The following is a 57,671-nucleotide window of genomic DNA, read 5'->3' as shown; positions in this document are numbered from 1 at the left end:
AAGCACACGCGCAAAGCGGTGGTGAATCAGCGCAAGCTCAAGATTTCAACCCATTTGCAAACATGCCAGGTATGCCAGGCGCGGATGCAGCGCAATCGGCTGATTTCATCAAACCAACGGCAATCCTATTCAACGGTGGTGTGCTGAAATCACAACTTCTAGCCACTCGTCTAGAAGACACGATCAACGAATGGCTAATTGAAGCAGACGCAGAAATGGCGAAACGCCTAACAGGTGTGGATCTAGACCTTGCGGTTGCTAGCGGTGCGGCTTACTACGGCTCTGTGCGTCGTGGTCAAGGCGTTCGTATCCGCGGCGGTATTGCTTCGGCGTACTACGTGGGTATCGAAAGTGCGATGCCTGCGATTCCGGGTATGGCGCCTCCAATGGAAGCACTGTGTGTAGCACCATTTGGTATGGAAGAAGGCTCAAGCGTTGACGTACCAAGCCAAGAGTTTGGTTTGATCATCGGCCAGCCAGTTAACTTCCAATTCTTCGGCTCAACCGTTCGTCGTGACGACCTAGCAGGTACTCACCTTGACTACTGGGCACCAGAAGAGCTTGAAGAGCTTCCAGAAATTCAAGTAACGCTGCCTGTATCTGAAGGTCGTCGTGAAGGTGAAGTGGTTCCAGTTACCCTAGCCTCTCGCGTCACAGAGCTTGGTACGCTTTACTTAGAAGCCATTGCCGCTGATAACGGGCAAAAATGGCATGTTGAGTTCGATGTGCGCGAAGACGCGAAAAGTGACTCAAACGAAGAACAATAATTAGAAGTCAAACGGCATCCAATCGGGTGCCGTTTTTAAATACACGAAGGTTTGGTTTTGTATGGCATCTCCTCGTTTCCTTGTTGGTATTGACCTTGGCACCACAAACACTGTAGTGGCCTACTGTGAAATCACCGACAACCTTGAACAATCCGAAGTATCCCTATTTGACATCGACCAACTGATTGGTCCGGGCGAAGTCGTTCGTAAACCACTTCTACCCTCTTTCCGCTATCATCCAGCTGTAGGTCAAATCTCCCCTTCTGACCTCACTCTTCCTTGGGACAACGAACCTGTTGCTGGCGACATTAACAATGTCATCGTTGGTGAATGGGCTCGTGAATTAGGCGCGAAGGTGGAAGGACGTCAGGTATCCAGTGCTAAAAGCTGGCTATCGCACCAAGCAGTTGATCGTAGCTCAGACATTCTTCCTTGGGCTGGTGCGCAAGACGTGGATAAAGTTTCACCCGTCATTGCCAGCGCAAGCTACCTCAACCACATTCGTCAAGCATGGAACTACCGTCATCCTAGCAACAAGCTAGAAGACCAAGATGTGGTTGTGACCGTTCCAGCATCGTTCGATGAAACCGCTCGTAAGCTCACGCTTGAAGCCGCTGAGTTGGCAGGTTTAAAGAAAATCGTCCTGCTCGAAGAGCCACAAGCCGTATGTTACGACTGGTACGCACGCCATCAGAAAACCGCAGCTGATGAACTCAAAGAGTTACCGCTGATTCTGGTGTGCGATGTGGGCGGTGGTACCACCGACTTAAGCTTGATTGAAGCAAGTTTCTCTTCTCAAGATCAGCTAGCACTTGATCGTATTGGCGTTGGCGAACACTTGATGCTGGGTGGTGATAACCTCGACCTAGCATTAGCGCACCTTGCGGAAAGCCGCCTTTCTCAGAATAAAGGGGAACAAAGTAAGAAGCTCACTGCAGCAAGCCTAACAAAGCTAATTCAGCAAACACGTAAAGCGAAAGAAAACCTGCTTTCAGCGAGCGCACCTGACGAAGTGAAGATCACCATGCTGGGCAGCGGCTCTAAACTTCTTGGCGGAACAAAGAGTATCGGGCTGAGCAAACAAGAAGTGCACCAAATCGCTTTAGATGGCTTCTTCCCACTTTCTGATTTCAGTGAAGTACCAGACAAACGCCGCAGCGCGGTTGTCGAGTTTGGCCTTCCATACGTTGCTGACCCAGCGGTGAGCAAGCACGTTGCCGAGTTCTTAACTCAGCACCAGCAAGTCGCTCGTGCCGCTCTTGGCATTGAAGACGATAAACAAAACGCGATTCCAGTTGGCGTGTTGTTGAACGGAGGCGTGTTTAACAGTGATCTGGTGACTGAACGTGTCACCGCCCTACTTTCTGACTGGCGCGGCGCACCAGTTACGGTATTAGATAACCCACATCCAGATTGGTCTGTTGCATTAGGTGCTGTAGCATTTGGGAAAGCACGTCGTGGCGCACAACTGAAAATTGGTGGTGGTGCAGCGCGTTCTTACTTCTTGCATCTTCAAGAAAAGAACAAAATGGGCAAAGCGCTCTGTTTGCTTGCAAAAGGAACAGAAGAAGGCCATGAGATCCGTTTAAGCGGTCGTCGTTTCTCGCTCACTCTTGGAGAGCCAGTCCGCTTTAACCTGCTGACTTCTACCCACGATACCTTAACCAATAACACCGCCATCCAAAATGGCGTGATGGTTGATGTTGACCCAGACTTGTTTGCTCCTCTGCCGCCTTATATCACCACCCTTGAAGGTGAAGGTGCCGAACTGCAAGCCAACCAGAAAGAACGTGTCGAAGTACAACTGGCGTGTCAGTTGACTGAAGTCGGCACACTTAAGATGGAATGTGTCAGCGCAGAAGACGACAACAAACGTTGGGAGCTGGAATTCGAAGTCCGTAACAAGCAAACCGATGACAGCGAGCAAGTTAATCTTCACCCTAAACTGAACGAATGTAAGGAGCTGATCGCTCGCCTTTACAGCGGTAATAAGAAAAGCGCAGAAGGCAAAGAGATCAAAACCTTAGCCAAAGATCTTGAGAAGAAGCTCGGCAAACGTGACGAGTGGGATTTCACCACACTCCGTCAACTTTTCGATACCTTTGCACAAGGTCGTAAGCGTCGCCGTCGTTCTGAACAGCACGAGAAAAACTGGCTTCGTTTGGCAGGTTTTGCACTGCGTCCAGGCTTTGGCGATCCAACCGACTCATGGCGCATTGAGCAAGTTTGGGGTCTCTACCAACAAAACATTCAGTTTAAGAACCATCAAGGTTGGACAGACTGGTGGGTGTTCTGGCGTCGTATCGCAGGTGGCTTGAGCCAAGAGCAACAAGAGACCATCTTGGCGGACATCGCGAAATACCTACACCCTGGCGCGATGAAAAACCCACAATCCGCCAAAGTGGCACAAGACATGGGTTATGAATCCATGGTGCGTCTTTCAGCCTCTCTAGAGCATCTAGAAGTGGAAGATAAAGTTCTATTGGCAACGTGGTTCTTGAGTAAAGCGATCAACCAAAACCAGTTTGAACAAGCGCACTGGTGGGCGATGGGACGTTTGGCTTCTCGCACACCACTTTATGGCAGCCAGCACAACGTCATTCCTCGTGAACAAGCAGAACAGTGGTTGCCTAAGCTGTTAGAGCAGAACTGGCAGAAAGAGCCAATGATCGCGTTCGCAGCCGTAATGATTTGTCGTAAGACGGGTGACCGCCTGTTTGATATTTCTGACGATTACCGAGAGCAAGTTCTAACGAAGCTGAAACAAAGTAAAGTGCCCGAATCTTGGGTATCACTAGTTAAAGAAGTGAAAGAGCTTTCAGAAAGCGAATCAAAACGCGTCTTCGGTGATGCTTTACCAAGCGGTTTAACGCTAGTTCATCATTAAATCCACTCTACACAAGAAGACGAGTTAGACGTACAAAGCCCTTCCGACGAAGGGCTTTGTTGTATCGCATTCTTTTGGTTTTGATCGTGTACAACGCGCTAATTCATTTCTGTCGTAATCACTACATCGCGCGTTTCGTTATCCATATCGCTAATACCGACCACCGACACTTCTCTGTCCGATAGAGTTTCAATTAAGCTGTCTTCTAATCCGCCATCAGCCAGCCAAGTATAAAATTTATCCGCGATACGCTCCGAACCTTCCCCGACAAACGTTAATGTGACCTTCTTCATTTGTGACACTCCATCAATTTACGATTCAGCCACTTAAGCGTAGTATGTTTCGCAAATATCGACATAAACTAGGACTAACTTCTTTTATGAGTATCGAAAAATTTGACGCGATTTATCAGCGCGCTGCCGAGCGTAAAGGTGGTGAAGATCAACTTGAAGCGCTTTTGTCTCACCCACTAAGCAAAGAAGAACTGGCCGCAATTCCTGATGACCGTTGGCTAGCGGCGTTTTCGATGAAAGTATTCCAAAGTGGAATTTCTTGGAGTGTGGTTCGCAACAAGTGGCCGAACTTCGAAGAGGTATTTTTCGGCTTTAAAATCGAGCCGCTATTGATGCTGTCTGATGAGCAATGGGAAACCAAAGCGACCGACAAACGCATCATTCGCCACATCACTAAAGTCATGTCGATTCCGGCCAACGCTCGCATGATCCATGAAGCAAGAATCGAATATGGCTCGTTCAGTAACATGATTGCTGAATGGCCTCGGGAAAAGATCACGGATCTATGGGGCTACTTGAAGAAGCATGGTAGTCGTTTGGGTGGAAATACAGGCCCTTACACTTTACGCCAAATGGGCGTGGACACTTTTATTCTGTCTAACGATGTCGAAGCTTATTTACGCAACTGCAAGATCATTGAAGGCGGCAAAGACACGAAAAAGTCCTTGGACTCTGCTAATAAAGCCTTTATTCAGTGGCAGCAAGAAAGTGGAAGAAGCTTGACCGAAATCAGTCAAATTATCGCGTTTAGTACTGGTGACAACCGAATTTAAACAAGCACTTTGTAGCTCTGGGGGCGAAATTCCGGCCCCCTATAACGCATGATATTTGCGCGAATCACTCTACTTTAGCTCTTACTGATATTACTACTTTCTCGATTCCTCCAAAAAATCCCTCCTTAAAGTGGCAAAATCCCCCTTCAAATCACAAAAAGTTATCATATCGACAAATTATTTTTCTTGTTCAATATTTTTATTTATCAAATATTTAATTACAAGTGCCCAGTTTTTAGGCACTAAATATTGATGACGCTCAATTGCATTGCGCTGACAAACTGACTAGGATACACGCCCTTCCTGAGTGAACTATCAGAAACTTGATCGAGGAATTTATTCAAATTTCTCAACACTTCGTGAGCACTCACAACAATTGCACTCACTTTATAGATTTAAGGATCAACAGATCCGTTAATACAAATTCGACAGCGCAATAGAGTGCTGACTAGAACAACCATGACGCGATGTCACATGAGTGACTATTTTCGTGGTTTTGTGCTGGAAGTTATTTATTACATCAAGGCTGGTTAAAAGGATGAGCCCCTTGAACGCATTTACTGGAGGACAAGAAATGCCAAAAGGTCTAATGCTGACTGACTTAGCCATCGCTGGCTTACTATTAATTGCAGCAAAAGTAATTCGTGTACATATGCCTTTACTACAACGCATGTACATTCCATCAGCTGTATTGGCTGGGTTATTTGGTCTTATTTTTGGCCCAGCTCTGCTTAACGTATTACCTTGGACAGATACTTTTACCGCAAACGCAAGCCTCTTAACTGCTGCACTTTTTTCTGCGTTGGGTTTAGCAACAGATGTCCCGTCACCAAAAGTGGTTGCTCAACGAGCAGGCTCATTGTGGGCGTTTAACCAAATTGCATCCGTGTCGCAATGGCTGTTTGCAGCAATGTTTGGTTTAGTACTTACCACCTTCTTTTGGCCTGACATTAATCCTGGGTTTGGCGTAACCATGTCCGCGGGATTCATGGGCGGTCATGGTTCAGCATCTGTAGTCGGTGAAATCTTCACAGGCCTTGGCTGGGAAGATGGTTTCACACTTGGTTTAACGTTCGCCACGGTTGGGATCTTTATTTCAATCTCGGTGGGCATGTTAATGCTTCAGTTTGCGTTGAAAATGGGCTGGATTCGTAGCTTTACGACATTCGACAGCATGGACGAACACGAGCGCAAAGGCTTAGTGAAACCTGACGATCAAGAACCTGTGATGAAAGATACGATGTCATCATTGTCAGTCGATTCTTTCGCGATTCACGCGGCGCTGGTTGTAGTGGTAACCGCTTTCTCTTATGTAGCAGCCAACTACTTATCTTCTTTCCACGATAAGGTACAAATTCCGACTTTCGTTACTGGCTTTCTGGGCGGTATGTTAGTTCGAATCATCGCTAAGCAAACCAAGGCATCTCATTACCTATGTGACGGCGCATTCAAACACGCAGCGGGTATTAGTACGGATTACCTGATCATCTTTGGTATCTCAGCGATTAAGATCACGGTTCTAGCACAGTATTTAATGCCAATGGTAGTGCTCGCAATTGGTGGTATCGCGTTCACGCTATGGCTTATCTTTTGGGTTGCACCTCGCATCATGGGAGATGACTGGTTTGAGAAAGGCATTTTCTCTTGGGGATGGTTAACAGGTACAGTCGCTATGGGTATCGCGTTATTACGCATTGTCGACCCCAAAATGCGCAGTAAAGTGTTAGACGACTATGCTATCGCTTATGTTCCAGGCTCAATTACGGACATTTTCATCATCTCGCTTATGCCAATCGCAATGTATAACGGCATGCACTGGCAAGCGTTAGGTGTTGGTCTAACCTATATTGCCGTTGTCTTATTTATTTGGCGATTTGTATTTAAGCGCAGCGGTCAAGCCGTCGCAAACGAGTCTTAATTGCTCATTTCGGGAGGTATTTTATCCTCCCGAATTTAACTCTCTCCCCTTATTCGATAGCCGCCTCCCAACAGCATGTAACAGATAAGCAACTTGTTTTATATTTAAGATCTGCAAGCTTGGTCACCCCTTCCCATCCTTTTTTAATACTTGACCTGCGCATTTTTATATCAAAATAGCCGCCAAACTATTCATGACTCATGGAGAAAAGGCAGTGCATCGCTCTCAAGGATTTACCCTCATTGAACTCATTGTGTGCATCATTCTCCTTGGTGTCGTTAGTGTTATTGCCCTTCCTAAATTTCTTGGCCTGCAAAAAGATGCCCGAGTGGCGGTTCTATATGGCGCGAGGGAAGCGCTCATGACTGCAAACAACTTTGTGTACACCAAAGCCGTTATTCAATCTCAAGAGACGGTAGATGGCGGCAAACAATATAACATTGATCTAGATAATGACGGCAATAACGACCTAATTGGTTACTTTGGATTTATTAAGAATGTCATTCCCGCAAAAGAGCTGGCAGGTTTCGACCCTCAACTCACTATCAATACTTGGTACGGGGTAGACAGCCCGGACGAACCCTATTTCCTTATCGGCTTTGCAAACAAACCTGTTGGTCCAGACCATATGTGTTATGTCGAAGTTTACTACCCAGAAACTCCAGGTGGCCAAGTCAGCTACAAAATACAAACTGACGACTGCTAGTTCCCCTAGTGAGTGAAAGTAACAGTTGCACTTTTGGTGCTTTCATCGCTTTTAGCAGAATACTGGCCCCAAAACCTATTATTAACAACTATTTCACATAATGTTGTTTCATAGTTAGCTTGTAGCGAGAAAACAAGTAATTCGCGACCGCACACGCCCGTAATCGAAACAATCTATCGTTTTTCCGACCGCCAATAATTTGTGCTTGTAAACTCATCATTTCGCTCAATAATAGTTCTATAACAAATCCAATAATTTAAAGCGGGAGGCGTGATGAGAATATTCTGGCAGTTACGTTGGTATTTCCAACAAAAGTGGAAGCATTATGTCGGATCGATTTTGCTTTTCGCTGTGATATCAACTCTACAACTTGTTCCTCCTAAAGCGGTCGGAATCATCGTTGATGGGGTCGTAGATAACACGTTAGATACAAATACGCTGATTCTGTGGCTCTTGGGACTCACTGCACTGATCTTTGCCATTTATGGATGCCGTATCTTATGGCGAATTTGGCTTTTCGGCGCAAGCTGGGAACTCGGAACCATTCTACGTAATCGTCTCTATAGGCACTTATCGACACAACCACCCCGATTTTTCGAACGTTATAAGACCGGTGATCTGATGGCGCGTGGTACTAATGATGTACGTAACATCGTAATGACAGCCGGCGAAGGGGTTTTAACGGCAGCCGATTCCTTGATCACGGGTATTGCAGTTTTAATCATCATGGTAACGCAAGTTAGCTGGAAGCTCACCGTTATGGCACTTCTTCCAATGCCGTTTCTTGCAATCATCATCTTTTTTATCGTCCGTATACTGCATCAACGTTTCCGCATTGCTCAGGAAGCCTTTTCTACCATGTCAGACATGACGCAAGAGTCACTTAACGGCGTGCGAATGTTGCGAGCTTTTGGGTTAGAGAATCAAGAGCAACAGCGCTTTGAAGATGTAGTCGATGATACCGGTCAGAAAAATATCGCCGTCGCTAGAGTCGACGCGAGATTTGATCCAGCTATCCAACTCACCATCGGCCTCTCTTTCCTTCTCAGTGTCGCTGCTGGTGCTTACCTTGTCGATAAGGGAGAGATCACGCTTGGTGATCTAACAGCCTTTACGATGTATTTAGGGTTGATGATATGGCCTATGCTGGCCTTCGCTTTCTTATTTAATATTTTAGAGCGAGGCTCCGCAGCATGGAATCGCCTACAAGAGATCTTTGATGAAACACCAGAGATTGTCAGTGGTAATAAACCACTAGAAGATAAACCACTGCCATTAAAAATTGATATCGATGCTTTCCACTGGTCCAGTGATTTACCACCAGCTTTGGCCGAAATAAAAATCGAGCTCAAGCCCGGTAAAATGTTGGGAGTAGCTGGCCCTGTCGGAAGCGGAAAATCAACCCTGCTAACGCTGCTTTTGCGTCAGCACGACCTAACAAACGGTTCAATTACATTCGGGGATGTTGAGATTAAAGATGCCCTACTTCCTCAGTGGCGCAACCGCTTTGCCGTGGTTAATCAAAGCCCGTTTCTATTTTCAAAATCTATCTTTGACAATATTGCCTTAGGCAACCCTAATGCGGGAAAGGAAGAAGTCTACAGAGCAGCAAAGTTAGCCTGTATTCATGATGATATAGAGAAGTTTCCTGAAGGCTATCAAACTGAAGTTGGCGAGAAAGGCATTACTCTCTCTGGAGGACAAAAACAACGAATTGCGATAGCACGCGCTATGTTACTAAATGCACAAGTCTTGGTATTGGATGATGCGCTTTCGGCTGTTGATGGCCGAACCGAACATCAAATCCTTAAGAATTTGGAAACACACTATCGTGATCAAGCCCTAATCGTTATTGCACACCGCCTCACCGCATTGGAAGCAGCAGACGAGATCATTGTCTTGAATCACGGCCACATTACTGAACGTGGGCAACATAGCGCTTTATTAGCGCATCAGGGATGGTACGCCGAAATGTTCGAGTACCAAAAACTAGAACAGGCGATGGAGGAATAATGAATGAACCAGACCAGTACGTTTAAACGGTTGATGTCTTACCCATTATCTCAACCAAAGCCAATGATTAAAGGACTTGCTTTGCTGTTTATCGCAGCGTTAGCCAGCGCTGGCGGCCCTTGGTTGATTCAATATTTCATTGATGAGCACATCGCTAAAGGTGACTATTCACAGAATGTTCTGATTTCGCTAGCAGTAGGTTATATCGCTCTTCAGATTGTATCGGCAACATTTCAGTATTTTCAGTCATTGCAATTTAGCATTGTCGCGGCTAACACGATCAAAGCGATTCGTAAGCAAGTATTTTCTGGCGTGATTAAGCAGCCGTTATCTGCGTTTGATTACACTCCTGCTGGAAAATTGGTATCGCGAATCACCAACGATACGGAATCTCTACAGCAATTTTATGAGCTCTTGATCGCGACCGTGGTGAAAAACGTGGTCATGATTGTGGTGATGCTTGGCGTTATGTTTTTCATGAGCTGGAAACTCACACTTGTTGTGCTTGTATTGCTACCGATCGTCATCGGCTTTATGTACTTGTTTAAGCAGCTAAGTACAGAAAGCTACCGAAAGATGCGTGACCTATTGACTGATATAAATGCGAATCTGAGTGAATCCATTCAAGGGATGAGTGTCATTCAATTAATGCAACAAGAAGAGCGTTTTAATAAACAGTTCAACGAGCTAACCGCAGAGCATTTGGTGGCATCTAAACGAGTGATTCGGCTAAACGGCTATCTGCTAAGACCATTGATGGACTTGCTCGCTGGCCTCGCGTTACTTTGCTTGGTTGCGATCTTTGGCTTTAACGGTATTGAGTTGATTGGTGTGGGGGTACTGTATGCGTTTATCAGTTATCTTGCGCGCGTTACTGAGCCATTAATTGAAATGACTCAGCAGCTTGCTCTACTTCAGCAAGCGTTAGTATCAAGCGAACGTGTGTTTGAATTGATTGATGCGAAAGAACAAACTTATGGGGACGACCATCAGCCATTAAGGTCAGGTGCTATCGAACTTAAAGACCTCACATTTAGCTACGATGGTAAACAGGACGTCCTAAAAGACATTTCGTTGAAGGCCAACCACCAAGACTTTATCGCGCTTGTCGGGCATACAGGAAGCGGTAAAAGCACATTAGCGTCACTGTTAATGGGCTTTTATCCAACGCAATGTGGTGAACTGCTCATCGATAGTCGTCCACTTAAAACACTAGGGAAAGACGTCCTTCGTAAAGATGTGGCAATGGTTCAGCAAGATCCGCACATTCTCCCTGCTTCAGTCAGAGAAAACATCTCTCTTAGTCGAGCGGTTGACGATACTCAAATATGGGATGCGTTAGACAAGGTAGGTTTGGCAGAGCAAATTCACCGTTATCCTAATGGGCTAGACACGCAGTTAGGTCAAGGTGAAACCAATCTATCTGCTGGACAAAAACAGCTCTTAGCGTTAGCACGTGTGCTTGTGGTAAAACCTAAAATATTGATATTAGATGAAGCAACGGCCAATATTGACTCAGGAACAGAAGCTTTAATACAAAAGAGCTTGGCAGTACTCAGACAAGACATGACACTAGTCGTTATCGCTCATCGACTTTCAACTATTTTGGATGCGGACCAAATAATTGTTCTTCATCATGGGGAGTTAGTAGAGAAAGGCACACACAAAGCACTGTTGAAACAAAATGGTCGTTATGCCCAAATGTATCAGTTACAGCAAGCAAACCGACATTTACAGCAGATTGAAGAAGAAACCAAGCAACTCGAAGAAGCGGTGTGATTTTTATACCCATGCCTTCTTTTTTATTTGGTAGGCATGGGCATAATCGGCCCAACTTCAAAAGTTAGCCTGATTAGCTTCCAATTTCTTCATAATGTGAACTAATTTTCTATTTCTTACCTATTATTGACATAACCCCTCGCTATATCACGCAAGGTCGTTGTAAAATCGTACGGTACTTCAGTCTGGTGCCCTTTGCACTAGACTGTTTTTCACTTTCTAATAATGCATATTAATCTCATGACACAAGTCCATGGACAAAGATAAGTTTACTAACATCTATCGCTTGCCTGGTTCGATTCAAATTCGTATCGGTAAATGGCAAAAAACGTTCCGCGGCACCTCTGATTTAGTTTTACATCAGGCGCTAATGGAGCGTAATAAGCAATTTAAGAAGCCAGACTTTTTACCTAAAGGCTGGTGCGTCACTCCTGTTGACGAAAAAGATATTACTGTCACGCACCACGGTAAATATATCCAAACCGTCATGCGCACAATGTTGGACAGAAAGGTCTCGTACAAGCGATTATTCCTATCTCGAATGAGTGCGGAAGAAGGTGAAAAAGTGCTCCACAATTACAAACTGGAGTGGGTAAGAAAACATAACCAGATCGCCAAAAAGTACAATCAAATTAAGAAGAAACAGTACATGAACTTTGCAAGAGAAGAAGAGGAAACCCTCTACCCTTCGATTCCAAAGGGTGAGTTTGACAAAACGTTATGGAACAAGCTCGTAGTATCATCGTTTGGTCCGCAGAAAAAGTACAAAAACCCACATTTTGTCCGCAAAGCCGATTTCTAAATAAACACCCCTACACTAGGGGTGTTTATTTATCCGTTAAATCACCAATCGTAAGTTAAACTGGCAATAATATTTTGTCGATCGCCATACCAACAAAAACCATCACATGTCGCTATGTACTCTTTATCAGTGATATTTTTGGCTGCGACTTGTAGCTTGTAATCTCCAATGCGATAGCTGACCGTCGCATCCATTAAAAAGTAACTTGGTACTTTTAGTCTCTCTTCATTATCTCCGTATGACTCACCTGTATAGCGCGCACCTAAGCCAACAGCAAAGCCATCAAGAGGTCCATCAAAGAAACGATAATGTGCCCAAGCTGATGATACGGTATTCGCCACTTGGGAAGGTGTTTTGCCAACCCATACCTTATTGATGTCTTCTTTTATCTCTGCATCAACGTACGCAATGTTCCCGATCAATGTTAAGGATGGTGTCACATTAGCTACAGCTTCAAACTCAACGCCGTTATTTTCTATTTTTCCTATTTGCGTTAATTCACTCAGGTAGATACGAGCCAAGTTTTCTTTTGTTGCCCGATACGTTGCAATATTGAAATAGCCATCAAATGAATCCGGTTGGAATTTCATACCGATTTCAAATTGATCACCGCTTTCAGGCTTCGCTGGCTTACCATTGCTGTCTTCTTGAATAATTGGATCAAAGTACTGAGAGTAACTAAAATATGGCGTGAAGCCAGAATCAGAAATATAAGCCGTTCCCACGCTAAACGTCCACTCTCCATTATCGACTTTCGTGCGAGCACCCGTGGTAACATTATGTACTTCATTACTTGTATCGTCGTAACGTGCCCCCAATAACATCGCCCATTTATCGTTGATCAGCATATGATCTTGAAAGTAGACGCCGAGTTGCTGATTATCGATTTTCGTTCTTTGCTTATCGGTTTCGCTCAATGGTTGTAGCGTATTCGGATCGAGTAACATTATGTTATCCGAATAAGTAGGATTAAATACATTAAACCTAGGATCGGGCAAAGCTCCCATTGGTGTGTTTAAGAGTGCATTACCATCAGCAACGATAGGATCATTAGCAAAGTCCTTACCATCGATACTGATCATTTGAAAATCTAAGCCCAACATCAAGTTATGCTCAACGCTTCCCCAATTTACTTGGTGCATCAAACGATTATCAATATTAAAAGCATCGGATGACCCATCTTCTGTTGAAGCGCCCCGAAGTATGGTCTTGCGTTCATTTGATGGATCTAAAATCGGCCCCAAACCAGACACATCAGCCGAGTAAACGTACGAATACATTTGTCTCAACTTAACATCCATTTCACTGTAACGAGCTGCTTGAACAAATGAAGTGGTATCATTAAACGCATGAGAAAACTCATAGCCTAAAGACACCTGCTCACGCTCAAAGGTCTCCCAGTTAGGATTACCTATCGCTAAACTATCACTGATCTTTCCATTTTTGTTTGGCGTTAATGTTCCTTCAACTGGCAAAAATTGCAGATAAGGATCTGAGTCGTCTTTTTGATAGCTCGTTAGAAAGGTAATTTCAGACGTCTCATTAAATTTGTACGTCATTGATGGAGAGAGAAGAATGCGCTCTGCTTCTACCCCACTAATTCTCGTCCCATTTTTTCTCGCTAACCCTTGAAAGCGGAAAGCTAACTGCTCACTCACCTCAGAGTTTACGTCAAGAGAAAGTTGTTTACGGTCTTCAGAACCGTACTCCAAAGATACAAGCCCTGAGCCTCCATCAAATTGAGGTCGCTTACTGACGACATTGATAACCCCACCAGGAGGGTTTTGCCCATAAAGAACAGACGCTGCACCACGTAACACTTCAACCCTTTCTAACGCAAACGGATCTATTTGCCAACTATAAAAACCAGAAGAATATAAACGGGTACCATCTTGATACAGCCCGCTGTTCGCCTGTTTAAAACCACGAATAATAAACCAATCTTGCTTGTTATCTTCGCCGAAATAATTAGTTTGAATACTTGGTGTGTACTGTAGTGCGTCAGAAATGCTAATAGAGGCACGATCATCCATTTGTTCTCGCGTAACAACAGACACCGCTCTTGGAGTCTCATTGATGGCAATATCAGTTTTCGTCGCTGCCCGACTCTTCGCTCCAAGATAACTAAAATCAGGACCAACTGCACTGTCTTGCTGCTGTCCAATCACGACTATATTTTTATCTTCCTGAGCCAAGACATTTGGCGTTGATAAAGCTAATACAACCGCCATTGACGTTGGTGTCAGCATAAACTGCCGAGTCATATTATTCTCCTTTTTTGTCGGCAGCCAAACCAATCCTTCATGACTTCAGCGATCGCTGAAAGAAAAGCGAGTTACGGCATCGCCAGTTGTTTCCATAAAAGACAAACCAGAGGTTTTGCATAAGGCACTCGCAGTGGCATAGGTTACCAATGCCACTGCGAGTGCTTGTTTGTTGTATAAGTACTTTCTTCGTTGATGCTTAGCTCGTATCTATAAACGGCGTAAACCCCACATTAAATACAAACCGCCAATGAGAGACGCCATAAGCCCTGTTGGTATTTCTTGTGGGTAAAGAACTTGTCGTCCCAACCAATCGGCCAACAACATCACGCCGGAACCCAATATCGCGGCGCATAACATGTGTTGTGACGCTTTGTTAAAGCCAAATAAGCGAGCTAAATGCGGAGCCAACAACCCAACAAAGCTAATCGGACCAGCAACCAATGTCGCACTGACCGTGAGACAAGCAACTAAAAGAAGCAGTATTGCGCGTGAACGATCAACTCTAATTCCAAGTGCTTTAGAAGAAGCGGCACCAACAGGAAGAATATCTAGCCATCTTACGCAGAGAAAACTCAACCCTATAAAGACAAGCGCAGATAAAGACAATGGGAGTAACGTTTCAACCGAAACATAGTAGGTAGACCCAGACAACCAAGCCAATGCTTGATAACTTCTTGGGTCACCAGTGGCTAGAATAAAGCTCTGTATTGCATTCATCAGTGCGGTAATAGCAATACCAGTCAACAAAATGCGCTCCGGCTGAAAACCTGATTTACGGTTTAGCAGCACAATGACCAATACCGTCGCTAATGCACCTACAAGCCCGCCTAAAGAAAGAGTGAAAATTGACGAACTTAACCCAGTAAACATCGCGATGATCAACCCCATCGCTGTCCCTGAACTGATGCCGATCACTTCTGGACTGGCCATTGGGTTTCCACTTAGGCGTTGAATCATGGTGCCAGCAATCGCTAACATTGCCCCCGCAATTGCTGCTGCAAATAATCTAGGTGCGCGCCATTCCAAAAAAATCCAATTTTGGCTAGCAAACAAGTTTGTCCACCCTTCATTTTGCACAGCAACTGTGGCAAAAAGAACAACGGAAATTAGCGTGCCGATCAATGACAATAAGATCGCTTTAGGGTTTAGCTTGTAAACATGTTGACGATGCCGAGTTAACACCGTCTGAGTATGACCCTGCGTCTTTTGTGATAAGCGAGGTAGCAGCCATAACAGTAGCGGAGCGCCCAGTGCAGCCGTTGCTGCTCCCGTTGGTATAAAACTCGCCATTAGCCCCGGCAGTTGCTGAATAACCAAATCGGTTAAAGTCAATAACATGGCACCAATCAGCATTGATACCCAAAGCTTATGCTGGATTTTATTGATACCTATCAATCGAGTAATCGCTGGCGCTGCTAATCCGATGAAACCGATGATTCCTACTGCAGAAACGACCCAAGAAGTGATTAGTACCGCAAGCCCAAGACAGACAAAGCGCAGTTTGGCTAGCGAGACACCTAAACTCTTGGCACCTTGCTCGGAGAGTTCTAACAGACTTAACGGCTTTGCAAACACAAATGCGATAACCGTAGCAAGTGCGATTCGAGGTGCAAGATACGAGAAATCACCCCATCCGCTCTGAACAAGCGAGCCCGCTCCCCATATCATTAATCCATTCAGCTTTTCGGTATTCATCATCAGAATAACCGTACTTAATGATGCAAAGTACAGGTTTATCACTAACCCAGAAACGACGACAACCGTTGGAGATAACGCTCGTCGCCATGACAACAGCATCACCAACCCCATCGATGTCACACCGCCGATGAGAGCAACCAAATTAGGTGCTATATCCAACATCCAAGGGGCAAATAGCGTAGCTAACATCAAAGCAAAACTTGAACCGCTCGCCACACCTAATGTTGTTGGCGAAGCAAGAGGATTGCGCAGAACTTGTTGCATTAATACCCCAGCAACCGCTAATCCGGCACCAGAAATAATCGTGGTGAAGACTCGAGGCCACCAGCTAAAGTGAAGTAAGACGGAATCGATAGATTGAAAGTTAGGTTTCCATAAACTGCTAAGAGCCAGTGAGAATGAACTTGCTTGATACAATTGGAAAGCACCAATAGAAAAGGTAAATGCCGAAAGTAACACCACAAGGCTTAAAGGCATGGTTTTCATTGTTCTAACTCCTCGACCTTACTCGCCGTAACTAACTCCGCGAACCGAAGCGCTGAAGGCATAGAACCAAAACTCCAAACAGGCGCGACTTGCATGACCTTCTCACCAGACTGTTGAACAACGTATTGCCAAAACGGATCTTGAGAGAGCCGCTTTTCGCCACCGTGAGGCAATGGCTCAACGATAACAATTTGGGCCCTTATACCTGCTAACTTATCGATGCCGACTAAGCTGAAGCCCCAGCTATTTGTCTCTTCGTTCCACGCATTACTCAGCCCAATCTTTTCGATAGCCTGAGAGTAAAGGCTATTCTGACCAAAAACACGAACGTGCTTCGTATCCATAAACTGAATCATTAAAAGCGGCGGCTGGCCTTTGTTTATGCGCTGTTTTAGTAAAGAGAAACGTTCTTCATATTGTTGGATAAGTGCCTCAGCCTCCGCTTCTCTTCCTAGCTCTTCACCAAACCTCCGAGTGAAACGAGTAAGTACCGACCAATCTGTAATCCCGCTTTCATATAAGTCAATCGTGATAACGGGGGCAATATCGACTAAGCGATGCTTCATTGAGGAGAAATACGGGGCAATAAAAATACGGTCAGGTCTGAGCTCGTAAATACGCTCTATATTGGGTTGAGTTCTTAACCCTACATCCTTAGTTTGAGGTGGTAACGGTGGCGATTTTACCCAAGCATCGTAATCTTGCCCTTGAGCGACGCCTACGGGCACGACCCCTAACGCCAACATCGTTTCAGTTTGTGTCCAATCAACCGACATCACCCGAGATGACGCCTCAGCTACTGCTTGAAAGGAACTGACCAAAAGCGCACTAAGTGAGAGAGCGAAAGAGAAATGTTTAAGTCGAGTGTTTGTACTGCTCATTATTCAACCTCTAGCTTGGCATCGCCACCGGATAACCCGCAGGGTGGTCAGAGATCTTCATCTCTATCCCGTATATGTCCCTTAGCTTAGGTTCAGTAAACACCTGTTCAACATTGCCTTGTGCAATCAAATCACCTTGATGTAATGCAACGATATGATCGCAAAAGCGCGCCGCTAAGTTGATGTCGTGCAATACGATAATAACGCCCAAACCCAACTCTTTACTGAGTTTAGAGATGAGCTTCAACATATCGACTTGATGGCTAATATCTAACGCAGACAAAGGCTCATCAAGAAGCAAATACTCGGTTTTTTGCGCTAATAGCATGGCTAGCCACACTCGTTGGCGCTCCCCTCCAGATAGCGTATCAACTAAGCGATCTGCGTATTTTAGTGTTCCTGTCATCGCCATTGATTCTTCAACAATGTCATGATCTTTCTTGCTCAAACGACCAAGTAAACCATGCCATGGGTAACGACCAAAACCGACTAAATCTCGACCTAAAATACTGTCGGTCACCGGAAGATGCTGAGGCAAGTAGGCAATGTGTTGGGCGAATTTTTTCGCTGAGAGATCGTTAATGCTCGTTCCATGCAGAACCACGTCACCAGCGGTGTATGGCTGTTGCTGTGCCAGCAACTTTAACAATGTAGATTTTCCTGAACCATTGTGCCCAACAAGAGCGTATGTTTTTCCGGGTTCAAATGTCACATCAAACGCTTTTAGCAATGACTTGCCTTCAATCTCAAACTGGAGTGCTTTAGCTTCCAACATCCCTACTTCACCTAATAGCCATTCACAAATGAAAGCTAATCAACCGCTTTCATTCGTTCATCACATTTGCCGTTCTTATTCAACAGAACGATTAATAAGGGAGGTTTTATATAACAACAAAGATACAAATGCAAACCGTTGTCATTATCATTACATCAACAAGATCATTGAGAGAATTACTAAGCGTTAATGATTATTCGTTGCGGATGACTTCATTAGCGGATTGTCGGCAGGTCAACGAGAGCAGCGGTCTACCACTGCCCTCGCATAAATTTGAATGAATACTGCGGCGCATGAAGAAATGAGAAATGCCGCAGTGAATAAATTAATGACGAGCGTCAGCGCCAAACTCTACTTCTTTATAGATATCGGCCAGCGACTTTTTACCTTGTTTGTCTTTGGCTGAACGCTTTTTCTTCGTTTGATAATGGTATTCTTGCTCCTGAAGTGCTTGTTCGTGCTCTTTTGCTGACTCAACAAACTCAGGATTTGCAAGTGCTTGTTGGCGTAAGCGGTTTACTCTTTCAAGGGTTTCCCACAACATACTTCACCTCCAAACTTACTACTGTATATAAAAACAGTATTGTTTAAATATTCCTCCTCGTCAACATTTCAACTTCGTTACTGCTCTTCACATTAACCCCAAGCCTGTATAGTGCTCAGGATATTTGTGGATGATTTGCTTTATATAACCTTGATGCTCTCGCAGAGCATTAACACATTCTCGAGATAACCACCCCTGATATACCCATTTTTCAAGTTCTAACAATGCGTATGGGATGGACCACGCTTGTCTGTGCGGATGGTGCGTCGTCATAAAATCAAAGGCATTCGCGACAGCCGTAATTTGCGCGGCGATTGGTACATCGTCACTGGTTAAACCATACGGATAACCAGTACCATTTAAGTTTTCGTATTGATAAGTAACCATCTGCAAAAACAAAGTCACACTCGGGTGAACCGGATTTCCGATACGAGCCACTATGTCATCGGCCGAGTCGATGCAACGCTCAATATGTTGAATCAATATCGCCTCTTGTTCTTGTGTATAATTTGTTCGGCGACTAGCAATTTCAACTGGCAGCTGAATATCACTGAGCGCATGGAATTGAGCAAAAATACCAATATCTTCGACCATTTCATCATTCAGGTGATAACGATCCGCTAACTGCGTTGCGATGACTTGGCTGTAATACTTCATTCGTTTGGTATGCGCGTAAAACTCAGGGGAGTAGCCTGGCATCATACATTGCATTCGGTTCGCCAACGTTTCTATCGCGCTAACGACGTGGTCTTCTGATTCAACCGCAAATTGAATCATTTCGAAATAAGGTTTAAGACTATTCAACGCTTCTAAGCTAAACGCATTGGGCTGAGTGGAATTTAAAAACACAAAGCCTGTAAATGCTTTATTGTCGTAACAAGGAATCGCAACCGACGACTGGTATCCGTGTTTGAGTAAGGTTTGAACCCGAGGACAGTGATTAATATAGTGAAGGTCTTCGACGATCCGAGGAATCGCGTTTTTGGAGGCAATATTGAGGTGGTGGAGTTTACGGAATGCTGACTCATGGTGGGCTAAACACCAAGTGTCGAACTCACTTTCTGCAAATGATTTGAGCACATCTTGGTCTGGGTGATATTTAGCAAATGACACCCTATCAATACACGGCAAGTGCGCCTGCATCCTGCCCTTTAGCGTTTGCAGTTGCTCATTAAGCGGTTTTGCAAACGGGTAAAAACTCCGGTGCGCCATACTTCACCTCCACACCCAAGCAGAGAAACAAGAGAAGCTCATTGTGTTGTAAATTCAATGGTATTTTGAGCGGTTTTCTCCACTTAAATTATCGATATACCACAACTTAAGTGTACGAAATAAAAGCACATTTCTACCAATTCTTTCACCGAATATCTTACGGTAATTTGATCCAGATTAAAAAAGCCAACGAGCGAAACTCGTTGGCTTAACAATACTGATTGATTACGATGGATTCAGTAACTAGAGGTTATTCAGAGAACGTTCTAAACAACTAGCCCAGAGCAGGAAGCACACCCAGCGTAATTAACAGCTGAGCTAATACGATACCTGTGCCAGCGATACCCGTTATCACTAATGCGCCTTGGCCACCAGCTACTCGGTACTCTCCTGTAAAATCATCCGATTTACGAACCTTGATCACCATAACCAGAGGTAAAAAGATGGCTAAAATCGCTAAGGCAATCGCTGCATAGCCCAAAGCCATAATAAAGCCTTGAGGGTAAAAAAGTGCGAAGCCCAGCGGTGGGGTAAACGTCACGAGTGCCGCAACCAAGCGATTAGGCTTATCGTTGCTCCCTTTGATGGTGTCACCCAAAAACTCGAATAGACCTAAACTCACACCAAGAAATGACGTTAACAGTGCCAAATCAGCAAATACACCGACAATGTTGCCTAAGTTTGATTGGTGCACCGTCTGCGATAGTTGACCAATAAGCGCGCTCAACCCACCGTTTTCAATAAGTGTATTTTGGCTAACCACACCCAACGTCACGATCTGCCAAAAGATGTAAATCACGAGCGGAATCGTCGAGCCAATAATAACGGCTTTGCGCAAAGAAGAAGTATCGCCATCTAAGTAATTCACAATTGCCGGAATACTTCCGTGAAAACCAAACGAAGTAAAGATAACAGGAATCGCCGCTACAATAAGACCTTGCTCAATCGGCATACTCAATAAGTAAGATTCCGTAACGTTTGGAGCAAGAAAAGAAAGCACAGCAACCATCGCAACAAGTTTCATCGCGAACAACACGCGGTTAACTTTATCGACCGTACCTGTACCAACTGTCACAACTAAAGTCACAATCAAGGTAAAGATTATCGTTGATGTAGGCCCTGAAATATCAAGGTCAAACCATTGTGCAAGGCGGTCTCCGAACTGAGCACCACCGCCAGCGATGTATGCTGCACACAATGAGTAGAACAGAAAAAGCATCGCAAAACTTGCCACCCACTTGCCTTTTTGGCCTAGGATCTGTTTCGCTAAAGTATGAAGAGTTGCACTACTTTCTGCATGCTGATGAAGCTCAAGCATGAGTAAGGCAGTGAAAGCCATCAGAGCCCATAAACTGAGCATGATGATGATTGAAGTTGAAAAACCAATGCCGGCAGAGGCAAGTGGAAGGGCTAGCATGCCAGCACCTATTGTAGTTCCCGCGATAATTAGAGTACTACCGAATACTTTAGAACGACTCATTGTATATTTATCTTTACACTTTATTAGGAATTATCGGTATTAGATCGGGCAACGGCGTACCGAAACCAACACCATATTTGTAATGCTGTCGATATTGTAGGATCTTCAGCAGAAGATCAAGCAAAGTGTAAGGATAAAAAACCACAAGTGTAAATAAAAACTTACACACCACTAATATCCAACAGTAGCTGAGTACATTCTTCCCTGCTCATGAACTTAGGGACAGGGTAATTCCAGTGCGCCTCTTTCAGAATTAAATCTACAAGCGCATCAGCATCTTCGCGCTTAATGAGTGCACTTTTCTGCTTAATATCAATGCTTGCAAACAAAGACTCCACGTGCGTCAAAAAGTGTTGAGCACTCGCCTCACCTGACTGCCCTTCGGCCGTCAACGCATCGAGTTTTCTTAGTTGAGGCTCTATCTCTGACAATGAAAAGCGCAGCACAGGTAATAAGGCTAGTCCGTTTGCCATGCCATGAGGTATTCCATATTTCGCACCGAATGTGTGAGCAAACGCATGAACATAACCCAAACTCGCTTTCGTAAATGCTAAACCTGCATAGTAGGATGCCATGGCCATTTTATGTCGAGCTTCAACATCATCCCCTTGCGCTACGACCCGAGGAAGATGCTTAAAAATTAACTTAATGGCGGCAACAGAGTAAGCCCTAGTTTCTTGAGTAGCATTTCTCGACACATACGCCTCAATAGCGTGAGTTAATGCATCAACGCCAGTATCAGCCGTGATCTTAGGAGGTAAACCAATCATTAAGTTCGCATCTAAAGCTGCCATTAGTGGCACCAACTTTGGATCCATCAAAGGGGTTTTAATGTGTGAAGAGGGATTTGACACGACCGCAGCGATGGTGACCTCACTTCCTGTTCCTGCGGTCGTTGGAATAGCAAAAAGTGGCGCTGGCATTCGCCATACTTTCAATAGTCCAGCTAACTTTTTTATTGACCGTTTATTGGTAACTTTCGCAGCAATGACCTTTGCACAGTCCATTGCAGAGCCGCCACCCAAAGCTAATATGCCCTCACAATGAAAACGATGGTAAGCCTCTAGACCGCTTTCTACCTGATCATAGGTAGGATCGGGCTGTACTTTCGAGAAAACATCTAACTGCAAATCGAGCTGTGCTGCCGCTTCGAGCACCTTATCGACAATACCGACTTGGACTAACCCTTCATCGGTAACTAATAAGACGCGTTTAAATCCCAGTTCGGTCATCGATTCTAATAGCTCATTCATCGAACCAGGGCCGGAAAACAAGGTTGGTCTCGGCATAGGAAGGATAAGAGCTGCTATTTTTAGCCCTGCGGTGTAAGTCCGATATAAGCGATGCTTCAACATACGAAATCCTTTTCATTTAGAGCTATCATTCTAGCTACTTTTATCACCTATGCTTACTTTGCAATCACACATTTTTTAATTAAGTCATTCCATCAACACATAAATGCTGCTGAGGGAGCAATACCGTTACTTGCTCTCCCCACATCACGTGAGCTGTAGAGAAAATTATTTTTTATGATTTGCCATTAGCGTTACCTTAATAACTCACCCCTCTTCGGCTTCGCCGATCATAAAGTGGTTATTGAAGGTGCCTTATCATTCATACAAACTCAAAATATGAATTCTGCTTAATCACATAACGGTACGGTATATCAGTAATCTAATCCGAACATCACTTATAAAAATACAAATAAGAATGCGTTACATCATGATTTATTGTCGTTTTCAAATAAGTCAATAAAAGCAACAATAATCTTTCAAAACTAATACTTAGTTCAAATAACTGACTCTTAATCATGAGCTTCAGGTGATATTGTTATGCAACTAGGATTATTATCCGCCCCATAATTAAAACTACGTCTAAACGCCCACCTTTTTGGGGTCTATTCGCTGTCGTACCCAATTTTCCTATCACCTTCTGATTTGGGTTTCGCATGGGCTAATTAGCAATGTCGGTATAAACCATGAATCATTCTTGCCATTCCCATACGGACACGGGCTTTGAAGTCGATCTAAAACAAGCACTTATCTGGGTTGCTCGAGCACTCGATTATGTCGGTGTTGACGATACTCACCACAGCCATCGTGTCGCTTATATCGCTTACCAATGTGCTCGCGTCATGGGTTGGGAGCCAGAAAAAGCGGAGTTTTGTTACTTCGCAGGTATGATCCACGACTGTGGAGTCTCCGAAACACAAGAACATAAAATGTTACTTGAAGAGCTCGTGCCACAAGATGTAAAAACACACTGCTTAAGAGGGTACCGAAGCCTCAAGCAGTGTCGTTTGTTGCGCCAATTTGCGACACCAGTTCTTTACCACCATACACATTGGAGCGAACTAAAAGAGCTCGATTTACCGCCTTTTGAAAAAGAGGTGGCCGCCCTGCTCTACTTATCAGACCGCCTTGATTTTATGCGCTCAAAATACGTCATAAACTGCCACTGTGACATTGTCACACTTCATGAGGAATTGATTGCTGAGTGCATCATGGCAAACGTTGGAACCTTGTTTAATCCAAGCATGGCCGAAGCAATGGTTAAACTCGTCATGACCGACGCGTTTTGGTTCGCGATGGAGTCGGAAAATATTGAAACCATAGGCCTAAATTTTAAAAGCATTGATTGGCTTCAAAAACAATTAACCATCCAAGATATGAACAGTTTGGGAATGTTTATCGCTCAAATTGTCGATGCAAAGAGCCCGTTCACTTATCAACATTCACAAAAAGTAGCGGAATTATCTCGTTATCTAGCAATTAAGCTTGGGCTAAACGAGCACGACCAAGAAATGTTATATATTGCAGGGCTGGTGCATGATATTGGAAAGTTAAAAACACCAGATGAAATCCTTCACAAAGAAGGCTCTCTAAACAAACAAGAGTACACACGCATTAAACGCCATACCATTGATACTCAGCTCGCATTGCATAAGGTCTTCCCTAACGCGAAAATAGCGGAGTGGGCTTCCAATCATCATGAACGTTTAGACGGGTCGGGCTATCCCTATCACAAAACAGGCGACGAGCTCGATGTTCCATCGCGTATCATTGCTGTCGCGGATGTCTTCCAAGCCCTGTCTCAAGATCGCCCCTATCGAGGACGAATGACTCAAACACAGATCGCCGACATTATGGGTGAGCAAATAGCCAAAGAGGAGCTTTGCTCTGACGTTTATGCGGTATTAGAACGAAACATGACAGAGTGTTACGAACTCTCAACCGACGTTTAATCAAAACAGGGGCGAACACACGCCCCCCTTTTTTAGGATGATAAGACTAGGCCGACAAATAGTTACCTAGCAATATCAAGTAAATTATCTCGCACACCATTGATTCTGAACCAACCAGCGATACTAAAACGCTCGGCATTGGTTGGTAACACCTCATGTGGGAACTGCTCTGATAAGAATACGAACAAACGCCCTGAGCGTGGGGGAATGGTTGCAATTTTATTGTCATTCAAATCGTATACTACTAATTCACCCGCGTCTTCTTCCGTCCAGGATTCGTTCATATAAAAAACGGTCGTCAATCGACGGTTTTCGTTACCTTTGAAGCAATCTAAATGTTTTTGGTAGAAGTCCCCTTTCTCGTACTTGGCAAAATGAGCTTCGTACTCAAAAAGTCCAAGAAACAAGTGACGGTTCACTTCTTGGCGGATCTCTTCCATTTTATCCAAGTAAGAAGTAACAGCATGCCCCATATTTGGCGATAACCATTGAATCTTGTCACTACGAATAGATTCAATACGAGTAACATCATCGTTACGACCAATACGTGCTTTTTTCCAATTGCTTGGAATGCAATCTCGCAGTTGAGCCACCTCTTGTTCAGAAAGAAAGTCATCCCAGATGTAGTAGCCATTGGTTGCTAACGCATCGATCATTTTATTCATTATTTTCGTTCACTCGTGTTAGTTGGGCGCTCTATATAAAAAATCTGCGACACAACAACAAATGCGATTTTTTATCGAGACGACAACTAAGCAAAACGAGAATTAAAATAGACGATACAAGATACAAAAATGCCGCTCATGTGAGCGGCAATGTCGTTTGTTATTGACGAGCTTCTAATCTCGTTGCTCGAATTCGCAACGGACGAAGACGCTTAATGCTAGGACGCTGTTTGTTTTTTAGCTGGATATGACAAAGTTCCAGGATCAAACCAAATGCCATCGCAAAGTACACATAACCTTTATTGATATGAATTGCGAAGCCTTCTGCCATCAATAAGCCACCCAATAAAACGAGGAACAGCAATGCCAACGTTTTAAAGCCGGGATAGCGCGTCACCAGATTATTGATTTTTTCAGCAGTCATTACCATCACGATTGCAGACGAGACAATCGCCGCGACCATAAGCGGGACATCACTTGTCAAACCGACGGCGGTTATCACCGAGTCCATTGAGAATACCGCATCCACAGCAACAATCTGCAGCAGTACTACCGCTAATCCAGTACGAGCATGAGTCGAGTGGCCAGATTCATTGTGATTTAGCCAGCTCCACAACTCTTTCAGGCTTTTTGCCAATAAGAATGCACCACCCGCGATCATGATCACGTCTCTTCCGGTAAACGCTTGGTTTACGAAGGAAAACAGTGGTTGAGTCAACTGCATAATCCAAGAGATAGAAAAAACCAATGCAATACGAGCAATAACGGCAAGGCCGATGCCAAGGTTTCTTGCCAGTTTACGTTGGTGCTGTGGCAATCTTTCACATAGGACGGAGATAAAAACGACGTTATCAACGCCTAAGACAACTTCAAGCGCAAACAAAGTGGCAAAAATCGCCCAAGCCTCTGGTTGCATGAAAAGTTCTAACATGAGTACGCCTCCAATGATGAGAAGACATACGGTGAAGGGTTCTGTCGACTAAAGGGGTCGTCCATTAATTATTTATACCTCTGTTACTTAAGAATCTTGAGTAAATCACCAAACAATTAACAACACAATGGCTATTTTTAATAGGTAATGACGCCTTTTCATTCGTACACAAACTATTCAGCCCTCGCACTAGAAAGATAAATGAAATAGAAATTCTAAAATTGAGGAAAGGAAAACGCCAAAGATCTAACAAATCCAAGAGAATTCTTTAATCTTACAAAGCGCAAGTTATTTTTAAGCAACACGTTAAATACATTGAGCTCAAAGCGAAAGATGCTCATTTACGAGATAAACAATAGTAAAAATTTGTTTCATCCTGATATACTGCCAAAAATCATAAGAAACCATGCTATTTATGGACTACATTGCTCTTTCACGCATTAGCCTAAAACATCTCACTGTATTGCATATGTTGTTAACCACTCACAGTGTTACCCTTGCCGCAGAGCGCCTGTGTGTAACACCTTCGAGCGTCAGTAAAACACTTGGGCAATTACGTGAAACGCTGAAAGATGACCTTTTCTATCGCGATGGTACTCGCTTGGTACCAACAGCATTTGCGCTGCACATTGGCCCCTCAATCCATGGCATACTCTCTAGCATGAATGGATTATTACATCAGGGCTCATTTAATCCAGCTTACTATCAGGGCAGTTTCTCATTAGCTATGCGCGAAAGTTCGTTTGAGCTTTTTGCCCCAGTTCTACAGCATTTATCTCAGCAACTCGGTAATCACGCACATTTGAATGTTCATGCAAAAGAGGAAATGAGTTTCGATGCGTTGGTAAGAGGCCAAGTGGACTTTTTGCTGCTTCCACACGATCTTAGTCAGCCGCCCACGCAAAACAAAGACTTGGTATGGCAAACCATTCTGAAAGACGAAATGGTTTGTTTAATGGGACCATCAAACCCACTCTCTAAACAGCCTTTGTCTGTTGAAAGCTACCTCTGTGCAAGACACATTGGGATTCATGATAAAGATCTCTCACAACCTTATTTCGAGCAGAACCTCACACAAAGGCACTCGAAGCGAAATATGGCTATGCGTGTAGCGGATTTTGGCTCAGCTGCGGTGATGTGTCAGCACTCAGATTACTTGTTCACCTGTTCCAAACTTTGGGCAAGGGCGGCCATGCAAGCAAAAGGCTTGGTTGAACAATCCCTTCCATTCGATTATGGGCAGGTAGCCTACAGCCTCGTTTGGAACAAAGCGAGCTTGAACGATCCGGCTTTAAAATGGCTACAAAAACAATTGCTCGATGCCTGTGCCATGCTAGACGCTAGACGCGTGCGATGCGTGAGTAAGATAACGAATCAAAACTGCATTACGTGAGTATAGTCGGCACTGCGATGGGGTTACTCACGTAACGTAAAAGTTCTGATTTTAAGCGTTCGATATCATGGCGCGAGCAGACATCCCAAGTTAGCGCCTCCCCCATGACTCCGTGATGTTGAAATGCATTTAAACGGATAAGCACCGATTCAGGCAAAGTACTCAAATAGCGCCCAATCGCTACGATTTCTATATCTAAATCACTTTTCCCTGGAATATGCAGTAACCGAACTTCATACAATTTTTCATGCTTTGCGAGGTACTGAAGCGTTTTGAATACACGATGATTATCACGCCCAGTTAGCCATTGATGCGTCTCTGTCTGCCACGATTTCAAATCGATCATCGCACCGTCCAGAAAAGGAAGCACACGCTGCCAACCTGTCACTGATAAAGAGCCATTGCTGTCGATGAAACAAGAAAGGTGCTGTAACTCAGGATCTTGCTTCATCCCTTTAAACAGCTCAATAATGAAAGGAAGTTGTAAGGTAGATTCCCCACCGGATACTGTAACACCACTGATAAAAAAGCGATGCTTGCGTATCAAATCGAGCATTATTACCACAGAGTAGTCAGTAATTTTTGGATTAGATTGGTTCTGACATATCTCTATACAATGATCGCAGTGGGTGCACTCCTCTTTAAGCCAAACAACGTTGTTGTTTTCGTCGAACTTCAGTGCGTCTGCCGGGCACTCACTCACACAATCACCACAGTGATTACAATGGTTTATTGTATGAGGGTTATGACAGTTCAAACACTGATAGTTACAACCCTGTAGAAAGATGACTAGACGATTTCCTGGCCCATCAACACAAGAGAAAGGAAGGATACGAGTGACTTTTGCCAAAAGGCTTCCACTTCGTCTAGACATCTTGTTCTTTCCTAAACCGACCTTTACGCCTGCGTGTAGGTCGGTGTCATTTCATGACTCACCACACGTGGTGAGCGATCTAAAATCCCAGTATTTTTTGCCGCCTCTGCTCCCAGAAACGTCGTATTGGTTCTCGAACCTTCTGCATCATATTTTGCGATATCAGAAAGCTTGACCATGTATCCCGTAACGCGAATCAAATCATTTGAGGCCACATTCGCGGTAAACTCACGATAACCAGCATTTAACGCCCCTTTGCACAAATTGAACATCGCTTCTGGGTTTGATTTCACCGTTTCATCAATCGTCAAAATATCGCTGATACCTGCACGATAATACTGGTGATGCTCAGCTGTTGCTTGTACATAAGTGACAGGGTCTGGCTCCGTGCCATAAGGAAGACGCACACCTGGCGTAACGCCAAGATCTAAGCTAATACCACCTTGAGCATGTAAGAGCGCTTTGCCATCCAAACCATATTTCACTGGGGTTGACTCCACTAGTTTCGCCAGTGTGGCTGAAACATCATGAGCAAAGGCATTCGCACGTTCATCTTTTCCGTACTGCCCCGTTTGGCCTTCTTTTTCGAACAGAAGATTCACCGCTTCTGCCATACCATAAATGCCATACATTGGTGCGAAACGGGACTCTTCAATCAACCCTTCTTGCGTCAAAAATCCTTGAAAGAAATTGGACTTTTCATGCAAGTGCGTACTTCTAGCGTCCATCAACTCAACCATTAATTGATGGTATAGAGGTAAAACACTGTTTAAGAAGTCGTTACAATCCGATGCTCGTTCTGCGACTTCTTTTAGGTTCATTCGCACCAGCGTGTTTGAACCACCAGCCAGTGGCAGTGAATTGTAGCAACTTACAATACCAAAACGTGAACCGCTGTAGGCTTTCGAGTGCACAGGGTAATTGGCAATATGAGGCTTACTACACTCGCAAATATTCTGCGTCGCTTGACGAAGTAAATCATCAGGCGTGACCGACTCGTCGTACATGAACGTAAGATTTGGCGCAATCTGCTTGAGCTCGGCGTCCACTTTTAAAATAGTGCGACAAATAACGTTGTCTGTCGGTCCGACATTCACGTGCATAAACGCATCTGGCAATGTGCGATCCAACATGATCCAAAAATGTTTTAACTTTTTGTAAATTTGATTCTCTGTTAGGTCGCCTATGTAAGGCAGCAAGACATCATCCAACTGACCTAAATACACCGGAATATTCGTTACCGATGGAACATGATGGTAAATGATGGTGAGCATATTCAGCGCATCATCGAAATCGTCAGCTGGAAGCAACTCTAGATACTCAGAGCCTTGCGATAGGAACTTAGCGTAATCAGGCAGCACATAGCGTGGTTTGAAAGGTGCATGGCCTTCAAACATATCACAGATGATTCCTTCATCCATTGCTTGTCTTAGCGATGGGGAAATCGACATGTAAGGAATACATGCTTCCGCCTCCAAGGCCAAAAAGTTCGACTTTTGTTTTGGAGAAAGACGAACATCAGTCGCAATGTCTAGAAAACGTTGTTGTAGTTCAGAAAGGCTTTTCATCTGAGATGTCCCTGAAAAAGTAACCACAAACCCACAAGATAAAACATGGATTCTACCCCTAAAGAGCAACGTGATTTTACTCCGGCTTACCTGTTGCCACTAATGAAAATAAACAAAACGTCTATTTCCATAATGGAAATAAGCTAACGCTAAATTAGGTTATTACAACTTACGCTATTGAAATAACCCAACCATGCACCAAACACGTGCTTTCTCATCGGTTTGCCGTCGACAACATGACGCCCGCGCTAATAAATACTCCGCCAGTCAGGCGATTGAACAACTTGGCTCTTCCAGCGACAAACAGCCAGTCTGAAGCTTTTACACCTAATAATGCATAAAATGTTAGCCAACTTAGCTCAAACACCACAAATGTAGATGCAAAAATCGCGTATTGAGCCAGCAAAGGCGCAGAGGGATCAATGAACTGAGGAAACAAAGCGGTAAAAAAGACAATCGCTTTCGGGTTACTAGCACCAACAATAAAACCACTGGTGAACGCGCTGAGCGTATTCGAGGAGCTTTGGACGGCTGCCGTTTTGTTAAAATCCGTTTGAGAAGAGCGCAGCGCTTGAATGCCTAACCAAATTAAATAAGCGGCACCACACCATTTGATGATATTGAAGACCAGCTCAGATGAGGCAATCACAACTCCTAACCCGGTAAAAGAAAGCGTTAGTATAATAGTGATCGCTGATAAACTGCCTAGCGCAGTCATGAGGGCAATACGAAACCCACTGCTCACACCTTTACTTAAACACAGCAACGAGCTTGGCCCAGGCGATGCAGTAAGCACCAAAACGGCCAGAGTGTAAAAAATCCATGTATCAATTTGCATTGGCATCCCTTCCCGCAAAAAGTAGAGGGTTATATCTCAATCTTTATTGAGATATTCCTAGCTCAGTTTCCATCCATGAAACTCGATTCTTTAATAACCACCTAATCCCTACATAATTTAGAAACCATTAATAGATAGTTATGCAATCAAAATACGCTCTGCATGCAAGGTTGTAAAGCATGTTTATTTTTCTTAATCATAAAAAGGCTTGGGATCGATTTCTAACGATGACGGAGCGACTGCTCTTTCTATTTTGTGTAGACTATTTTTCAAATCGACCATCGCCACATCGATATAACGCTGATATTTGCGTGAGTAAAAACACTTCACTTCTGGCTTTAAAGCTTGAGAGTCATTTGAGGACCAAACAATACCAACACGCCCATCACTCAACTCAACAATAGAGCCCACTGGGTACACCCCAACGCAATTAATGAACTTGTAGACTAGGTCTGCATCTAAATGAAATGGCGTTAAACTCAACAAGATTTTAAACGCTTCTGCTGAGCTCATGCCTTTTTTGTAGCAGCGATCGGCCGTCAATGCATCGTAAATATCAACAATACAACTCATGCGGCCGTGAATCGGAATCTCATCGCCCTTCAAGCCTCTAGGGTAGCCATTGCCATCTAACTTCTCATGATGCATCAAACAGACATCGCGACTCACATCACTAAGGCCCTTTACATGGAGAATAATCTCACCAGCGAACACTTGATGTAGCTTCATGTGTTCAAACTCTTCAGGTGTTAGCTTTGCTGGTTTATGCAAAATCTTGTCATCAACTTTAATTTTACCTACATCATGAATGATGCCACCAATAGCGAGCTGCTTTAATGTCTGCTTATCTAACCCCAAGTACTTACCAAATGATACTAAAAGGCAAGCCACATTGACGGAGTGTTCCAACAAGTAGGAGTCTTTTTTTCGGAGTGCAGAAACGCATTGCAACGCATCTGAGTCGATAAAAACGCTTTCAATGACATCATCGGCCCAAGCTTCTACCTCATCAACTTCAATGATTTTGCCTTCAAAAGTTTGATTCAATAGTTTCTGCGCCAGATCTTTTGCTTCCGCAATTAGCTTTTTGGCTCGTTTATGTTGAACATCTCTCGAGCGATAAGCGCGTTGAACCTTCGAAAAGTCAGAGGACTTGGGCTCTCGCTCCTCTTCTACGGCAACAATAGATTCATCCACAGGCTTAAAAACACACTTCTGAGAAGATAATGTTTGATCTACCCAAACATACTTCACGCCGCTCGCGGTAAGCTTCTTAATGCCCTCTGGGCTAGATATCCGCCCTGCATTGGCTAAATTTACACGCTTGTTGTGCTCTATCGCGGTAACAAACATACCAACGCCGACATCAGCGAGCGCAATTTTGATTGAATTTTTTGGATCGTACTGCATAAAAAGAAAGCTTACTCGATATTAACGGCAGTATTATAAGAGATTTGATTAATTGGCGTGATAATAAATTAGAATTGATTACTATTAATGAGCATCCTGCCAATTAATAACCCATCGCGATCACTAAGCCCTTTTTGTTAATATGGTCTTTAGCCTAGCAAATATACAGATATGACACTCAAGAACAGAACCTCTAACCGACACGTCTTAAAATAACTTGAGGATAATTATTCATAAATATTTATAGATTGCGGACAGCATCAATAACTGTATTTTATAAATGATTTTTACTGTTGACTATTTTTTATAAATGTCGATGATTAGCCGCCTAATCTTAGTATGTTATTAACCTAGTAGCGCATAAAATGATAGCCAAACAATTTGAACTGATACTTTTGTGATTGTAATGTACGCCAACAGATCAACTCTATGTTATCAAACCCCCACACTCATCTCTGATGCTAACACGCTCGAGGAGGAAATATCTTGACCACCATATTTGACCAACAAGCCTCAGATAGTGACCGAGAGTTCCTGAAAATCGTTGAAGAACGATTCATTCATATCTTCGACGTATTTAACGAAGGCCTCTTCTACATGGATGAGTTTGGTACCATGGTATTTTACAACAAAGGCTTCTATGAACAGCTCGGTATTAACGCTGGCCGAATCAGTTTAGAGCAGTGGTTAGAGCTTGTTCATCCTCTTGATCGAGAAAGGCTGTCCACAAGGGTCGATGCGCACATCACGACCAACAATAAGAGGGTTACAACCACTTACCGAGTGCGTAAACCCAATGGACAATACGTCTGGATAGAAGGCGTAGCCATGACCAAAGAAACAGAACATGGCCATTACATGGTTGGCAGCCATCGCGATATTTCTGAGCGTAAGCTGATGGAAAGTTACATCCATCAAGTTGCATTTCATGACAACGCGTCAGGCATGGCTAACCGCGCCCATCTCTTGCTGGATATCGAGGACAGTGTACGTACCACCGATTCTTGCGCGTCTATTTGTTATATTCAGATCGAAGACATCAAATCTTACTTGAATCAATATGGCAGTGAACTGGTCGATGGGTTAGTAGAGAAGTTGCTACAAACTCTCAGTCACTTGCCCTCTCCAAACAGCTCGGTGTATCGCGTGCATGATGATGACTTTGCGATTTTGATTCACGATGAGTGCTCAATAGAAGCGCTACAGAGTTACGCTGAAAGTTTAAAACAAACCTACCATGAAGCGGTGATTGAAGAAGGCCAATACCTAGGTAGCAACATTAGCATTGGTTTGTATCCTTGTATTGACCCTAGTCACTCCGCAGAGGAAATTTTACGTAAAGCGGCAAGAACTTGTCAGTACGCGAGCGAACAAAATAGAGACCGCGTCGCGGTCTACAGTGAGAAGACGCAGCATGCCGTTGATCGCTACTTCTTTATTGAGCAAGGTCTTAAAAGTGCGCTAGAAAAACAGACATTAAGTGTTAAGTTCCAGCCAATTATTGACGCCAAAAGCTCAAAAGTGGTGAGCTTCGAATCACTAGTGCGCTGGCGTAGCAAAGAGTTTGGCGAAATTTATCCCGACGAGTTTATCCCTGTAGCAGAGAACAAAGGATTGATCGTCGAACTGGGATATCAAGTATTTGCCAAAGCGTGTGAATTCATCAAAAACTACCGTGAACGTTACCAAAACCAAGTTCGTGTTAACGTGAACGTTTCTGTACTTCAGTTGATGAACAGCGAATTCCCTACGCGAATTAAAGCCATGGCGGATGAAGCAGGCGTTGACCCCGAGTCTATTGTTTTGGAACTGACAGAAACGTTTATTTTGGATAATAACCAGACGGCTATTGCCCCCCTAAGCACGCTCAGGGAGTTAGGTTTTGCACTCTCGCTCGATGACTTTGGCTCTGGTTACAGTTCATTAAATAGCTTCTTCGACTTGCCGATGACACAAATCAAAATTGATAAGTCGATGGCATGGAAGACACTGACCAATCGCTCCTCTCAAGAGTATTTGAAGTTTCTTATCACTATGTGTCAGGAAAACAATATTGAAGTGGTGATAGAAGGCATCGAAGACGCAAAAATGTGTGACTTCTTTTCCGAGATGGGCGTCGATTATTTGCAAGGTTATTGGTTCTCTAAACCACTCTCTGTTGCCAGTGCCAGTCGCTATTCATTGAGCTAAACCGTTCTTCGGCGAAATAATCCCAGAATTAACGCTATTCCGCACGGCCACGTTAAGCATGCTGAACTACTCACAGTAAATTTCAGACACTAACTGGCCGTGACGAAAACAACCTTAGAGAGCCTTGATTAACGTAGGCGCTCAAAAACAACACTCTGATCTAAGTGTTCGTGATATTGAGTGTAATCTAAGCCCATATCAAAGATATATTGAGTCACCAAGTTTCTAACGCACTCAATCAATTGGCTCGCTTGCCATGGCTTCTCAAAGTAGCGATCAATACCTGCGGAGTTAATCGCATTAATGGTATCCGTGTGCGTCGCCTGCCCCGTCAGAAGCACTTTACGTGTGCGAACAAAACGACTGTCTTGTGATACCTCTGTCAGTAGTTCCACTCCTGTTTTACCTGGCATGACATGATCGGAAATTATTAATGCGATCATCTCGCCTTCTGCATCAAGCTCATCCATCAGTTCTAGAACCTCACCTGCGGATTCGCAGTCTTCGATATTCAACCACTGATGTAACGGCTCTAAATCTTGTAGAACCGCGCTTAATACCTCTCGTTGGTCATCAACGCAAATTACATTAAGCTTTTCCATGTTCACCCTCTACTGGTAACTTGATTCTAAAAATTGTTTTTTCACTGTCGCTCTTTACCACAATAGAGCCGTTATATCCGGCGATAATGCGTTTCACAATCGACAGCCCTAATCCTAAACCAAACGACAACCCACCCTTTTTAGTGGTGAAGTTTGGCCGGAAAATTTTTCTGCGTGTCGCTTCATCGATTTCTGGTCCGTTGTTAGCAATCGTGACCAAAATTTTCCCCTTACTCTCTCGAGTATGTATTTCGATCCCCGGATCTTCGGTTTGACCAAGTGCATCACACGCATTCTTTAAAATATTGACCCAAACTTGTACGAGTTCGGTTTGAGAGCCAACAAAGTCCGGCAACTCCGCTGGGCTAAAACGTACGCTCACGCGTCTTAAGTCACTTTGCAATAGGGCCAGCGCTCGATTGATTGAGTCATTAATATTAAACGCTTCATCCAGGTCGATATCCGTACGCCCCAATTGTTTCACTGAACGTACAATGCCAACAGTATGTTTAGAGGCGATACGCAAATCATGAAGGTCTCGCCCCATTTGCCAGAAACGTATCGCTTCTTCGGGTCTTTTTAACCAATGCTCCGACAGGAAATTATTTGGAACGGCACGTGCGAGATCACGCGCGAGATCCTTAGGTAAGCCGTAATATTTTTCGAAGTGACGCCCCCGCTTTCTCGCTTCGCTGGAAGAGACTTTCTGTCCTTGCATCAAACCAAAATCAAAAAACTGACTCGCTTCCGGATGAACTTCTTCAAGCAGTTCCATGATGACCGACTCGAGTCGCTCAGATTTACTGCTTACCACACCAATAGCATTGTTCAACTCATGAGCAATACCCGCGGCAAGCTGTCCTAACGTTGTCATTTGCTCTGCGGTATGCAGCTTTTGTAACGCTTTTTCTTTAGCCAAGGCCTCTTGCATTGCACGCCGTTGACGCCGAGATAACTCGTTCACCATCACTGGCATAAATTGTGTCGTCAATGGTCCGTATGTCGCCTCTTCCACCGCGGGCGTATCACGCTGTATCCAAGCCAGTTCAACATCGGTTTGAGCAATAACTGTCGAAGAGGCCGTCCATGTACCAGAAAAGAAACTATGTACGCCAATAAACGCACCTTGAGACGCAGAAAATACCTGAATTGGCTTCTTATCATCTTCCGCATAATAGCCAGCCAACTCTCCTGAAAGCACGTAGTACAACCGATCGTTGTAGCCAGCTTGCTCAATAAGCACCGATCCGGATAGGACCGTTAATCGGCGTTCAAGATGGTTAAAATAGCGTTGTACTAACGCATCTAGTTTCGTTTCGTACATGGGTTACCCAATATGCCCAACGGTATGTAAAATCCAAACCATAACAAAACTAAGTAATACACCAATCACGCCCAGCACTGCACCGATACGAGCCATTTGGCTGCTTTCGACATGCCCAGTAGCATGAGCTAACGCGTTTGGTGGCGTACTGATTGGTAACGACATACCGAGTGAAGCGGCAAATGTCACGACTAAGATCAGCGTCACTTCTCCACCCAATGGCGTTAACGAAGTCATCGAGGTACCTAGCGCAGCCATAATCGGCATAAGTAAGTTTGCAGTAGCCGTATGCGACATGAAGTTTGCCATTAACAAGCACAAGAAAGCCGCACCAAACAAGACCACATATGGCGAGAACTGATCAAACGGAATACTGTGTACCACCAGCTTCGCAAGCCCTGTTTTATCCAGAGCAAGACCCAGAGCGATACCACCTGACACCAACCAAAGCACGTCCCAAGAAATTTTCTTCAAATCTTCCTTGTTGATAATGCCCGTCAATGAGAATACCGCGACCGGAATTAATGCCACTGTGTAAGAGTTCATCCCATGTGCTGACCCCATCAACCAGAGAATAATCGTACCTGCGAAGGTGACATAGACAATCATCGCTTTTGGTGTTTTCAAAAACTTGCTCTTAATATTCAGATCAATGGTGGTTTGCTCGGCTTTATACAAAAAGCCAATCAGAAACCACGCTAGCGCCATCATCACAATGACGAATGGCACGCCAAAGACCATCCATTCACCAAACGTAATTAAGTTATCACCAACCAAATATTTCAGCGCGATAGCATTCGGGGGCGTGCCGATTGGTGTACCAATACCACCAATGTTGGCGGCAACAGGAATACACAAGGCAAACGCAATTCGACCGGGATCTTTAGGTCCAAATACCGCAATCACAGGGGTTAGAATCGACAACATCATCGCTGTTGTTGCGGTGTTTGACATAAACATGGAAAAGACAGCGGTGATCAACATCAAACCCAACATAACGAACTTTGGGTTTTGCCCAAATGGTTTTAGCAACACGCGCGCTAAGTTGACATCCAGCCTGTACTTTGTCGCCGCCATAGCTAAGAAGAACCCGCCGAGGAACAGCATAATAATCGGGCTAGCGAAAGTCGCCATTATCTCGTTATATTGCAACAGCTCACCAAAATGTGGCTGCCCTTCTTGCAAGCGAAAAAGCACGATGCTCTTATTCGAAACCAGCAATAATTCGAGCACAATGATAACGACCGAAGTGGCGTAGATTGGAATAGGTTCAAACACCCAGCAGAGTGCAGCAAGCAAGAAGATTGCGATCACTCTCTGCTGGACGATAGTAATGCCATCAAATGGGAATGCAGAGAGGGGCATTAACCAAATAAGCAATGGTATCAATGTTGGAATAATGTATTTGAGATAAGGGCGCATAGTACTACTTCTCTTCCTGAGATGGTTAGCCAGACACGTTTGGCGTTTGGAACGCCATTACCCACCGCAATACCGAAGCTTTTAGGCTCTGACTAAGCCTTCAGAGACGAAAAATGCAGTAATGGCTTGTTCCAGAGAAGATTATGCACACTGTTTTCAAACAAAACTTTGGTGCGAGATCAATGAACTTGTTTTCACATTGGAAAACATTTTATATCTGTGTTCAAGCTCACTAAATGCTCACGATTTCAGTGAAATATACTTTTCCATCATAAAGTTAGTTAAGGTTTCTCCCCTAACTTCAGCACGTTGCTGAACCTTAACTGTGAACCCCATTTTCTCGTAGAAAGGTCGTGCAGTGATACTCACTTCAGAGTACAGTCGCTCTATCCCCTGTACTTTCGCCTGTGAAAATAGAAAAGACATCAAATCACGACCAATACCTTGGCCTTGATATTCATGGTGACAAAAGAAATGGTCAATCAAGCCGTCACTTTGCAAATCACAATAGCCAACGATCTGCCCTTCTATTTCCGCGATATAGGATTGAATAGCATCCATTGTGCGTTGCCATGAATTGAGATCAAAGTCTGATGGGGCCCAAGCTGAAACTTGTGATTCGGTATAATCGCGACGATTAATGACTCGTACAGTGTGGTAAAAAAGTGTCCACAATATTGGAGCATCCTCTGTGCGATAGCGACGTATTGAGAGCATCGATTCAACCATTCCTATTCGATAAATACCAAGTATTAACGCAAAGTAATACTGGTGAACTCATCATTTTCAATACCAACCACTAAAGGCTTTTCAAGCTGATCGCTGTTCATCAATACGGTGGTATTTAGCTCTCGACTTGATCTGCGTATTTTGCTTTTTCTGATGATATGTATATTCACAATGTAATCGGAATATTCCTTCGTGACTCCTCCAGAAAACTCCACATGTTCACTTTCATTATCTTGAACCACATGAAATTTTCGATTTGCTTGAATATCAGCGCTGAGTGAAGAGTCACCATAGTTCAGTACAACGGACGTTGGTTCACTATCTTGATTGGCAAAACAGCCAAATGCGAACATGCATAATGCAAGTATACTTTTTGATTTAAACATTGGTTATTCAATTTCTAGTTATTTTTCTGCCATTTGCATTACCAAACAGCACTCCTTCCGTAATCGCCCATTGTGCCACAGGTGTACGCAAGTCTCTAAATACAGTAAAAGGATGTACGATAAAATTCCGCTAAAAATGGGGAGATCACAATACATCTGAGGATAAACCAGCCTATTTAATCGCCACCAACAACACCCAAGCAATTGTTTTTATTGAATTTAAAAGTAATAAACAATGTAAGCCATATACGTACAAGCTCTTACTTTTTCATACGCAACTAAGCAAGTTAATAGAGAGAGACAATATTGTCTATGCCACATGTTACAAATCTGCTTACCTCATTATTACGTATGACCCGATATTGTGGCGCTAGCCTTCCCTTCTTTTTAACGAAGGGAAGATTTAACAATAAGGCTTGCACCTATTTTATAGCTAAAATCAATAAAGCATTTCCAACATCGGTTGGTCTAGGAGCGATCAATGAAAAACTCTCTCAGTTTTACTCATCTATTAAAAGTTGGCTTGATATCAATCGCAGCTTTGATGGGTGGATGCACTCAAGGAGATTGGCGTACCGCAAGCAGAGAACCTGCCGGTATCGCGCCTGACCCTTCCAATGTGAAACATGCCGTAATTGAGTTTTATGCCGCAGATGCATTTGGTTGGCGAGGCTGGTTTGCGGTGCACACTTGGTTTGCGATAAAGCCTGAAAATGCGAACGAATATACCGTGTATGAAGTGGTCGGGTGGCGCGTGAATCGTGGACAACCCGCTCTGTATCAATACCAAACGGGCACACCAGATCGCTACTGGTATGGTGCGAAGCCAGAAAAAATACTCTCAATACAAGGTGAAAAAGCCGATAAACTTATCCCAAAAATACAAAGCGTTATCAACCAATACCCTTGGGCTGAAGAATACACGTTGTTTCCAGGACCAAATAGCAATACATTCCCGGCTTGGGTGGGCAAGCAAATTCCAGAGTTAGAACTCGACTTGCCATTTAGAGCAATTGGTAGCGGCTACGCCAACGAGTAAAACAAAAGCTTGGTAACTGGCGCGTTTTACGTTCAGTGCATAGCACTATACCTATTGTGCGTCTTCACCTAACTCGGTTCTGTTTCTTCCGTTGCGCTTTGCTTTATACAGAGCGTTGTCAGCGTCTTTCATTACCGCTTCAATTGGCATATCGTTGCCTTTCCAGTGAGAAACACCAAGTGATACCGTTACCTTACCAACGACCAGGAAATCGTGTTTTTCTACGTTATGCCTAATCCGCTCAGCGACATCAACCGCGTGATGAACATCCGTCGCTTCAAGGAACATCATGAACTCTTCCCCACCGGAACGGCAAAGATGATCATTCGCTCGGGCTTGCTCTTTCATCAACTGAGCGAATTCTTTGAGTAGATTGTCACCCACATCATGACCATAGTTATCATTGACGCTCTTAAAGTGATCAATATCCAAAGCTAAAATAGAAAAAGCGGTGTTTTCTTGCTTAAACAAGCCTAGAACTTTGTCTAAGCCGCGTCGATTTAACAACCCAGTCATCGCGTCTGTTAGCGTATCCAATTGCAGCTTATCAATGGTTTTTGAAACGATACCAAACGCTTTGAGAAAACTGAGCTTCAAATGTGAAGCCTCAAAATACCAAGACTTAACCAGCTTCAAATCATCGATGGATGAGGAGTGCTCTTCTACTCCTCGAACAGCGCCAGCCAATTGCCATAATGGTCTTGAAATAAGTAGAGAGAAGAACCAGATCAACAGCAGAGTTAATAAACCAATTGGAATCGATTTGAAAAATACACTCCACATCTGCTCATCTAGCACCATTAACGTCATTGATTTCGGGCGCTGAGCGACAATTCCCCACCCTGATGATTCAACTGGTGCATACCCTGCTAGCATTTCAACACCGCGAGAGTTCACAATTTCTTTGTTACCACGCTGACCCATTGTCACGGCGTTAATTGCCATATTATCGTTGATCACTTCACCAACCCGCGATTTATCTGGGTGGTAGATCAGCGTATTGCTTTCGTCCACAACGTAAAGGAAAGAGCCATCTTTGTAAGCATGCTGGCTAAGTAATTCCGCAAGAATATTGTCCTTCTCTAAATAGATAGTACCGCCGATATAGCCTAAATATTCATTGGACTGAGAAAATATAGGGTATGAGATCGTTAACAGATAATTTCCTGCGGGTGAGATGAATGGCTCAGTGACAACGGGCGCTTGAGCATTTAAAGATTGACGTTTTCTTTCACCAACGAGCTTTACACCTTTAACCTGAAGTGTCTCTGGTGATACAGAAATAATGACGCCTTTCGCATTAACGACAACCACAGAGTTGAATGATTTGGTTTGCTTTCTCAGCCTCTCCGCCTCTTCGTCAAGAAACTGAGCATCGTGCATCTTATCTTTTAGCAAGTTCGCACTGTATTTTAGCTGCGACATTGAGCTTTCTATGAAAGAGTCCGTCATTTCTGACATTTTTTGCGCATAAACGCGGTTGGACTCTAACGTGTTATTGATGATGAGATCTCGTTGCACTCGATAGATCGAATAAAACGCATTGATCAAAGTGACAAGCACACTGAAAACACACAGGATTACAATAAGGTTTCTAAGATTAAGTTTTTCTTTTCTTCTAAAGGACATTTGCCAACTGCCAGCTTCGATGGCTTTTTGTATGAATGAGCGTATAGGTTATATGAAATCGATTTAATTTTCAGATAGGAAGTTGGGAGCAATATTAAATATTTTCTCACATAATAGAACGCAAAATGAGCTAATAAGAGAATTCAGTGACACAAAATAAATGCCGTGCCACTGTAATATCGCACAACTTTAAGCAAGCTCTGTGCTCGTCATTACCATTGTCTTTAATACATCGACAACAAGCTGATGATCATCTAACTGCGGTAAACCCGATACCGTCACAACCCCAATTAAACCAGAACCCATGATTCGAATTGGGAACGCGCCACCATGAGCACAATACTCACGCGCATCGAGATGTGGCTGATTTTCAAAATCACGCTGCTTTTGCTTATTGTATAGCGAGAGGTAGTAAGAGCTGCGACCATATCTCAATACTGAGTTTCGCTTTCTACGAACCCAATCCAAATGGTCAGCGCACGTTCCTGTCATCGCGTATTGAAATAGCGTTTGTCCAAAACCGTAGACCTCAATAGCCACAGCCGCGTCACAGGCTTCCGCCGCTTCTTTTAAAGCTAAACCAATAGACCACGCAACTTGATGGTTAAACTCTTTCAATTGAAGCTCATGCTCTTGTTGAGCGACGAGCTCAAGCGTTAAGCTCATGATTTCACCTGAATCGTTTTACCCGTTTTACTGCTTTCCAATGCCATCTCAATCAGAGCGATATTCTGTACTGCTTGAACGGCAGGAACCGGGTTATCAGCACCCAGGCGAATTGCGTCCGCCACACCAACAAAATAAGCTTGATACGCACCTCTCTCCGTTTTGATAGTTTGCGCACCGTCTTCGTCGTAGCGGACACCGTATAACGCCTCGTCCTCTTCCGACCAAGCATCGTTCTCCGGTAATCGGCCTTCTTTTAAGTAACCTTCTTGAGGATCTAATCCGAACTTTTCATATTTAGCCTCAGTACCCAATACTTTATAACGCAGGTTTGGTTCTGGGCTGTATAAGTTTGAATGTAAATGCACAATATGGTCTGGGTAATGAAGCACTAAGTTGTAGTAATCAATCGTCGTCGCGCCCGGACGCATCATTCGACACTGTGCGTCTATCGCATCTGGCAAACCAAATAACACCAAGGCCTGATCGAGAAGATGGGGAGCAAGATCGAATAAAATACCACCGCCATCTTGAGCCTGCTCTCGCCAGCGTTGACGAACTTCAGGACGGTAGCGATCAAAGTGCGACTCAAACAACCTCACACCACCTAACTTACCTTGTTCGATAAGCGATTTAACGGTGAGAAAGTCGCCGTCCCAACGCCTATTATGAAAAACGCTCAGAACCAATCCTTTTTCTTCTGCTAAGGCGATCAACTCATTCCCATCTTCTATGCGCGTTACAAACGGTTTTTCAACAATGACATGTTTCCCATTGTTCAACGCGCGCTTTGCGAGCTCGTAGTGCACGTCATTTGGCGCAGTGATGATCACAAGCTCAGCGTCACTGTCATCGAGTAAAGTATTGGCATCAGCAAACCACTGAGCATCTGGCCAATCATTTTGGACCGCTTCCTGTTGACGAGAACTTATTGCGCTCAACGTCAAGTTTGGCAGTGCTTTAATGAAGGGTAAGTGGAAAGTTTTTGCTGAATATCCGTAACCAATCACGGCGGTCTTTACGGGATCGTAAGCCATACTAAGATTCCTTATTTCGGTGAAACAACAATACATTCAATATCATTGTGGTCGAGAAGTTGTTGAAAATCTGATTGAGGAGCATGATCGGTAATAACGATGTCGATCTTTGACAAATCACATACATGGTGAAAATTGTCGCTTCCAATTTTGCGGGATTCACAAACGACAATGACTTGTTGAGCTTGCTCTATCATGGTTTGTTTCATGGTTGCTTCTAGCTCATTATTTGTCGTCAACCCTCGGGATGACAACGCGCACACACCAATAAACGCCTTATTCACATGATATTGCTTCATTTGTTGTTCTGCTTGTGCACCCAAGATCGCTCTGGCGTAGGGGTCAAAGTGTCCACCTAAGAAATGGACGTCCATTGATTCACTTTTTTCAGCAGCGATTAGTACGTCAATACTGTTGGTGACCACGTTGAGCTTATCTTCTTCACAGCGTGCTTTTTCTACGTAAAGTGGGAGCAAAGATAAGATAGTACTGGTATCAACAACAAGGTGGTCACGCTCATCCACAAGCTTAGCGGACGCTTGAGCGAGGCGATGTTTAGTGTCGCTAATTGCTCGACTGGAGTACGCCTCTGTAGAGGAAGATATCGGGGCAAGCATGACGCCACCTCGGATTCTTTGTAATCCCGGTAGTTGGCTCAACTTAACTAAGTCTCGACGCGCTGAATCTCGCGAGATGCCAAAATACTCGCAAACTTCCGATAACGTTATTTTGTTTTGTAGCTCTAGCTTGGCTCTGAGCTCTATCAATCGCTCTTCTTGCGTCATTACTTAAATTCACTTAAGTGGTTTTAAGCAATAATGCCACACAGCAATCAAATAACCAATACGGACACACGCAATATTTGCTTATGCTTATACCAAACAGCATTGTTAAGTTCAGGAGATGAAGAGCGTTTTGCTCATCACCCCCTATCACAAAATGTTTGGTGTAATGTTTATGTTGGCTGGGTCGCTATTTTTTCATCGCTTCTTTAAAAACTTGATTCCAATCTTGTTTCATATCGACAAACAGCCAACCTTGCTCTTCACCCACTTTAAATGATTTGTCTAATTTCCCCACGTGAGAGTCTTTATCATACGCCCATTCACGCTTGTCATCCGTGTGATGGATAACCGCTGAAAATCGTGGGCCAGACCCCGCTTTAGTCCACTCTAGCATTTGTAAGTCACCGTCAGAATTACCAAATGCCATCACCGGGCGCTTACCAATGAAGTTCTGGATCGTGACAGGCTTCACCGCTTTATCATTCACAAAATCAATTTCTGGCAAGCGTTGAATCGTTGGCTTTCCATCAACGACCTGATACTCCGCTTTTAATGTCGTCCCAACGATATTTTGCGTTGGGATCCCGTATACTTCTGGTGCCCAAACACGCATGAAATCAATGCCACCTCCAGAAATTATATAGGTCTGGTAGTCATTTGCTCTCAAATAGTCGAGTAACTCAAGCATCGGTTGATAAACCATTTCAGTGTATGGCTTTCCCGTCGTAGGATGCACGGCCGTTTTCATCCACTCCTTCACTTCTTGATGGAACTGATCAGTCGACATTCCGGAGTGAGTCGCCATAACAAGCTGCATCACCCCTTCAAGGCCTTGCTTGCCAACCCCCTCCAAGTCACCTTTTATTGCCGAAGCAAAAGGTTCTGTTGTTTTCCAATCAGGATGCTCAGAGGCCATCTCTTTCACTTTATCGATCGCAAAAAACAGCTGTAGATAAACGGGTTTTTCTGCCCACAGCGTCCCGTCATTATCAAACGTAGCGATCCTTTGGCTTTCAGGAACATAAGCGTCCGAGCCTTGAGTCGTCGTTTTAGTAACAAACGCCACAATAGCTTGCTTCGCACCGGTGTTGTTCCATGACGGCAGAGGATCTTGCACATCAGCAGCAATGCTATAGCTAGACAGAGCAAAACTTGTCGCAAGGACAATCACCTTTAACTTTATAGCCATTTTAATTCCTTATATTGAGGTACGGGATGCAAATCCAAATGAAAGTATAGTTCACGATTAACAAGCGCAATTCAGAGCAACATATGCAACGACACCAGAAAGTGACCTTGTAACTAGAAACACGCTTTAATTAAAGAAGCTTACTGATAAAGTGTTGAGTTAGCTGGCGTCAACCTGCTCTGAAGTACTTTGACGTCCCTTTTTCTGATTAAGCTCATCAATCACGTAATCCGGAGCCACTTTCTTAAGTTCCGCTAAACACTGTTCAGACTTGGGGTTGTCGTAACGAATGTAGATATCACACACTGCATAAAGCTGCTCCGGCGCGCCAGAGATCAAATAAGCTTTTTCAAAAGCGTCCACAGATTTTTTAAGATCTAACTCTTCTTGCAGAACACCATTTAAGTACCAAAAATAACTGTTGTTCTTCGCCATATTAGCGGCCTTTTCAATTTCGCTAGCGGCATCATGCTTCTCACCAAGTCTTACTAGCGCCAATGACTTCGAGTAATGCAAAGCAGCGTTATCAGGAAAAAGTGTGATTGCTTCATCAAGTACTTGGATAGCTTGTCGATCTTTTTGTTGCGCTCGAAAATTGTCCGCATAGCTTAACCAGACTTGCGGGTTACTTGGCATCAGCTTGGTTAGCTCTGGATAAATCAATGCTGCTTTGTCCCACTCTCGATGCCAACGATATACATCGGCAAGGAGTAATCTAGAAACGTTGTCAGTTTTCTGCGACAAGTAGGATGTTAAATCAGTCACCGCGCCTTCGAGTGACTGTTGCTGCTCCGAACTTAAACTGGCGTAATCTCGAACCAAGTTTATCGCTGCGGTAATTCGAACCATTGCATCGTCATCACTTAGCAACGGGGAAACCAGACGCCAGCGATGCTCTATCATATAGGGTTGAGCTCCTACAATTGCCGCTTCACGAATTCCAGCATCTGCATCTTTCAAACCACGAGCGACGGCAACCAAAGCGTTTTGGCTGGGGTAGTTGGCCAGTTCACGTAAAGCATCAATACGCTTTTCTGAAGACAACTTTTTGTTTTGTGCATCATAAGACAACTTTTCGACTTGCTGTGCTGGCGTCATAGGTTCTTCTTGAGATGCTATCTCAACGGGTGAAACTCTATCTGAATTGAGCGGAGGTTTATCTTGAGCCCAAACGCCTTGGCTTAACGCTACACTCATCGTGAAAGTTAAAAGTGACTTCGTAAAACGCGTTATCTTTTGCATTGATGAGACCTTACTTTTATAAAACTGGACCAGTTGAATCTTAGAACTTAGTGTCAAAAACAGGTCGATTAGACGCTTTCAGGTGCAAAACCTTATCACTGTATTTACCGTGTACCACAGGGTTGCCCACCGCTCGTAAAATGTACGCCATTGATTTGTCGACATGCGCAAAAAACTTCTTCCAACCTGCACATAGATAGTTAAGGCCGGGCTCACCTTCTCTGGTGCGAATAAATCGGTTTTTAGGGCATTCTCCAAAGCATGCAAACTGATAATCACAATTAACACACTGCTGAGGCAGTGTACGACTTTTAGCAAACCCGAATTTCTGCTGGTCAGGGCTATAAGCGAGAGTATCGAGTTTTTCGCGGTGAATATTTCCGATCTTGTATTCCGGGTAAACATAGTGGTCACACGCAAAGACATCACCGTTTGGTTCCATTGCTAAACCTTTGCCACAGATTTCACCTAGCGTGCATAGTGGGTTTTTTCTTCCCATCCATGTTTCCAAACTCGCTTCAAAATACTGTACAAAAACGTTACCAATATCATGCACGACCCACTCATTGAATATCGCGATAAGGAAGTTACCCCATGCTTCATCCGCCACACAAAATGGCTCGACAACCGAATCCTTGTGGCCGGGAATCAGACGTTTATCACCTTGCATTAGTTGATCATTGGGCTTCCAAGTTTGTGGCGCTGTTGTTCTGAAAGTTTTCTGCTCAACAATCGGAATAAACTGCATTTGAGGGGAACGTACTTCATCTCGTAAGAAGCAATACACTTCCAATGGGTTTCGGCTGGTCAAGTTGTTCACACACGTGAGCGTTGCAAACTTCACTTCATGCTTATGTAATAGCTCAACGGCGTTCATCACTTGTTTAAATGTGCCTCTTCCCGCTCGATTTGTTCGGTAAGCGTTGTGCATCATCTCAGGGCCATCGATGCTTAAACCGACAAGAAAGTGGTTCGCTTTTAGAAACTCGCACCACTCATCATTAAGAAGCGTGCCATTAGTCTGAAGATCATTAGAGATCGTAATACCATGAGGGCGGTATTTATCTTGTAATTCAACAATTCTTTTGAAGTAATCCAACCCCAGCATGGTTGGCTCTCCACCTTGCCAAGAGAAGATAATTTCAGATGTGTTCTGCCCTTCTATGTATTGGCGGATATAGCTCTCTAAGGTTTCGTCATCCATTATTGGCGAGCACCCTTGCTTATATTCCAACAAATCTTGTTTGCTTAAGTAATAACAATAAGTGCAATCGATGTTGCAAGCAGCACCAATGGGCTTTGCCATCACATGTAAACGCTTAGATGCTTTTCCGTTGAACTGCGGCCCTTGAGTTATGTGCATTCATCACCTTCTTAGTTGCTAACCTGTCCCCAATGATGTCAAACCTAATCATCGAGTTAATCGCCTAGGGTGATGATAATGTTCAATTATTCTCGGCGCTTGTTATAGTGTGTATAACCGTTTGTTATGGTTTTGCTTGCTAGACTTTTTGATCAAAGTCGTTGACGGAGTTGCCGAATGAAGCATCCCAAAAGTAAGATTATTTCCCTTGTCTCAGCCATATCGGTCACGCTGATAATTAATGGGTGTGCAACAACCCCACCAAACTCTCTCGCTCAGAAAATCGATCAAGATATGGTTCTTGTCGAAGGTGGGCAGTTTACGATGGGCGCAGATAATCCATCAGCCAAAAAGTCAGAGGGCCCAGCTCGCACTGTTAACGTTGATGGATTCTATTTGTCAAAATTCGAGGTAACTCAATCGCTCTTTGAAGTTGTCACTGGCTCCTCTCTAAGCTACTTTCGAGATCCAAATACACCCGTCAATAATATTAGTTGGCAACAAGCCAATTATTTCATTAAGAAATTGAATGAAAAAACGGGAGAGCATTACCGTCTACCAACAGAAGCTGAATGGGAGTTTGCCGCTAAAGGCGGAATTTTAAGCAAAGGCTTCACTTTTTCTGGATCAAACAATATTGACGATGTGGGTTGGTATGCGAATAACTCGCACAATAAGGCTCATAAGGTAGGTCAAAAGCAACCAAACGAGCTCGGGTTGTACGATATGACAGGTAACGTAGGCGAGTTTGTGATTGATGCTTTTGACGAAGGTTATTACAAAACAGCGCCCAGTGATAATCCGGTAAACGCAAAAGAGGAAAAAGAAAGCCTTGCACACAAGTCTGTACGTGGCGGCAGCTTTGCTTATGACGCAGACGAATCTGAAAACTATCGCCGCGATTTTGCCAGCCAATCCGTCATTATGTCTGACATGGGCCTTAGACTAGCGAAAGACGTATACTAAACTAAGTAGAGAAAGTGGCGCGATAAAGGCTCCACTTTTTACTATTGGTGTTTAATCTCTACAGATTCGCAATAGATGCTTTCAGCTGATCAATAGCCTGCTTAGGAGCATAATTACTCAGCTCTTTTAGACACCTATCGAAAGCAAAAGCGACAACGCCTTTTTTATGATTTCTCGCTAGAACTTCGCATTGAGCATATAAATGTTGAGGGTTCCCACCGACTTTAAACGCAGTCTGCAATGCCTTACTGGCTTCCAGAACGTCACTTTTTTCCAAAGCTAGACCATAAACATACCAGTAGTGAGCGTTAGTCTTTCCTAATTCTGCGGCATGTTTAAGTAGAGCTTTGGCCTCATCTTCCTTGCCTTGGCGTAACAAAGAAAGACCGGCACTGTAAGGTAATGAGCTGGATTTAGGCTGAGCTTTCATCCCTTGTTGTAACACCCAGAGCGCAGCTTTTTCTTTCCCAAGGCGTCGATACAGGTCCGATAAATTCACGTAACTATTTTCGAAATAAGGCTCGATACTTATCGCTTCTTGGTATAACGCAATTGCCTTATCGATTTCGCCTAAGCTGCGGTATACATTTGCCAAATTGGTTCTACCAAAACCACGATCGGCGTTAAACTTTTGAATGTCCATGTACTCTTCAAGCGATGGTTGAATCCTATCTTTTTGTAACGGCGTCATTTGCGCATAGCTGGTCACTAATACCGAAGCCGCCTCCGCCCTCACTGAAAGTACGGGATCATCCAGCAGTGGTTCTAAAATTCGCCATCGATCATGAAACTCATAACCAGACGAGCCCGCGACTGCGCCGAGCCGAATCATTTCATTCTCATTTTTAACGGCCCTTGCGAGCGAAACAGTCGTATTTTGGTCAGTATTGCCGCCCATTCGCTCTAATGCAGAAGCTCGTATGATGTCTTTTAATGATGAATCCTGAGCAGAGTAAGCCAGAGCATTCGCCGCCCCTTTGTGCCCAATTGCATCGGCATAAAACGCGACAGCAAAGTGTTGTTGATTGCGGTATTGAGAGTGAGGAAACCATTCGGCTATCTGCGCATCCGCCCACTGGTTACTCTTATCCTCATGACAAGACGTACATACATTGGGCGTATCGATGTGTTTGCTCAAGTCAGGTCTAGGTACGTGCCAACTGTGGTCTCTACGAGGATCGACTTGCATATAAATCGTTTCTGGCATGTGACAAGTCGTACATTGTGACGCTTTGGATCCCGCTTCATGGAAGGTGTGGTTTTCTGGGGTATATTCTGACGCAATATGACATTGTGAACATACCGCCTCTTCTGGGATGTTTAGTTTTGCCGAATGAGGATCGTGGCAATTGGTGCATGTTACGCCTTTTTCAGCCATTTCAGACTGAAGAAATGAACCGTAAACATAGTCTTCATCGTAAATTTGGCCATCGTGGTAGTAGAGTTCTGGAGTGATCAGGCTTAACCGATATTTATCGAAAAATGAGCCTTGAATGTGATCACCAGTCTCATTTAACTGCGTTCGACGGCTGTGACATTGTGCGCACGTCTGAACTTGATTTGTTTCTGCGATTGCTTTTGGTTGTAACGTTCTATGGCCCTCCTCAAATACCCACTCGGTTACCGCTTTAGATAAATTTCGGTCAAAACCATAGTGACTATCTGTATCGAAAAAGCCTCCTGTAGATGCGACGTTTTTCGCCAACTCGATGTGTCCACTTGCAGGGCCATGACACGCTTCACAACCAACATTGATCTCGGACCAAGACGTATTGTAGGTATTTTTGATTGCGTCATAGTTCTTCTTTAAATTGGTCGAATGACAGTCTGCACACATGAAATTCCAATTTTGCCCAGTGTTAGTCCAGTAAAACTCATCTGTCGTTGTTGTCTCTGGATAAAGGTGAAACCAGCGCTGACCACCTTCCGATTTCGTCCTTGAATCCCACGCAAAAGGAATGAGCTGTACACGACCGTCTTCAAACTCCACCATATATTGCTGTAACGGTTCCCAGCCAAATGTGTAGCTAATTTTATAATCATGCCATTCACCATCAGGGCCTTGAATATTGACCCAATACTCCTCGCCTTGTCTAAAAAAACGGTTGGGTTGCCCATCATGCGTCAATGTGCGGTTATCAAAATCACCTTGAACAGATTCTGAGTTTGCATGTTTCATTGCCATATCGTGATGAGAGCCCTTCCAAGCCTCCACCTCTTGTTGGTGACATTCCGCGCACGTTTGCGTGCCGACATATTCCAACCCAAGCTTCGTGGTATTTTGGGAACTCTCTATCACTGATGCCTGGGAAAAAAACGAACCACTCACCATGACGATACCCAGAAATAGACACCGAAACCGACCTGCCCACTGACTCATAACTATCCTTAGTATTTAGATGGTGCAACTTGAATCAATATAGTCGCTAACCCCTTGGTTATACAAATAATTAGAAGTGAAAGGCCTTCAAAATGAGTGCTCCATTCTTCGTCCCCCGATTAGGGAGTATCTCGGTGTTTTTGCTGAAACTTTATTCGTCTCACCAGCAACCTGCTCTGGTGTTCATTAGTGACCCATCTCTATTTTTAAAACCTCCCCAAATCATCAAAATGACAAGTATTTTTATTTAGAAACAAATAGTTAAATACCCTCAATAACTTATGGTTATAAAGAGTATAAGAGGATTTTTCTATACACATCATTAACTTATGCAGCACCTAAGCACAGGGTTTACTTGTGCTTCTCGTTACTCTCAACCACCTGGAGTTTTTTATGGCAAACCAATTGAGAAAAATCGCAGTAGGCGTCGGACTGTTAGCAACGTCCAGCGCAGCGATGGCGGCAGACAAACCCAACATACTTGCAATTTTCGGTGACGATGTCGGTTACTGGAACATCAGCGCATATAACCAAGGTATGATGCGTTACAAAACCCCTAACATCGATCGTATCGCGAACGAAGGTGCTTTGTTTACAGACCATTACGGCCAACAATCTTGTACTGCCGGTCGAGCAGCATTCATTACTGGCGAAGAACCATTTCGCACTGGCTTGCTGACGATTGGTATGCCGGGTTCCAACCATGGGATTCCAGATTGGGCACCAACTATTGCTGACTTACTAAAAGACCAAGGTTATATGACAGCTCAGTTCGGCAAAAACCACTTGGGCGATCAAGATAAGCACCTACCTACCAATCATGGTTTTGATGAATTCTTTGGTAACTTGTACCACCTTAATGCAGAAGAAGAGCCCGAAACCTACTATTACCCTAAAGACCCAGAGTTCCGTAAAAACTATGGTCCTCGTGGTGTAATTAAATCTTATGCCGACGGTAAGATTGAAGATACTGGCCCAATGACGCGTAAACGCATGGAACACGCGGACGAAGAGTTCCTCGAAAGCACTTTATCGTTTATGGAGAAAGCGGTTAAAGCAGATAAGCCTTTCTTCATCTGGCATAACTCTACGCGCATGCACGTGTGGACCCGATTACAAGAGAAGTACCGAGGTAAATCCGGTGTTAGCATTTACGCTGATGGCATGTTAGAGCATGACGATCAAGTCGGCGTATTGCTCGACAAACTCGATGAGTTAGGCGTTGCTGACAACACCATCGTTATTTATACAACAGATAACGGCGCAGAGACCATGACTTGGCCTGATGGGGGCGCAACCCCATTCCACGGTGAGAAAGGTACGACTTGGGAAGGCGGTATGCGTGTGCCTCAACTTGTGCGTTGGCCAGGTGTCATTAAGCCAGGAACGAAAATCAACGAAATGATGGCTCATCAAGACTGGTTGCCAACATTGTTGGCGGCAGCTGGCGTTCCTGACGTGAAAGAAAAGCTTGCTGAAGGTTACAAAGCAAATGGTAAAGACTGGCGTGTCCATATAGACGGCTACAACTTCATGCCATACTTCGAGGGAAAAGAAGAGAAAGGACCACGTGAGTCTCTGCTCTACTTCACCTCAAATGGTGAACTAAACGCAGTACGCTGGAATGACTGGAAACTTCACTTTGCAACTCTGGAAGGAAACCTAAGCGACGCCGTGCGATCTGTACCAAACTGGCCTAAGATCATTCACTTACGTGCTGACCCATTTGAAAAAGGTCCTAGCGAGTCACAAATGTATCTACGTTGGATGGCAGACAACATGTGGTTGTTTGTACCAATTCAAGACGTTGTTGGCGACTTCTTTAAAACGTTACCTGAATACCCAATGCAACGCGGTACAACTATGAACCCTGCTTCTTTAAATTACGACTCTTTGCAGATGCAAGAAAAGATGCAGCAGTTAGAAATGCTTCAACAGGAAGTGAATAAAGTTAAGTAATCTAATTAATCACTCTAGATTGCGTTACTGAGCCAGCAGCTCTGCTGTCTTATCTGTATCTCTACGGACACACTTAGCTCGGTAGTTTACTCCATGCAAAGCGGGCCTATATTGAGAACACAGAAAAACAAAAAAGGAGAGCAAACCTGCTCTCCTTTGTATTTTAACCGTGAATAAACTAAGCTACGTTAACCGATTTAGTTAAACTATTGCTCTGAAAGAATTCATCATGCAACGCACAAATCGCACGCTGATATTCTTTATCACCCACTACGAACTGAACGTTTACATTTCTCATTGATGAGTGAAGTGCAACTGGCGTTACGCCATTGTTCATCAAAGAAAGTACACCTTTCGCCAGTGTCTTGTTGGTGTCAATTTGAGAACCGATGGCTGAAATCAGCGCGACCATACGGCCTTTAATCGACGCATTCGGATAGCGTTTTTCAGCTTTATACAATACTTTGTTCAAGCTATCAGTACTGCCACCTAGATAGTAAGTAATAGAGTTCGCGTTCATCTCTTTACCAACTAAACTTACGCGAGCATCAGAGATAATTTCCATTAATTCGTAGCTAACGTTATCGGCTTTTCCCACCATCGCTTGGTCAAACAAATGCAGTGCAAACACTTTTTCTTTACCTGCGATAATTTCGACTTTGTCTTCTTCTGGGCGGTAGCTTGAAGAAATCAAAGTGCCTTCGTGTTCAGGTTCAAATGTATTTTTAATCTGTAGCTCAATACCACTCTCACGTAAACCTGCGGCTGCATTTGGGTGAATAGCTTCCATGCCAAGGTTAGCAAGTTGGTCTGCTACGTCATAGTTTGTACTACCAATTGGCAAAACTTTTTCAGGACCAACAACACGCGGGTCTGCAGAGCTCAAGTGATATTCTTTGTGAATTACCGCTAAATCCGCTTTTGTTATCGCTGCAATTCGGCTAAATGTCATCTCACTATAACCTCGGTCATAAGTGTGCATTAGGCCTTCCTTACAGTAAGCATAACCTGTAACGATTGGCAGTTCTTTTGACACATCGATATCAGCAAACGCATCACTGATCGATTCATCAAGGCTTCTTGGCGCTTGATTGTCCCAACCGGACAGGTCAACGAACTTAGCGTTAATACCCATATTTTTTAGTTTCAGTGCCGTGTTGTAAGCACTGTGCGCCTCACCGATAGACGACAGAAACTCTCGAATTTGAGGCAAATACTGACGTAGCGAAAACTGACCGTACTGACACGTTTCTAAAATGTTCGCAATACAGTTTTTTGCTTCAGCAATACGTGAGCGAATGAATTTATCTGCACGGATACGATTCATTGGGTCCGCGAAAATATTTTCATTTGTGAGCAGCATACGGCTTTCTACATATGCTAGCGCTTCTTCCCATTTGTCATCACGTTTCGCGATAAGCTGATAAACACCTGGCTTACTGGTTTTTTTACATTCGAGTAGCGCGTCGGTCATACCGCCGTATGCAGAAACGACAAAGATACGATTGTATGGCGATTTAGGACGAAGAATAATGTTGTCGAGAACAGCATCAAATGCTGTCATTGATGTACCGCCGATTTTTTCTACGGTAAATGTCATGATAAGCCTTTTTTGATTGGTAACTTTAAAAGAAAAAAGAAGAGATAGTTGATCGTGGGGCGACAAGCACCCCACCTCTATCTTTTAGTCAACGAGAGGATAAACACCATTTTCATCGTGCACTTCAGCGCCGGTAATTGGTGGGTTGAATACGCACGCCATTACCATTTCTTTATTCTTATAAGCTCTCAAGTAGTGCTCATCGTGTTTATCAAGGATGTATAACGTACCCGGTTTAATCGGGTAAGTTTCTCCACCAACGACTTCAATTTCACCTTCACCGCTCATACAAAAAACCGATTCTAGGTGATTTTGATAGTGAATGTGTGTTTCAGTACCTTCATAAATCGTAGTAATGTGGAAAGAAAAACCCATGTTGTCATCTTTCAACAACATACGGACACTTTCCCAGTTATCTGAAACCACACGTCGCTCACTGTTGCGACACTCATCGAGTGTTCTGACGATCATAATTAATAATCCTTATTAAGATGCTTGTTTGAAATGTTTCGCAGCGATGGTTTCCACTGCACTTTCAAAGATGCTTAGTCCTTGGTCTAATTCTGACTCGCTAATCGTAAGTGGGCAGAAGAACTTAACGACTTCGTCGTCAGGGCCAGCTGTCTCAATTACCATTCCGTTTTCGAAACAGTTTTTCGCGATTTCAGATGCCATATCACCGTTGATACACTCAATACCAACCATCATGCCGCGACCTTTTTTCTGTACAAACATTTGTGGGAAGCGACAAACACAGCGATCAATAACAGCACTTACTTTGTCTGAACACTGCTTGATGTGTGTTTCAAAGTCATCATTTGCCCAATAAATTTCTAAAGCTTTCGCCGCGGTAATAAATGCATGGTTGTTACCACGGAACGTGCCGTTATGCTCACCTGGCTTCCACTGGTCTAACTCTGGTTTAAGTAGAACGACGGCCATTGGCAAACCGTAACCACCGATCGATTTCGATAGCGTCACGATATCTGGTTGAATACCTGACGGCTCAAAGCTAAAGAAAGTACCTGTGCGTCCACAACCAGCTTGAATGTCATCGACGATCACAAGAATGTCATTGGCTTTACAGATTTTGCTCAAACGTTGTAACCACTCGTTTGAAGCAGCATTTAAACCACCCTCGCCCTGCACAGTTTCAAGAAGTACAGCGGCTGGTTTATCCATACCTGCAGAGTTGTCGTTCAGCATGGTTTCGAACAGAGCTAGACCATCAACGCCAGCGTAACCTTCAAATGGAATACGAGTGACGTTACTTAAGCTAGAACCGTTACCTTGTCTGTGATGCTGGTTACCCGTTGCAGCCAGTGCGCCAGCTGTACAACCGTGGAAACCGTTGGTAAATGCAACGACGCTGTCGCGACCTTTTACTTTTTTCGCTAACTTAAGTGCTGCCTCAACGGCGTTAGTACCAGTTGGGCCAGTAAACTGGACTTTGTAGTCCAAGTTTCTTGGTTTAAGGATGTAAGTATCCAACGCTTCAAGAAACGATGCTTTCGCTTCTGAGTGCATATCCAAACCGTGAGTAATACCGTCCATCTCAATGTACTCAAGCAGTGCTTGCTTAAGTACTGGGTTGTTATGGCCGTAATTTAGAGATCCCGCTCCAGCAAGGAAGTCTAAGTATCGTTCACCTTGTTCTGTTTCCAGCCAGCAGCCTTTCGCTTTACGAAAAACGACTGGGAAATTGTTTGAATATGAGCGTACGTTGGATTCCTGCTTTTTGAAAATATCCATGATGAGACCGTTTTTAATTCCTATTGTTTGAGGATTATTTGAGAGGAATGCGATACAAATATTCTGTATCGTGTTTGCCTTTAAAGTGGGCTTCTTCGTCCAAAAATGTGCTTACTTGGCCAGAGTTGCCGTTCATCGCATCTAACTTTTTGAACAATGCCCAAGAGGCTTTATTATCTTCCGTGATGGTAGTTTCTACCGATTTAACACCGCCCAATTCCTCTCGGGTGAGAAGTTCTTTCAACATGCGGAATGCTAAACCGTGACCTCTAAAGCGAGGTGAGACTGCAACTTGCCAGACAAATAAAACGTCTTGCTCGTCTGGTTTCTGATAACCGGAAATGAAACCTGCGATTTCGCCTTTTTGCTCAACCAAAATACTGGTTTTGCTGAAATGCGTAGACTGTAGGAAATTGCAATAAGATGAGTTCATGTCCAATGGAGGACAGTCTGCAATTAAGCTGTAAATGTCGTCACCATCAGAGATTTTAGGCTCACGAAAAATCCATTTTTTACTTGAGTCTTCTCCAATCTCTGGATAAAGAACCCAAGGTGCTGATGTGATCATGTGGAAATACATATCCTTTGAGGTCTAATTAAATTTCCTTTTTATTATGGGCATTCCTCGCGACTAAAAATCAAATAATCCGCCTTTTTATCGGTATTTTTGTGACGTGTATCACAAAAGCATGCCGTTTAACCAAATCTTAAAATAGTTCGAGGTCTAATTTATTAAAAAATCACTTAAAGAATAAGTATAAAAAACGAACAGAGAAAACAGTCCTCCATGGTCTTCATTTCTCAGCAAAAAATTCAAAAATCAAAAAAAAGCGGCGTGCTTTCGCATGCCGCTTTATTCAAATATTTAACTGCTGATGTTGGTTATTTCGATTTCTTCTTAGAAGCCGCTTTTGGACGAGGTTCATCCATCAAGCCTTTTACTAGAGAAACCGTTGCAACAAGCAGAACAATCGTAAATGGTAGGCCTGTGGTCACGGCCATTGCTTGAGCTGCCGCTAGGCCACCACCAAGCATCAGTGCAATCGCAACTAAGCCTTCAAACGTACACCAGAACACGCGTTGAGGCGTTGGCGCATCGACCTTACCGCCCGCAGCAATAGTATCAATAACCAGTGAACCAGAGTCTGAAGAGGTAATGAAGAATACCACCACCAAAATAATACCGACGAAAGATGTAATTTCAGCT

At 43.9% G+C, this 57,671-nt stretch carries 47 protein-coding genes (2 of these 47 cut by a window edge); 14 read left to right on the top strand and 33 right to left on the bottom strand.

Features of this window, described 5'->3' with window-relative positions:
• Positions 1 to 767: the 3' portion of an Hsp70 family protein gene (locus LIX84_RS15150; RefSeq protein ID WP_226421654.1), read on the top strand. 1,189 nt of this gene lie to the left of the window's left edge; only the last 767 of its 1,956 coding nucleotides appear in the window; its start codon lies beyond the left edge, outside the window; the stop codon is at positions 765 to 767.
• Between the two features lie 61 nt (positions 768 to 828).
• On the top strand, positions 829 to 3,654 hold the full coding sequence (locus LIX84_RS15145) for an Hsp70 family protein (protein WP_226421653.1): 2,826 nt from the start codon (positions 829 to 831) through the stop codon (positions 3,652 to 3,654).
• A gap of 98 nt (positions 3,655 to 3,752) precedes the next feature.
• Here the strand turns inward: LIX84_RS15145 and LIX84_RS15140 are convergent, their stop codons facing one another.
• The gene (locus LIX84_RS15140) at positions 3,753 to 3,947 is read right to left on the bottom strand and encodes a hypothetical protein (protein WP_005394200.1); all 195 of its coding nucleotides are present in this window, start codon (positions 3,945 to 3,947) and stop codon (positions 3,753 to 3,755) included.
• Between the two features lie 86 nt (positions 3,948 to 4,033).
• Here LIX84_RS15140 and LIX84_RS15135 point away from each other — a divergent pair, with 86 nt between their 5' ends.
• The 6 genes from LIX84_RS15135 to LIX84_RS15110 all read left to right on the top strand — a co-directional run bounded on the left by LIX84_RS15135 (position 4,034) and on the right by LIX84_RS15110 (position 11,938).
• On the top strand, positions 4,034 to 4,720 hold the full coding sequence (locus LIX84_RS15135; RefSeq protein WP_226421652.1) for a DNA-3-methyladenine glycosylase I: 687 nt from the start codon (positions 4,034 to 4,036) through the stop codon (positions 4,718 to 4,720).
• A 574-nt stretch (positions 4,721 to 5,294) separates the two neighbouring features.
• Positions 5,295 to 6,638, top strand: coding sequence for a sodium/glutamate symporter (locus tag LIX84_RS15130; protein ID WP_041852964.1), 1,344 nt, complete (start codon positions 5,295 to 5,297; stop codon positions 6,636 to 6,638).
• A 193-nt stretch (positions 6,639 to 6,831) separates the two neighbouring features.
• Positions 6,832 to 7,344 (top strand): type II secretion system protein, encoded by a 513-nt coding sequence (locus LIX84_RS15125; RefSeq protein WP_230417922.1) that lies wholly within the window; start codon positions 6,832 to 6,834, stop codon positions 7,342 to 7,344.
• 273 nt (positions 7,345 to 7,617) lie between these two features.
• Positions 7,618 to 9,357, top strand: coding sequence for an ABC transporter transmembrane domain-containing protein (locus tag LIX84_RS15120; protein WP_226421651.1), 1,740 nt, complete (start codon positions 7,618 to 7,620; stop codon positions 9,355 to 9,357).
• A gap of 3 nt (positions 9,358 to 9,360) precedes the next feature.
• Positions 9,361 to 11,136 (top strand): ABC transporter transmembrane domain-containing protein, encoded by a 1,776-nt coding sequence (locus LIX84_RS15115; RefSeq protein WP_104974138.1) that lies wholly within the window; start codon positions 9,361 to 9,363, stop codon positions 11,134 to 11,136.
• Positions 11,137 to 11,389: 253 nt separating this feature from the next.
• Entirely contained in the window at positions 11,390 to 11,938 is a 549-nt protein-coding gene (locus LIX84_RS15110; RefSeq protein ID WP_054867095.1) for an MSHA operon transcriptional regulator, read from the top strand.
• Positions 11,939 to 11,979: 41 nt separating this feature from the next.
• Here the strand turns inward: LIX84_RS15110 and LIX84_RS15105 are convergent, their stop codons facing one another.
• The 8 genes from LIX84_RS15105 to LIX84_RS15070 form a co-directional block, all read right to left on the bottom strand.
• Positions 11,980 to 14,202, bottom strand: a complete 2,223-nt coding sequence (locus LIX84_RS15105) for a TonB-dependent siderophore receptor (protein ID WP_226421650.1) — start codon at positions 14,200 to 14,202, stop codon at positions 11,980 to 11,982.
• Between the two features lie 210 nt (positions 14,203 to 14,412).
• Positions 14,413 to 16,389, bottom strand: coding sequence for a Fe(3+)-hydroxamate ABC transporter permease FhuB (fhuB, locus tag LIX84_RS15100; RefSeq protein WP_226421649.1), 1,977 nt, complete (start codon positions 16,387 to 16,389; stop codon positions 14,413 to 14,415).
• Positions 16,386 to 17,270 carry an ABC transporter substrate-binding protein gene (locus LIX84_RS15095; RefSeq protein ID WP_124008836.1) on the bottom strand — a complete coding sequence of 295 codons (885 nt, stop codon included), beginning with the start codon at positions 17,268 to 17,270 and terminating at the stop codon, positions 16,386 to 16,388. The genes fhuB and LIX84_RS15095 overlap by 4 nt, the downstream gene beginning before the upstream one ends.
• 10 nt (positions 17,271 to 17,280) lie before the next feature.
• Entirely contained in the window at positions 17,281 to 18,045 is a 765-nt protein-coding gene (locus tag LIX84_RS15090) for an ABC transporter ATP-binding protein (protein WP_005394180.1), read from the bottom strand.
• Positions 18,046 to 18,370: 325 nt separating this feature from the next.
• Positions 18,371 to 18,589 (bottom strand): hypothetical protein, encoded by a 219-nt coding sequence (locus LIX84_RS15085; RefSeq protein WP_005377723.1) that lies wholly within the window; start codon positions 18,587 to 18,589, stop codon positions 18,371 to 18,373.
• An 87-nt stretch (positions 18,590 to 18,676) separates the two neighbouring features.
• Positions 18,677 to 19,801: an HD-GYP domain-containing protein gene (locus LIX84_RS15080; protein WP_226421648.1), complete on the bottom strand. Its 1,125-nt coding sequence runs from the start codon at positions 19,799 to 19,801 to the stop codon at positions 18,677 to 18,679.
• Positions 19,802 to 20,075: 274 nt separating this feature from the next.
• On the bottom strand, positions 20,076 to 21,281 hold the full coding sequence (locus LIX84_RS15075) for an aromatic amino acid transport family protein (RefSeq protein ID WP_226421647.1): 1,206 nt from the start codon (positions 21,279 to 21,281) through the stop codon (positions 20,076 to 20,078).
• A gap of 161 nt (positions 21,282 to 21,442) precedes the next feature.
• Positions 21,443 to 22,636 carry an iron-containing alcohol dehydrogenase gene (locus tag LIX84_RS15070; protein ID WP_226421646.1) on the bottom strand — a complete coding sequence of 398 codons (1,194 nt, stop codon included), beginning with the start codon at positions 22,634 to 22,636 and terminating at the stop codon, positions 21,443 to 21,445.
• 623 nt (positions 22,637 to 23,259) lie between these two features.
• On the opposite strand from LIX84_RS15070, the gene LIX84_RS15065 reads away from it, so the two are divergent.
• Positions 23,260 to 24,525: an HD-GYP domain-containing protein gene (locus LIX84_RS15065; protein ID WP_226421645.1), complete on the top strand. Its 1,266-nt coding sequence runs from the start codon at positions 23,260 to 23,262 to the stop codon at positions 24,523 to 24,525.
• 62 nt (positions 24,526 to 24,587) lie between these two features.
• On the opposite strand, the gene LIX84_RS15060 is transcribed toward LIX84_RS15065, so the two are convergent.
• Together LIX84_RS15060 and LIX84_RS15055 are read right to left on the bottom strand one after the other, a co-directional pair.
• A complete protein-coding gene (locus LIX84_RS15060; RefSeq protein ID WP_047008737.1) occupies positions 24,588 to 25,190 on the bottom strand; it encodes a 2OG-Fe(II) oxygenase in 603 nt (200 codons plus the stop codon).
• Between the two features lie 160 nt (positions 25,191 to 25,350).
• A complete protein-coding gene (locus LIX84_RS15055) occupies positions 25,351 to 26,121 on the bottom strand; it encodes a TerC family protein (protein WP_226421644.1) in 771 nt (256 codons plus the stop codon).
• A gap of 415 nt (positions 26,122 to 26,536) precedes the next feature.
• Between LIX84_RS15055 and LIX84_RS15050 the strand changes: the two genes are divergently transcribed.
• Positions 26,537 to 27,514, top strand: a complete 978-nt coding sequence (locus tag LIX84_RS15050; RefSeq protein ID WP_226421643.1) for a LysR family transcriptional regulator — start codon at positions 26,537 to 26,539, stop codon at positions 27,512 to 27,514.
• Here the strand turns inward: LIX84_RS15050 and LIX84_RS15045 are convergent.
• The 4 genes from LIX84_RS15045 to LIX84_RS15030 all read right to left on the bottom strand — a co-directional run bounded on the left by LIX84_RS15045 (position 27,507) and on the right by LIX84_RS15030 (position 32,204).
• Positions 27,507 to 28,388, bottom strand: coding sequence for a YjjW family glycine radical enzyme activase (locus LIX84_RS15045; RefSeq protein ID WP_226421642.1), 882 nt, complete (start codon positions 28,386 to 28,388; stop codon positions 27,507 to 27,509). The two genes, LIX84_RS15050 and LIX84_RS15045, sit on opposite strands and share 8 nt — an antisense overlap.
• Before the next feature lie 23 nt (positions 28,389 to 28,411).
• Entirely contained in the window at positions 28,412 to 29,956 is a 1,545-nt protein-coding gene (locus LIX84_RS15040) for a YjjI family glycine radical enzyme (protein ID WP_226421641.1), read from the bottom strand.
• Positions 29,957 to 30,170: 214 nt separating this feature from the next.
• The gene (locus LIX84_RS15035; protein WP_226421640.1) at positions 30,171 to 30,794 is read right to left on the bottom strand and encodes a LysE family translocator; all 624 of its coding nucleotides are present in this window, start codon (positions 30,792 to 30,794) and stop codon (positions 30,171 to 30,173) included.
• A gap of 192 nt (positions 30,795 to 30,986) precedes the next feature.
• Positions 30,987 to 32,204, bottom strand: a complete 1,218-nt coding sequence (locus tag LIX84_RS15030; RefSeq protein WP_006741580.1) for an HD-GYP domain-containing protein — start codon at positions 32,202 to 32,204, stop codon at positions 30,987 to 30,989.
• Between the two features lie 486 nt (positions 32,205 to 32,690).
• On the opposite strand from LIX84_RS15030, the gene LIX84_RS15025 reads away from it, so the two are divergent.
• On the top strand, positions 32,691 to 34,394 hold the full coding sequence (locus tag LIX84_RS15025; protein WP_104974149.1) for a putative bifunctional diguanylate cyclase/phosphodiesterase: 1,704 nt from the start codon (positions 32,691 to 32,693) through the stop codon (positions 34,392 to 34,394).
• A gap of 128 nt (positions 34,395 to 34,522) precedes the next feature.
• On the opposite strand, the gene LIX84_RS15020 is transcribed toward LIX84_RS15025, so the two are convergent.
• From LIX84_RS15020 to LIX84_RS15000, 5 genes are all read right to left on the bottom strand, one after another.
• Entirely contained in the window at positions 34,523 to 34,996 is a 474-nt protein-coding gene (locus tag LIX84_RS15020) for a response regulator (protein ID WP_047008729.1), read from the bottom strand.
• Positions 34,983 to 36,320 (bottom strand): sensor histidine kinase, encoded by a 1,338-nt coding sequence (locus LIX84_RS15015; protein WP_226421639.1) that lies wholly within the window; start codon positions 36,318 to 36,320, stop codon positions 34,983 to 34,985. The genes LIX84_RS15020 and LIX84_RS15015 overlap by 14 nt, the downstream gene beginning before the upstream one ends.
• A gap of 3 nt (positions 36,321 to 36,323) precedes the next feature.
• Positions 36,324 to 37,742, bottom strand: coding sequence for an SLC13 family permease (locus LIX84_RS15010; protein WP_005394158.1), 1,419 nt, complete (start codon positions 37,740 to 37,742; stop codon positions 36,324 to 36,326).
• A 240-nt stretch (positions 37,743 to 37,982) separates the two neighbouring features.
• The gene (locus LIX84_RS15005) at positions 37,983 to 38,459 is read right to left on the bottom strand and encodes a GNAT family N-acetyltransferase (RefSeq protein ID WP_226421638.1); all 477 of its coding nucleotides are present in this window, start codon (positions 38,457 to 38,459) and stop codon (positions 37,983 to 37,985) included.
• A 35-nt stretch (positions 38,460 to 38,494) separates the two neighbouring features.
• Entirely contained in the window at positions 38,495 to 38,857 is a 363-nt protein-coding gene (locus LIX84_RS15000) for a hypothetical protein (protein ID WP_226421637.1), read from the bottom strand.
• A gap of 481 nt (positions 38,858 to 39,338) precedes the next feature.
• Here LIX84_RS15000 and LIX84_RS14995 point away from each other — a divergent pair, with 481 nt between their 5' ends.
• On the top strand, positions 39,339 to 39,896 hold the full coding sequence (locus tag LIX84_RS14995; protein WP_012841873.1) for a DUF3750 domain-containing protein: 558 nt from the start codon (positions 39,339 to 39,341) through the stop codon (positions 39,894 to 39,896).
• Between the two features lie 51 nt (positions 39,897 to 39,947).
• Here LIX84_RS14995 and LIX84_RS14990 read toward each other — a convergent pair whose 3' ends face one another.
• The 7 genes from LIX84_RS14990 to LIX84_RS14960 form a co-directional block, all read right to left on the bottom strand.
• Positions 39,948 to 41,525, bottom strand: a complete 1,578-nt coding sequence (locus LIX84_RS14990; protein ID WP_047008725.1) for a sensor domain-containing diguanylate cyclase — start codon at positions 41,523 to 41,525, stop codon at positions 39,948 to 39,950.
• Positions 41,526 to 41,714: 189 nt separating this feature from the next.
• Entirely contained in the window at positions 41,715 to 42,191 is a 477-nt protein-coding gene (locus tag LIX84_RS14985) for a heme-degrading domain-containing protein (protein ID WP_005393342.1), read from the bottom strand.
• Positions 42,188 to 43,228 (bottom strand): oxidoreductase, encoded by a 1,041-nt coding sequence (locus tag LIX84_RS14980; protein WP_226421636.1) that lies wholly within the window; start codon positions 43,226 to 43,228, stop codon positions 42,188 to 42,190. The genes LIX84_RS14985 and LIX84_RS14980 overlap by 4 nt, the downstream gene beginning before the upstream one ends.
• Before the next feature lie 11 nt (positions 43,229 to 43,239).
• Entirely contained in the window at positions 43,240 to 44,013 is a 774-nt protein-coding gene (locus tag LIX84_RS14975; RefSeq protein ID WP_226421635.1) for a DeoR/GlpR family DNA-binding transcription regulator, read from the bottom strand.
• Between the two features lie 187 nt (positions 44,014 to 44,200).
• Positions 44,201 to 45,202, bottom strand: a complete 1,002-nt coding sequence (locus tag LIX84_RS14970; protein WP_046875208.1) for an HAD family hydrolase — start codon at positions 45,200 to 45,202, stop codon at positions 44,201 to 44,203.
• Between the two features lie 159 nt (positions 45,203 to 45,361).
• Positions 45,362 to 46,444 carry a tetratricopeptide repeat protein gene (locus LIX84_RS14965; RefSeq protein WP_226421634.1) on the bottom strand — a complete coding sequence of 361 codons (1,083 nt, stop codon included), beginning with the start codon at positions 46,442 to 46,444 and terminating at the stop codon, positions 45,362 to 45,364.
• 40 nt (positions 46,445 to 46,484) lie between these two features.
• Positions 46,485 to 47,807: an anaerobic sulfatase maturase gene (locus LIX84_RS14960; RefSeq protein WP_226421633.1), complete on the bottom strand. Its 1,323-nt coding sequence runs from the start codon at positions 47,805 to 47,807 to the stop codon at positions 46,485 to 46,487.
• A gap of 177 nt (positions 47,808 to 47,984) precedes the next feature.
• Between LIX84_RS14960 and LIX84_RS14955 the strand changes: the two genes are divergently transcribed.
• The gene (locus LIX84_RS14955) at positions 47,985 to 48,773 is read left to right on the top strand and encodes a formylglycine-generating enzyme family protein (protein ID WP_226421632.1); all 789 of its coding nucleotides are present in this window, start codon (positions 47,985 to 47,987) and stop codon (positions 48,771 to 48,773) included.
• 58 nt (positions 48,774 to 48,831) lie between these two features.
• On the opposite strand, the gene LIX84_RS14950 is transcribed toward LIX84_RS14955, so the two are convergent.
• The gene (locus tag LIX84_RS14950; protein WP_226421631.1) at positions 48,832 to 51,153 is read right to left on the bottom strand and encodes a multiheme c-type cytochrome; all 2,322 of its coding nucleotides are present in this window, start codon (positions 51,151 to 51,153) and stop codon (positions 48,832 to 48,834) included.
• Positions 51,154 to 51,546: 393 nt separating this feature from the next.
• On the opposite strand from LIX84_RS14950, the gene LIX84_RS14945 reads away from it, so the two are divergent.
• Positions 51,547 to 53,112 carry an arylsulfatase gene (locus LIX84_RS14945; RefSeq protein ID WP_226421630.1) on the top strand — a complete coding sequence of 522 codons (1,566 nt, stop codon included), beginning with the start codon at positions 51,547 to 51,549 and terminating at the stop codon, positions 53,110 to 53,112.
• 178 nt (positions 53,113 to 53,290) lie between these two features.
• Here LIX84_RS14945 and LIX84_RS14940 read toward each other — a convergent pair whose 3' ends face one another.
• From LIX84_RS14940 to LIX84_RS14920, 5 genes are all read right to left on the bottom strand, one after another.
• A complete protein-coding gene (locus LIX84_RS14940; protein ID WP_005393366.1) occupies positions 53,291 to 54,712 on the bottom strand; it encodes an aspartate kinase in 1,422 nt (473 codons plus the stop codon).
• Between the two features lie 84 nt (positions 54,713 to 54,796).
• On the bottom strand, positions 54,797 to 55,183 hold the full coding sequence (locus tag LIX84_RS14935) for an ectoine synthase (protein ID WP_005393369.1): 387 nt from the start codon (positions 55,181 to 55,183) through the stop codon (positions 54,797 to 54,799).
• Positions 55,184 to 55,198: 15 nt separating this feature from the next.
• Entirely contained in the window at positions 55,199 to 56,464 is a 1,266-nt protein-coding gene (gene ectB / locus LIX84_RS14930) for a diaminobutyrate--2-oxoglutarate transaminase (protein ID WP_048626335.1), read from the bottom strand.
• Between the two features lie 34 nt (positions 56,465 to 56,498).
• Positions 56,499 to 57,032 carry a diaminobutyrate acetyltransferase gene (gene ectA, locus LIX84_RS14925; RefSeq protein ID WP_005393379.1) on the bottom strand — a complete coding sequence of 178 codons (534 nt, stop codon included), beginning with the start codon at positions 57,030 to 57,032 and terminating at the stop codon, positions 56,499 to 56,501.
• Between the two features lie 314 nt (positions 57,033 to 57,346).
• On the bottom strand, positions 57,347 to 57,671 hold the 3' end of the coding sequence (locus LIX84_RS14920) for a BCCT family transporter (RefSeq protein WP_006741592.1). It continues 1,337 nt past the right edge of the window; the window shows 325 of its 1,662 coding nt (coding positions 1,338–1,662); the start codon falls outside the window, past its right edge; it ends in the stop codon at positions 57,347 to 57,349.

Origin of the sequence: Vibrio sp. E14, assembly GCF_020515785.1 — a bacterium.
GTDB lineage: Bacteria > Pseudomonadota > Gammaproteobacteria > Enterobacterales > Vibrionaceae > Vibrio > Vibrio diabolicus.
The sequence above is the reverse complement of the archived record's forward strand: the minus strand, read 5'-3'. Positions and strand labels throughout refer to the sequence as shown.

What these genes read in the sequence shown, in the direction of transcription:
- LIX84_RS15055 (WP_226421644.1), bottom strand. Translation starts at nt 26,121, where the DNA reads ATGTTAGAACTTTTCATGCAACCAGAGGCTTGGGCGATTTTTGCCACT.
- LIX84_RS14935 (WP_005393369.1), bottom strand. Translation starts at nt 55,183, where the DNA reads ATGATCGTCAGAACACTCGATGAGTGTCGCAACAGTGAGCGACGTGTG.
- LIX84_RS15145 (WP_226421653.1), top strand. Translation starts at nt 829, where the DNA reads ATGGCATCTCCTCGTTTCCTTGTTGGTATTGACCTTGGCACCACAAAC.
- LIX84_RS15120 (WP_226421651.1), top strand. Translation starts at nt 7,618, where the DNA reads ATGAGAATATTCTGGCAGTTACGTTGGTATTTCCAACAAAAGTGGAAG.
- LIX84_RS15005 (WP_226421638.1), bottom strand. Translation starts at nt 38,459, where the DNA reads ATGCTCTCAATACGTCGCTATCGCACAGAGGATGCTCCAATATTGTGG.
- LIX84_RS15110 (WP_054867095.1), top strand. Translation starts at nt 11,390, where the DNA reads ATGGACAAAGATAAGTTTACTAACATCTATCGCTTGCCTGGTTCGATT.
- LIX84_RS15040 (WP_226421641.1), bottom strand. Translation starts at nt 29,956, where the DNA reads ATGAAAAGCCTTTCTGAACTACAACAACGTTTTCTAGACATTGCGACT.
- LIX84_RS15035 (WP_226421640.1), bottom strand. Translation starts at nt 30,794, where the DNA reads ATGCAAATTGATACATGGATTTTTTACACTCTGGCCGTTTTGGTGCTT.
- LIX84_RS15085 (WP_005377723.1), bottom strand. Translation starts at nt 18,589, where the DNA reads ATGTTGTGGGAAACCCTTGAAAGAGTAAACCGCTTACGCCAACAAGCA.
- LIX84_RS14985 (WP_005393342.1), bottom strand. Translation starts at nt 42,191, where the DNA reads ATGAGCTTAACGCTTGAGCTCGTCGCTCAACAAGAGCATGAGCTTCAA.
- LIX84_RS15105 (WP_226421650.1), bottom strand. Translation starts at nt 14,202, where the DNA reads ATGACTCGGCAGTTTATGCTGACACCAACGTCAATGGCGGTTGTATTA.
- LIX84_RS15060 (WP_047008737.1), bottom strand. Translation starts at nt 25,190, where the DNA reads ATGAATAAAATGATCGATGCGTTAGCAACCAATGGCTACTACATCTGG.
- LIX84_RS15045 (WP_226421642.1), bottom strand. Translation starts at nt 28,388, where the DNA reads ATGTCTAGACGAAGTGGAAGCCTTTTGGCAAAAGTCACTCGTATCCTT.
- LIX84_RS14975 (WP_226421635.1), bottom strand. Translation starts at nt 44,013, where the DNA reads ATGACGCAAGAAGAGCGATTGATAGAGCTCAGAGCCAAGCTAGAGCTA.
- LIX84_RS14995 (WP_012841873.1), top strand. Translation starts at nt 39,339, where the DNA reads ATGAAAAACTCTCTCAGTTTTACTCATCTATTAAAAGTTGGCTTGATA.
- LIX84_RS14980 (WP_226421636.1), bottom strand. Translation starts at nt 43,228, where the DNA reads ATGGCTTACGATCCCGTAAAGACCGCCGTGATTGGTTACGGATATTCA.
- LIX84_RS15115 (WP_104974138.1), top strand. Translation starts at nt 9,361, where the DNA reads ATGAACCAGACCAGTACGTTTAAACGGTTGATGTCTTACCCATTATCT.
- fhuB (WP_226421649.1), bottom strand. Translation starts at nt 16,389, where the DNA reads ATGAAAACCATGCCTTTAAGCCTTGTGGTGTTACTTTCGGCATTTACC.
- LIX84_RS14965 (WP_226421634.1), bottom strand. Translation starts at nt 46,444, where the DNA reads ATGCAAAAGATAACGCGTTTTACGAAGTCACTTTTAACTTTCACGATG.
- LIX84_RS14955 (WP_226421632.1), top strand. Translation starts at nt 47,985, where the DNA reads ATGAAGCATCCCAAAAGTAAGATTATTTCCCTTGTCTCAGCCATATCG.
- LIX84_RS14990 (WP_047008725.1), bottom strand. Translation starts at nt 41,525, where the DNA reads ATGTCCTTTAGAAGAAAAGAAAAACTTAATCTTAGAAACCTTATTGTA.
- LIX84_RS15080 (WP_226421648.1), bottom strand. Translation starts at nt 19,801, where the DNA reads ATGGCGCACCGGAGTTTTTACCCGTTTGCAAAACCGCTTAATGAGCAA.
- LIX84_RS15125 (WP_230417922.1), top strand. Translation starts at nt 6,832, where the DNA reads ATGACTCATGGAGAAAAGGCAGTGCATCGCTCTCAAGGATTTACCCTC.
- LIX84_RS15010 (WP_005394158.1), bottom strand. Translation starts at nt 37,742, where the DNA reads ATGCGCCCTTATCTCAAATACATTATTCCAACATTGATACCATTGCTT.
- ectA (WP_005393379.1), bottom strand. Translation starts at nt 57,032, where the DNA reads ATGATCACATCAGCACCTTGGGTTCTTTATCCAGAGATTGGAGAAGAC.
- LIX84_RS15020 (WP_047008729.1), bottom strand. Translation starts at nt 34,996, where the DNA reads ATGGAAAAGCTTAATGTAATTTGCGTTGATGACCAACGAGAGGTATTA.
- LIX84_RS15030 (WP_006741580.1), bottom strand. Translation starts at nt 32,204, where the DNA reads ATGCAGTACGATCCAAAAAATTCAATCAAAATTGCGCTCGCTGATGTC.
- LIX84_RS14970 (WP_046875208.1), bottom strand. Translation starts at nt 45,202, where the DNA reads ATGGCTATAAAGTTAAAGGTGATTGTCCTTGCGACAAGTTTTGCTCTG.
- LIX84_RS15015 (WP_226421639.1), bottom strand. Translation starts at nt 36,320, where the DNA reads ATGTACGAAACGAAACTAGATGCGTTAGTACAACGCTATTTTAACCAT.
- LIX84_RS15130 (WP_041852964.1), top strand. Translation starts at nt 5,295, where the DNA reads ATGCCAAAAGGTCTAATGCTGACTGACTTAGCCATCGCTGGCTTACTA.
- LIX84_RS14960 (WP_226421633.1), bottom strand. Translation starts at nt 47,807, where the DNA reads ATGCACATAACTCAAGGGCCGCAGTTCAACGGAAAAGCATCTAAGCGT.
- LIX84_RS14940 (WP_005393366.1), bottom strand. Translation starts at nt 54,712, where the DNA reads ATGACATTTACCGTAGAAAAAATCGGCGGTACATCAATGACAGCATTT.
- LIX84_RS15065 (WP_226421645.1), top strand. Translation starts at nt 23,260, where the DNA reads ATGAATCATTCTTGCCATTCCCATACGGACACGGGCTTTGAAGTCGAT.
- LIX84_RS15050 (WP_226421643.1), top strand. Translation starts at nt 26,537, where the DNA reads ATGGACTACATTGCTCTTTCACGCATTAGCCTAAAACATCTCACTGTA.
- LIX84_RS14945 (WP_226421630.1), top strand. Translation starts at nt 51,547, where the DNA reads ATGGCAAACCAATTGAGAAAAATCGCAGTAGGCGTCGGACTGTTAGCA.
- LIX84_RS15090 (WP_005394180.1), bottom strand. Translation starts at nt 18,045, where the DNA reads ATGTTGGAAGCTAAAGCACTCCAGTTTGAGATTGAAGGCAAGTCATTG.
- LIX84_RS15075 (WP_226421647.1), bottom strand. Translation starts at nt 21,281, where the DNA reads ATGAGTCGTTCTAAAGTATTCGGTAGTACTCTAATTATCGCGGGAACT.
- LIX84_RS14950 (WP_226421631.1), bottom strand. Translation starts at nt 51,153, where the DNA reads ATGAGTCAGTGGGCAGGTCGGTTTCGGTGTCTATTTCTGGGTATCGTC.
- LIX84_RS15070 (WP_226421646.1), bottom strand. Translation starts at nt 22,636, where the DNA reads ATGTTGAAGCATCGCTTATATCGGACTTACACCGCAGGGCTAAAAATA.
- LIX84_RS15095 (WP_124008836.1), bottom strand. Translation starts at nt 17,270, where the DNA reads ATGAGCAGTACAAACACTCGACTTAAACATTTCTCTTTCGCTCTCTCA.
- ectB (WP_048626335.1), bottom strand. Translation starts at nt 56,464, where the DNA reads ATGGATATTTTCAAAAAGCAGGAATCCAACGTACGCTCATATTCAAAC.
- LIX84_RS15135 (WP_226421652.1), top strand. Translation starts at nt 4,034, where the DNA reads ATGAGTATCGAAAAATTTGACGCGATTTATCAGCGCGCTGCCGAGCGT.
- LIX84_RS15140 (WP_005394200.1), bottom strand. Translation starts at nt 3,947, where the DNA reads ATGAAGAAGGTCACATTAACGTTTGTCGGGGAAGGTTCGGAGCGTATC.
- LIX84_RS15000 (WP_226421637.1), bottom strand. Translation starts at nt 38,857, where the DNA reads ATGTTTAAATCAAAAAGTATACTTGCATTATGCATGTTCGCATTTGGC.